Raw genomic sequence first — 57671 nt, 5'->3', positions numbered from 1 at the left:
TCGTTTGAGTCGAATGCTGGCAATAAACAGGAGAATGAGGCCGTTCACGAGAATCACTCCTTAGGAAACGATCTGAAAATTTTGATTGCCGAGGATAATGAGGTGAATCAGTTAGTACTCAAGAAAATGATTGAGAAGTTGGGATACAATTCGACCACCGTCCAGAATGGACTCGAGGCGGTTGAAGCCTTCGGGCGTTACTCGTATGACATCGTGTTCATGGACATTCAGATGCCCTTCATGGATGGAACGGAAGCGGTCCGCGTCATAAAAGAATCGGCACCATCCGAAAAAGAGCCTTATATCGTGGCCGTCACGGCCCATGCGATCAAAGGCGATCGCGAGAAATATTTAGGGATGGGCATGGACGAGTATGTAAGCAAGCCTGTCAGCATGAAAGTTATTTCGGCCATTATTGATAAGTTTCTGGCTGAACGAGATATGTCTCAAGCCTAAACAGATGAAAGCTCAAGTGATCTCACTTGAGCTTTTGTTCATTCCACTGTTGAATAATTAGGAACCAAATAGTATTATGCAGCTGTTCATCTGCGGTCGTAGGTCAAAGGGGTGGTGAGTGCAAAACGGCCTGTGGGAAAGGTTCCCAGCAGGCCGTTAATGATATATGTGTCCTAAGAGGCGTTACCGGTTACGCTGCTTCCGCTTTTTGCAAGATTGTAGGTGATGACCTCACCGCTCCAAAAATGGAACTTGAGAATCACTTCTCCGTCTCTGACCTATTAAAAAAGGTAGGCTTGAGCTTGATTTCACCGGTCGAGTAGGAAGGGGAGAACGTATACTCAAACTCTTTAAAGGAGGTCCAGTCCTGTGGTCTTGCATTTCCTCCCGTTTCATATACCGCCTCCATCGTGGCTAGCTGATCTCCGTTGAATGTCGTTGGAATGCTGAACGAATCAGTAGTTCCCTGCGTGTTGAGCAGCACAGGCTTATCATGGAAGATGACCCTGAAATTCCAGTCCGCACCGCGGTTGAATTTGGCCGCCAATACAGCATTCACGCCGAATTGGCCGGATGAAGTCAGTCTGGACAGCAGGCTGGATGTAAACATGATCGTATTTCCGTTAAGCATATAATCCTGCCCGGCGACGAGCAGTTGTCCGTTTGTGCTGACTTCGGTTAACGTGTTGTCGTTTAAGTTCAAAGGTATGCTTTTATCCTGGGCAGCAGCTCCCTTTTTTAAGAAGATCAGGTCGGTGTCAGCGGTCGATGAGCGCCCGCTCCAACCCGCCTTCATGATGTTGTACAGCTCCGGATCGGACCAGGTAAAGGCGGTTCGCTTAAAGTGCTGGCCGTTGTCCCACAACATATGGGTAATGTTCTTCTGTTTGAGATAATAGGTTAGATATTCAAAGAACTTCAGTTTCTCCCCCTGCTCAATGACTCCCGTGCTCTGATCGAAGCCAGCAGTCCGTATTCACCCAGGATGACGGGAATCCCTCTGGCGATGAGATTGGCATCATTCAGCTTGGTCATGGTGTTGTACAGCTCGTTCATTCTCTCCTGAGTTGGAGACGCCCCCAGGGTAGATAGCACAAGTGGCCGGGTTGCATTGCGTGCTCCAGAGCCGCGGACGATCTGATGGAATGACATATGAAGTTCATCCAACATCTGAAATGCTTTCGTCTCGTCAGTGGTCCCGCCATCCTAGAAGCGGGGTTCATTGACGCTCTCAAACATCAGTTTGTTGGAATGCTTCCGGAAGCGATAGGCCACTTGAGTCCACACGGCGTTGTACTTGGCAACCACCTCGTTGCGATTGTGCTCCATATGGCTAGTCCATAGCCAAGAATCGTGATGGAGGTTGATCATTACGTACAGATCAGCTTCAAGCGCCCAATCAACAACCTCTTGTACCCGGTCCATGTAAGCGGCGTCAATGATATAGTTCGGTCACGGCATCCAGCGAATTGCCAAGGTTCCAGCCGGGCTGCATATCATTGACGTAGGCTTGGGGATTTTTCTTTGGAGATCTTGGATGTTCGTTTTTTGTTGCGGATGCATAATAAGGGAACATGGAGATGACCAAAGAAACGATGAGGGCCAAGGAACAGATGGATTTCTTATTCAGGATTATCATTAGCATCTCCTTTGTCATGAAGTTGTAAATCGGTGTTTAACTAGAGTGACTAAGTGTGAGGTATCTGTCGGATGACGAGGTTCCAGCTGTCATGAGAATTTTAAAGGTAGACATTCACCTCCAAAGTTTATTGAAGGCGCTTTCTAATTTACAAATTATCATATTTTCCCATTTGGAAGTACCCGGATAATTCGTCATAAAATCATGTGGAAATTAGTTATGAGATGCAGGTGGTTACAGAAAGGGGGTTGATGGGTGGGAGGGGATAAAAAGAGCTGTCCCTCATGGTCAAATTGACCGAGGGACAGCTCTTTACGTTAGAGAATGTTGAAATTCTACCTTTGACTAAGGTTTTTTAATTAAAACAAGCGTTTTGGATGCTTCGGATAAAGGTGCTACGGATTGAGCACTCGAAGCGATTTTCTTATCTTTCCCCAGTACGGACAGGACATAAACGGCGTATTCCGTATTGTCTTTAATGTCTTTTCCGTAGGCATCTTTGGCAGGGATATCAATCAGAGTCGAGATATCTTTGCCATCGGGATTTATTGTTGCGTTCTTATCTTCTTTGGCAGCGGCTGCTGTTGCAGCTTTAAGATCGAAGTTCTTGATGTTGTCTTTCTCTACAAACAACAGGCGGTATGCCGTAATGTTGCGCTCATCGATCGCCTTCTTGAAATCGACTTGAAGCTTCCCGCTTGCATCCAGCTTGGCTGCAACGCCCGTTGTTTGGATACGGTTCAGAATTTCAAACTCCGCAGAAGAATTGGAGATGCTGTTGTTGGTAGAAATGGTTCCATCAGCAACAGCAAGGATGTAAACCCTATATTTAGTACCAGTTACGATAGCTGCACCGTTGACGTCCGCTAAACCTGCGGACAATTTGTGCTCGATTCTGTTAGGAGATGGCGATACCTTCGTATACAATTGTTCCTTGGTGACTTTGTTGGCGTCGTCCAGTCCGAAACTTTGGTTGCTCGGTACGACCATGATTCGATATTCTTTAACACTTCCTGAGGAAGGATTAAATTTGACAACAATGTCGCTGCTATTGCCGTTGGTGCTTTCAATCCCGGCATACACGTCCGAAGGAACCGTGACGGCGGTACCCGTAAGCTTGATTGGCGCAGATGGTGCCGACAGGGCGTTGTTGCTTCCATTGTTGCTTACGGACAATACGAATACTTGATAATCCACCATATTGCGAATTGTCTCATTGTTAACATCTCTTGTTCCAGGTCTCAGAACATCCTCAAAATTGGAGCCGATCGGTACTCTGTCGAAGTAAGATACATTGTTAGCTTGAGCTACATTAAAGTTACCAGCGTTAGCTTGCTTCACGACCATGATCCGGTATTCCTTAATGTTGGTTTCATTTGCAGCCTTGGTAAACGATACTTTCAAGTCGCTTGCGTTATTATTATCGCTCACATCAGCTGCCGTAACGTTCGTAGCTTTCCCAACTTCCGTCACGCCTTGAATCGTAACGGCATTAGAAACCGATGAAAGTGCTCTGCCGTAATTCGAGTAACCTACCGACAAGATATACACTCGGTAGCTTGAACCTCTTTGAATGAGTTCCCCGTCGCTATCCCGGGTCGTGTTTGCTAAATCCCGAGAGATAGTTCTGCCGGTTTTGTTAACCGTGGTATAATTCCCGTTATCATAAGCTTGGGACACAGTCAGGCTCTTGGAAGACTTCACAACGAGAATCCGGTAATGTTCGATGAAGTTTTCACCATTAGCAGGATTGAAGGCGACTCGAAGGTCGCTTCCGTTACCATTATTGCCGATAATGGACAAGGTTGGCGTGGAAACAGGGTTTACATTGCCCTGATTGTTGTTTCCAAGCGTAATCGATGAGTAATTGGATAATGCATTGTTATTGCCCGAATATCCTACGGACAGGACGTATACGCGATAGCTGATACCATTGCGAATCAGCTCTCCATCGATATCACGACTGTTGGAATTCAGGGTTTGAGTAATGTAGTTGCTGCTGTTATTCTTATTGATTTGAGTGTAATAATAGCTGTTGTTTAAGTTATTGGCTCTATTCAGATCAAAATAACTATCAGATGATTTTACAACGAATACCTGGTAATAGCTGATGTTAGAACGATCAGACGGCTGGGTGAATGACACCTGCAGATCGCGTCCGTCATTGTAGTTGTTCACGTCAGTGACGGACAGATTGGTGACTGCGCCCAGATTGGTGCTGGAACTCAAGATGATGGAGTTCGATGGAGCAGACAGCACGTTATTATTGGAGTTACTGTAGTCCACGGCCATGACGAATACGCGATAGTGCACGCCGTTACGAATCGTTGCTCCATCTACATCTTTAGCACTCGACGCCAGCGTTAAGTTGTTGATGTTATTCCCGGTTTTGTTGACTTGGGTGTAGTTGTAGCTGGACACAGCATTGGCTTTGCTCAAGTTGAAGCTGCTGTAATTGCTGTCCTTTACGACAAACACGCGATAAGAGTGAATGTTGGATTCGTTGGATACCTTGTTAAAGCTTACGCGAAGATCGCGGCCATCACCATGATCGCTGATATCCGTCACCTGCGTAATGGATGGAACCGTTGCGGTTCCCGTGTTGAGCGTGATGGAAGATGAACCTGAAGACAGGTTGCTTGCAAGCACACTCTCGTTGCTGCTGACAGATAGGACAAACACAGTGTAAGCGACACCGCTGCGGATGAGCTCGCCTGAAGTATCGCGAGCAGAGGAACTCAGCGTCGTGGACAGCGTTGTATTCGTCGTACTGGTTTTGCTCACCGTCGTATAATTCTGACTTGGGACGGATTTAGCTGCCGCCAGATTAAAGTTGGCAACATCCTTCGTTTTTACCGCAAATACGCGATAGTTAGTTACATTGCTCTCGTTCTGGGCACGCGTGAAGCTGACCTGCAGATCACGGCCATCGCCGTAGTCGCTCACATCGCTTGCCTTCACGTTGGTTGCTCCGTTCACCGAATTGGTGTTGGTCAGCGTCAACGACGGCGAAGCCGAGGAAAGGGCATATGTGCCGCCTGTGCTGCTAACTGCCAATACGTAAGCTTTATAAGACTGGTTATCGCGGATAAGATCATTATCCACATCCCTTGAACTCGACGTGAGGGTCAGAGTCTGATCCGAGCCGGACGGGTACACCGTTGTGTAAGCTGCGGAGGACACGCGCTGTGCCTCTGATTGGTTTAACGTCTTGGACTGCTTCACAATCATCACGCGGTAATGCGAAATTAATGATTCGGTCGACGATTTGGAGAAGCTGACCTGCAGATCGCGGCCGTCGCCGGCGTTGCCGATGTCCCGAAGGGTCACATAATTCACCGGTACGATACCGGTATTATTTCCGCCGCCGCCTGAATTGTTCGTTGTTTTGACGGTGACCGTTTTCGTTTTGGAATTCCAGCCGATTTTTTGGCCGAGGGCTTCACTTACGAAGCGCACTGGAACCATGGTATTTCCTTTTAAGTTTTTCGCCGGAACATCCAGCGCTACCGTCTTGTTATTGATGGTGGCCGTCTTGGAGTTAATTTTTAGAATGACGGTTGTGCCATTCTTGGTCGCTGTGACGGTTTTCGTTTTTTGATTCCACTTGACCGAGGCATCCAAGGCTTCGAAGATGGATCTCATCGGAAGCATGACGCGTCCTTGGATCATGATAGGTGCTTGAGGCGTATACAGCTTGACACCGTCAATCAAGACGCTGATGTTCACTGCCGCCTGTGCCTGCGATTGGAATGTCATGGGGATTAACAGTATAGCTGCTAGCAAGGCAGTCCATATTCTTTTCACACACTCAACCTCCTGAAATTTAGCTTTGTTATTATTTTCCTCTACAATATGACGCATTGGCTTAGAATAAAGTTTCAACTATAACATCGGCAATGCAAAAATATTTTTTAGTACTGATCATAAATAAGGGAAGAGACAGCAGACGTCTGCTGTTTCCTCCCTTACTGATATTGATTAATATTGTTTAACTGTGTCAGTCCAGCCTAGGATCGATCGGGTAACCGCATCATATATATTCGGCGGGTACTCGGCGATGCGATGTTTGTTCAAAGCTCGCGTCCGCTTTTGTGTATAGCTTTACAGAAATATAACTGAATAGTAATATAGTAAACATGTTGAACGATAACCTTTTTGAAGTATTGGCAGAACCGAACCGCAGGACCATACTGGACTATTTGCGTGTGAAAGAGTACACGGTGGGCGAGATGGTAGATCTCATTCAGCTCAGTCAACCAGGCGTATCAAAGCATTTGCGCATCTTGAGGGAGGCTGGTCTTGTCTCTCTGCGGAAAGAGGCTCAAAGGCATGTGTACAGCTTGAATGCCAAACCTCTGGAGGAAATCCACGACTGGCTGGAGCCTTACCGACACTTCTGGACAAACAAGCTGGATGATTTGGAGAGGCTGCTGGATGGGGATGAATCTCCTTAAACATCGGAATGTAGTTTGATTTAAATAACCATTTTGAATAAAACATTCCTGAGGAGGGTGAAACATGCTGGCTGTTGTACAGCAAGACGAGTTCGGAACGAGCGTGCGATTTGAACGCCGCCTGAAGCATTCAGTGGAGAAGGTGTGGTCTTATCTGACGGATAATGACAAGCTGACTCAATGGTTCTCGGAGCTTAAAGTGGAAGATTTGCGCCAAGGCGGCAAAATTACATTTGATATGCAGGACGGAACGTTCGAAGAATTTGAAATTACGGACTATCGGGAGTTATCGGTATTGGAGTATACGTGGGGAGAGGACCGAGTGCGTTTTGAGCTGCATCCCGAGGCGGCAGGCTGTCGTCTGGTGCTTATTGAGACGATAACGAAAATTACGGATCATACACCGAAGGATATTGCCGGTTGGGACGTATGCCTGGACGTCATTGAAGCATTGCTGGAGGACAGGACGCTGGAATCGCGCAAAGATGCCTGGTCTGAAAAATATGAGCAATACGTTCGAATGTTTGAAACATTGCCCCGTGCCTAAAAATCTGCTCCGTCCAAGCATGTAAACATGCCGGGACGGAGCTTTTTTATTGGAAGATGGATGAAATGCATCTATAATCGGATAAGGGATATATTCCCATATGGAATACCGCCTGGGTGGAGGGGTTAAAATGCCGAATTACATGGTAAACATCTTGCAGCTTAGAGAAGATAACTATCACAATGGGCTGAAGCTGGGTCGCAGCCTGCGAAATCAACCGATATTAAAAGCTTTTGAAGCGGCCACCAAACCGGAGATCGATACGGAACAGTTGAAGAGCATCTATAACGAGTTTGCCCCGCAGCTGCTATCGGAGCTTGAAGGACTGGCGGAAGGATTGGAAATGCCGTTTCCCAAAGCCGCCGCTCTCCTAGGGGGATACGATGTTCCAGAGATCGCGGCCATGGGCTGTTCGGCGATGATTACCCCTTCGTATTACGTAAGAAATTACGATTTTACGCCTGCGTTTTACGATGGTTATTTTACCGCTGCCCAAGCCGACCAAGGTTTGGCGACCGCAGGTTATAATTTGCAGGCGCTGGGCCGGCATGACGGGGTTAATGAAAAGGGGCTTGCCGCCGGGCTGCACTTTGTGAGCTTTGACGGATACCGGACGGGCCTGTCGCCATGGGTCGGCGTTCGAATGATATTGGAATCATGCGCTACCGTAGGAGAAGCGTCTTATATGCTGCGCCATATTCCCCATGCGGCTTGCTATAACTTTTCAATAGGAGATGCACGAGGGAACATGGCCGTTGTGGAAGCAAGTCCGGATCAAGTCATTACCCGTGCGGGCGGGGAGGCTGCAATCGCCTGCGTTAACCATTACGAAGCGTTGACGGATAAGAACAGGCCTTCCATCGAGCATTCCCTTGGGCGTAAACGTTACATCGATGGCCTGGATGCCACACAGTTGACCCAAACCGAAGCATTCGGTTTATTTAAGGAGCGAGAGTCCCCGTTGTTTTTTACGGATTACGACGATTTGTTTGGAACGTTGCATACTTTTTCGTACTCCTTCGAAGAAGGGAGGGTCATGACTTCGCTTGCTCAGGGCGGCGTGCTTGATTTTTCGTACAGGGAGTGGGCCCAAGGCAAGGATCTCCATGAAGCGACGTTGACCGGGCATATCAATTGACAATAAATCCTGCAGAGAAGCGCTTCCTCCTAGGTGAGGAGGTGCTTTTTTTGTGCTGCTCGGGCTTTTTCCAATTTGGAACATTCTGTGACATTGCCTTCGCGGGGGATGCTGCGTTTTCTTTGGCCGATTTGTTTATGCTACACTGGTTTAAAGGACGATATCATTGAATGAACGCAAGTAAACAAGGAGTCTAACTACAGAGAATGCACAAATACGAGACATAGCACAATGGCCGCGACACATGCCGCAGGACATATCCGTACGATGCTGAAGGACATACTCGTACAACAGGTGAGCAGCCCTACAGCTAGAGCATCGGACAAGCCGCCTTGGATTACATAACTTTATATAACGGCAAGCCGATATTGCAACCATGAGTTGGGAGTGGAGTAACATGGCTTTTGTGAGCATAAAGGATGAATATAAGCGCTACCGGATGGGAGAGACCACCATTGTAGCCAATGATGGAATCAACCTGGAGATCGAAAAAGGCGAGTTTGCGATTATAGTCGGTCCCAGCGGCGCAGGCAAATCCACGGTGCTGAATATATTGGGTGGCATGGATACCGCGGATGAGGGACAAGTACTGGTGGATGGAACGGATATTGCCAAGTTTAACAGCAAGGAGTTGACCGGCTATCGGCGCAATGACGTCGGATTTGTGTTTCAATTTTATAACCTGGTTCCCAACCTGACGACAAAAGAAAATGTGGAACTCGCTTCCCAAATTTCTCCCCGGGCTTTGGACGCGGAGCAAGTACTGCGGGATGTAGGCCTGGGTAATCGTCTGAACAATTTTCCGGCACAGCTGTCCGGCGGGGAACAGCAGCGGGTAGCGATTGCCAGAGCACTCGCCAAGCAGCCGAAGCTGCTTCTCTGCGATGAACCCACGGGTGCGCTTGATTACCATACGGGAAAGCAGGTGCTGAAGCTGCTCCAAGACACCTGCCGCCATACCGGAACGACGGTTATCGTCATTACGCATAATTCTGCCCTGACGCCGATGGCGGATCGGGTCATCGAGATCAACAATGCCAAGGTTCGGAACATGGTTTTGAATCCGGCCCCCGTTTCTGTAGACAACATCGAGTGGTAGGGAGATACATATCATGAAGAAAAGAGCGCTGTGGACTGATATTTTCCGGGAAATATCGCGGACAAAAGCTCGGTTTCTGTCCATTTTTGCCATTATTATGCTCGGCGTCGGTTTTTTTGCGGGGATCAAAGCCACGGGTCCTGACATGCTGGATACAGCGGATCACTACTATAGTGATTTAAAGCTGATGGATCTTAAGGTTCAGTCCACCTTGGGTCTCGAACAAAGCGATATCGAGAAGCTGAAGTTGGTTGCCGGAGTGGACGAGGTTCAACAGGGCTATAGCGCAGACGTATTCCTCGGTGACAGCGGGCGGATCGCGAAGGTGCTCTCCTATGACCCAGGAAATAATCTGAATCAATATGTGCTTACAGAAGGCCGAATGCCGGAGGCCACAGGGGAAATCGTCATCGACGCAGGAGACCGCGGAAATGAATTTAAACTGGGGGATCAGATTACCTTTGCCAATCCGAATCAAGAAGTCAACCTCAAGAAAAAGTTTGACCACCTAACTTACACGGTCGTGGGAAGGGCGAAGAGTCCGCTGTTCATCAGCAGCATGAGCCGGGGAACGAGCGGCATCGGAAAGGGGACAGCGGATGTGTTCGCCGTTATACCGGAGAAGGACTTTAAACTATCTGTATATACGGAAGCCTACCTGACCTTTCAAGACACCGCTGAATCAGCTCCCTATACGCCTGAGTATGACGAGAAGATCAAACGGCACAAAGAAGCGGTAGAACTGGCACTGGAGACCATGCCGCAGGAGCGGCTGACAGAGGTTCGCGTCAACGGTCAGAAGAAGCTGGATGAGGCCATGGACAAAATCGAGGATGCCAAGAAACAGCTGGCCGATGCGGAGCAGAAGTTAAATGATGCGAAGGTCAAGCTGAATGAAGGCGAGCAATCCTACCGCGATGGCGTCAACAAGCTTCAAACCGAGCTGGACCAGGGGCAGGCCAAGCTGGATTCCGCGGCCAAAAAACTTGCCCAAGGCAGAGCGGAGCTGAAGCGGAATCGGCAGCAGTTGGAGCAAGGACAATCCCAGCTTAAGATGGGTCAAAGTCAACTGGATCAACAGAAGTCGGAGCTGGCACCAAAGCTGGCACAAGGGCAGCAAGTAGCGAAGGCGCTGCAGCAAATCTCCGGTTTAGATCCGGAGGGCATACCGGAAGAGCAGAGGAAGGAACTGCTCTCGGCGGCTCAGGCGGCCGATCCGAAACTAGGAGCAGCTACTGCGGGTTTCATGGGAGGCACATTGGATGGCGCTGCTTTGCAAAAGGCTGCCTCTGCGTTCCAGAGCGGTTTAAACGAAGCTTCCCTGCAGCTGGATAACGCTCAGCAGAAGCTGCATGCAAGCCGAGCAGAGCTGAAAGAAGGACAAGCCAAGCTTCGGGAAGCCGAGCGTCAGCTCGTGCAGGGTGAAGCTTCGTTGAAGCAAGGAACGGAGGAGCTTGCTGCTGCTAAACAGGCAGGGGAAGCCAAGCTCGCGGATGCGAAAGCGGAGCTTAGCGAAGGGCAGGCGGAGTACCAGGAAGGTCTAAAGAAATTTAATGAAGAAAAAGTAAAGGCTGAGCGGGAAATCACCGATGGCGAGAAGGAAGTGGCGGAGGGACAGAAGGAGCTGGATCAGCTCGAGCTGCCCAAAGTCTACGTCATGGACCGCGGCGTCAATCCGGGGTATACCGAGTACAGTGATAATGCGGACCGCTTATCTTCTATTGCAACGGCATTCCCGGTGTTCTTTTTCCTGATCGCCGCCCTCGTCAGCCTGACAACGATGACCCGGATGGTTGAGGAGCAGCGGCTGCAGATCGGAACCTTGAAAGCACTCGGATACAGCAACCGGGATGTGATGAAAAAATTCCTGGTCTATTCGACGCTGGCCAGTGTTGCGGCCTCAGCAGCCGGACTGGCTATCGGCTTCACCTTGTTTCCAGCCATTATCTATGATGCTTACGGCGCTTTATACAATCTGCCGGATGTGAGAACGCGATTTTATCTCAGCTACAGCATCATCTCGATCATCGTGGCTGTGCTCTGTACGACCATGACAGCTTATGTGGCAACGCGAGTGGAACTTCGAAGCAACGCTTCGGTCCTGATGCGTCCCAGAGCGCCTAAGAACGGATCCCGCATATGGCTGGAGCGAGTACCTTGGGTGTGGAACCGACTCGGATTTATTGGAAAAGTAACCGCCCGTAATCTGTTTCGCTACAAGCAGCGGATGTTTATGACCGTCTGCGGCGTTGCCGGTTGCACGGCTCTGATTCTGACCGGTTTCGGTCTCAAGGATTCCATCGGGGATATCGCGCCGCTGCAATACGGAAAGATCATGCAGCATCAAGCGACCGTTGTATTTCAAGACGATAACGGCGATAGCAGCATGCTGGAGGATTATAACAAGCGCATTGCGGATACGCCGGAGATTACGGGGATTTTAAATGTGACCCAAGAGGCGATGACTGCGACCGCCCCCGGGGTGAACGCCCAGGATGTGAGTTTGTTCGTGCCGCAATCGCCGGAGGAGATCGATTCGTTTATCGTCCTAAAATCCCGTGGGCAGGAGCAGACACTGTCACTGACGGATGACGGTGCAATCATTACCGAGAAGCTTGCCAAGCTGTTTGATCTCAAGATCGGCAGTACTTTCACCGTCCAGAACAGCGACAACGATCCTTATGAGATACGTGTAGCCGGGATAACGGAGAACTATGCGATGCACTACGTCTATATGACGCCGCTGTATTACGAAGAGATTTTTGATGGGACGCCGGAAGTGAACAGTCAATTGCTGACGTATGACAACAACAATCACGATCCGGAGTGGGAGGACCAGCTTGGAGAAACGTTAACCGCAAGCCAGCGGGTGGCGATGGTCAGCTTCACGAGTGGAGTAAGCAATGCCTTTAGTGATACGATGGACAGCATGAACGTTGTGGTGGTTGTCCTGATTGTATCTGCAGCGGCGCTCGCGTTTGTCGTGCTGTACAATCTGACGAATATTAACGTATCTGAGCGGATACGGGAGCTGTCAACGATCAAGGTGCTTGGCTTCTATGATAAGGAAGTAACCATGTACATTTATCGCGAAAATATGATTCTGACCGTGCTGGGGATCATAGCGGGCAGTCTGGGAGGCGTGTTCCTGCACCGGTTCGTGCTCCTGACCGCGGAAGTGGACGCGATGATGTTCAGTCCCGTCATCCATGGAATCAGTTACGGCTATGCGGCACTGCTGACACTGTTGTTCTCGGCCATTGTCATGGCCTCCATGCATTACAAACTGAAGCGGATTGATATGATTGAAGCGCTGAAATCAGTGGAATAGATATATGTTTCAACAAGAGAGCCCTATTCGAGAGGAGACAATCCTGAAGAATAGGCTCTCTTTTTCATCTCCGGTGTACAGCTCCCTACACATGTCAACCATTGCGTTTTGGAATGTGAATTCCCGTGATATTTTTAATCAGCCGGTAAGTTATAGGAGAAAATATATTATAATAGACATATCCAGCTCTTGTACGAACTAATATTGCTACTACATGAAGACCAGTGGGTAATTGATGATAGAACATGATAAAGGTCTTCAGCCTCGGAGGAATGCATATGGGAATGGTCTTCTCTATCTTGAAAAAGTACCGCGTAGCAGCGATTGCGGCACTGGTCATGATGCTGATTGAGCTCACCGTTGAGCTGATTCAGCCGCTGCTCATCTCTAAAATCATTGACGACGGTATTCAGAAACAGGATTTGTCCGTCGTATGGATGTGGGGAGTCGTTTTAACTGGAAGCGCTATTATTGCCTTTATAGCCGGGATATCCAGCTCTTTTTTTGCGGCGCATACGAGTCAGGGACTCGGCTATGATCTGCGTGATCAGCTGTATGAAAAAGTGCAGTCCTTCTCCTATTCGATATTTAACCGGTTTGCTACCTCATCATTGATTACTAGACTTACGGGTGACGTCACCCAGGTTCAGGATACGGTGTTCATGGGCTTACGGTTTATGACGCGTGTTCCGCTAGTTGTGTTAGGAAGCATTATCATGGCATTGGTAGTAAATGTGAAGCTGGGCTTGCTGCTTGTCCTTACCGTGCCATTGCTGTTTATTTTTATCGCTTGGATTATGAAGCGGGCAGCGGATGCGTTCCGCAATGTGCAGCAGCGACTGGATGCGGTGAACGGTGTTATTCAGGAGAATTTGACCGGGATCCGGTTGATTCGCGTATTTGTGCGCATGGGTCACGAGATTGAACGCTTTGGCCGTACCTCGGGCAAGCTGATGAGCACCACCGTCTCGACCTTGCGGTTAACGGAGACAACGATGCCGTTTATTCTTCTCATTATGAATGCCGGGATTATGGCGGTCCTGTGGTTTGGCCGCAAAGACATCGCGTCAGGCAGTGCCAGCGTCGGCGAAGTGGTTGCCGTCGTCAATTATTCTCTACGTTGTATTGGTGCCATGTCCGCCCTGTCCTGGGTTGTCGTTGCCTTCTCCCGGGGGCGCGCTTCCGCCCAGCGGACACAGGAAGTGTTAAAGACCGAAGAGGATGCAGCAAGCGCGGGTAAGGATAAAAATAAAAAGGTTGAAATTCAAGGGGGCGTGAAGTTCGAGCAAGTGAGCTTCAGCTACCCGGGCAGCGACATCGACGTGCTGACGGATATTTCCTTTGAAGCGAGGCCCGGAGAGCGGATCGCGATTATGGGAGCAACAGGTTCCGGCAAATCTTCGTTAGTACAGCTAATTCCACGGCTTTACGAGGAAGAGAAGGGGACCGTGCTCGTAGACGGAATGGATGCCGGATCGATCGATGAGGTGAATCTGCGCAGCAGCATCGGTTATGTGCCGCAGGAAGTGCTGCTCTTCTCCGGTACGGTCCGGGATAACATTGCTTGGGGACGCGAGGATGCTTCCATGGAGGAAATTAAAGAAGCGGCGCGCAGAGCCCAAATCCATGATACCATCGAGCATTTGCCTAAGGGCTATGATACGATGCTGGGCCAGCGGGGAGTCAACTTGTCCGGCGGACAGAAGCAGCGCTTGTCCATTGCACGGGCGCTCGTGCGAAAGCCTGCCATCCTTATTCTGGACGACAGCACCAGCGCCCTTGATGTCCGAACGGAAGGCGCTCTGCTGGATGCCCTGAAGGATTTGTCCTGCACGACGTTTTTGATCACGCAGAAGATCAGCTCCACCACTTCGGCCGATTTGATCCTGCTGCTGGACGATGGTCGTTTGATTGAAAAAGGGAACCACGACGCTTTGATGGAAAGTTCCGCTCTGTATCGACGCATCTATGAATCCCAATACGGAGAGGAGGCGCAGCAGCATGCTTAAGGCATTCACTGAACCGTTTCGTCATCCAAGACCGAAGTTCGATCTTGGCAACAATAAGGATGGCGGCCAGGGCGGTAAGCCAAAAGCCAAGGCCAAAAACTGGTCGGGCACACTTTCCAGAATATGGGCTTATCTCGTCCGCCGCAAAGGGAAGCTCGCACTTGTGCTGCTGATGGTGATGATCAGCTCGGGCTTGGCGCTGCTCGGTCCCTATCTGCTCGGCATCGGGGTGGACAAATTTCTGGATGATGTACGTAATCCGGACAGCTCCACCGACTCGGCCTGGTTGTATTTTCTCGTTGGCCTAGCCGCCGTCTATGTCCTTCAGGCTTTAACCACCTGGCTGCACAACGTCTGGATGATCGGCATCGCCCAAGAAACGGTGTACCGGATGCGGATGGATCTGTTCACGCATCTGCACCGGCTCCCGATTCCGTTCTATGGCAAGCGCCAACAGGGTGAGATCATGAGCCGTCTGACGAACGATATCGAGAACGTGAGCTCAACGCTGAACAGCTCGGCCATTCAAATCTTCTCGAGCGTGTTGACCTTAATCGGTACTTTATCCGTCATGTTATGGCTTAGCCCGCTCCTTACGCTGCTGACCTTCCTGGTTGTGCCGCTGATGATGATGGGGATGCGCTGGATCACCCGACGGACCGGTCCCTTGTTCAAAGAGCGTCAACGCAACCTGGGGGATCTGAACGGGTATATTGAAGAAACGCTGTCAGGACAGCGGATCATTAAGGCTTTTTCCCAGGAAGAACGGGTTGTACGCGAATTCGATGAGCGCAATCAACGGATTCGCCTTTCGGGCTTCTGGGCGCAGAGCATCTCAGGCTTTATTCCGAAACTGATGAACGGGCTCAACAACTTGAGCTTTGCGATCGTAGCAGGAATTGGCGGCATCATGGCGATTCAGGGACATATTACGATCGGCGTCATCATTATATTTGAGAGTTACGCGCGACAGTTTACGAGACCGCTGAACGATCTGGCGAACCAATGGAATACGCTGCTATCAGCCATCGCGGGTGCGGAACGCGTATTCGAAGTGCTGGATGAAGAGGTTGAAGCGAAGGATGAAGGGGCTGCTGTCACGCTGAAAAGCGTGGAGGGTGCGGTGAAGTTCGACAACGTATCGTTTTCTTATGAGAAAGACGGGGACACTCTGGAAGGAATCAGCTTTGAAGCGAAACCCGGCGAGATGATTGCGCTGGTCGGTCCGACCGGTGCAGGGAAAACCACCTTAATTCAGCTTCTATCCCGGTTCTACGATCCGGACAGTGGAAGCATTACCCTCGACGGGCGGGATATTTCCTCGATTCGCAGGGAGAGCCTGCGCTCGCAGATGGCTTTTGTGCTGCAGGATTCCTTCCTCTTCCAGGGCACGATCCGTGAGAATATCCGCTTCGGATGGCTGGATGCCACCGATGAGGAAGTGGAAGAAGCCGCGAAGCTGGCCAATGCCCACTCGTTTATCGTGCGGATGAAGGATGGTTATGACAAGAAACTCAAGCCTGACGGCAGCGGCATCAGCCAAGGCCAGAGGCAGCTGCTTGCGATCGCGAGGGCGATTCTGGCCAACCCTTCCATGCTGGTGCTGGATGAAGCGACAAGCAGCATCGATACCGTAACGGAGATCAAGATCCAGGAAGGATTGCAGCTGTTAATGAAGGGAAGGACGAGCTTCGTGATTGCCCATCGTCTAAATACGATCCGCTCGGCGGACCGCATCCTGGTGCTGAAGGATGGGCGCCTGCTGGAGCAAGGCTCTCATGATGAACTGCTGAAGCAGGGAGGATTCTATAGCGACCTGTATTACGGCCAGCTGAAACGAGCAGCTATGTAATATTGCACCAGTGACTACGCATTAAAATAGAATCAAAACCACCGGAGAGGCTTGAAGAAGCCTATTGTTACTCCGGTGGTTTTTCTATTGACCTGGTTGAATTTAGATGCTGTATAACCTTTAGCCGGGCCTCATGTCGTGTCGTTTAAACAATGTGCAGGCAAACATAACTTTTACACTAATCGTATCTGTTGTGCTCTCCTTACTTAGAAACTGTGGTTTGAACCTGCAGCTTACGCTGCCGCTAAGCCGGCTGTCCAGAGCACTGGGCGCTTTCCGCACACGGTATCCTGAAGTGAATTTCCGCATTGTCCAAATTGCGCCCGACTCGATGATGGAGATGGTTCAGATGTTGGAGAACGGAGAGGTCGATCTATGCTTTACCGCAGCAGCATTGGATGAAGACAACATTCGGGAGATCCCGGTCCTCCATGCCGAGGTGTTCTTGGCGGTGCCTCACGGTCATCGATTGGCGGGACGGACCAGCATAACCCTTCAGGAGGTAGCGGGGGAAGCGTTCATCGAATACAAAGCAGGCCACCCGTTTCGAAAAATGAACGAGGAGTTCTGCCGTTTGGCCGGGATTAGCCGGAATGTCGTCTGTGAAGTGGATGAACCTGCAGCTTTGGCCAGCCTCGTATCCGCCGGACTTGGAGCGGCATTTGTACCCGGTTGCAAAGGGGATGAACAGCCGTCCTTCGCGATGGTGCGCATCGAGAAGCCTTCCTGCTACCGCACCTTCACCGTAGCTTGGCTGGAGCGGCGATATCTGTCCAAGGCCGCCAGGGAGTTCCAGTCCTTCCTGATAGAGTATTTCGGCGAGTTTCAAGAGCCGATGAAGCATAGGGACGTGATCTGACAACGTGTACCAGCGTATATGATGATGACGCCGAAGCAATTGCATATTCCAACAACGAAGTCTTCAAACTCCCTTGGTGGTTTTTTTCGAAACTGGCCCGGGAGGAGAAGGCTTCTTTTGTATTATCAGGTTAGCCAGAATCTTCTGGTTGGCCTTTTTGTATGCCGAATCCCTTCACAATTTACCTCCGAAAAAAGCCTTGCCTGAAATGGAACGTTCTGGTATGCTATTGTCCTTCTCTCATTTTCGCCTTGTCTGAAGTGGATGGGTCCGCCATCTAAAATGCTTATCGGAGGTGCTTCATGCTTTATTTCACATTGGCTTCCAAAGCCTATGCCCGCAATTTGCAGTATCGCGGCGCACACATGGTGCACAATATCGCCAGCGCGATGTTCGGCTTCATGTATGCCTGTATCTGGATCGGTCTCGGTGCAGACTACGCGCTCGGAGATTACGGAACGCAGGGAATGGTCGGTTATATCGCCTTTACGCAAGCTGCGCTCTGGGTTTCCAGTTTCGTCACGAATGGCCTCGGCATTCCCCAAGCCGTGCGAACCGGCCATATCTCTCTGGATTTGATGCGCCCCGTTCATTTGTTCAGTCATTTGATGGCCAAGGAATGGGGGCAAATCGCCTACCAATTCGTTTACAAATCGATCCCGATCTACCTGGTGTATTACTTTGCCTTCTCGCTCCATTTACCCGGAAAAGCTTCAACCTTCCTCTATGTTGCCATTGCGCTTGCAGGTGCCGCCTACTTATCGATCTGCATCAACTATCTCATCGGCGCATCCGCATTATGGACAACGGAATCGTCTTGGTTGTATTGGGGCAACCATGCGATGATCAATCTTCTTGCAGGCTTCTTCATTCCGATTGAATGGCTGCCGGGCTGGCTTCAGACGTTGGCCTGGTGGTCGCCGTATCCTTATCTGCTCTATGTGCCGACCCGAATTTATCTGGGTTTTGAGGATGTTTCCTATCTATGGGGGACGCTCCTATGGTGCGTGCTGCTCACACTGGCCAGCCTGCTGGCAACAGGTTTCCTAAGACGGAAAGTGGAGGTGCAAGGAGGATGACCACAAGATCCTGGCTATCTCTATACGCGCTTCTGATCCGTACCAGCATCAAAAGCCGTATGCAGTACAAATTTAATTTTATTCTGGCTTCGTTTCTCGCCGCCTTGATTCAAATTTCCGAATTCCTTATGGTCGCTATCGTGCTCTACAAGTTTGGGGCCATCCAGGGATGGTCCATGCATGAAATCGGGTATTTGTTTGCCGTGATGACCTTATCGAAGACGCTCTACCGGACGTTTGCGGATGAAGTGCATCATCTTGAACACTACCTGGTTAACGGAGAGCTTGACCAGCTGCTGACCCGTCCCATGCCGGTGCTGCTGGCGCTCATGCCGCAGAAGTTCCGGATTATGCTGGGCGAAGTGCTGCAGGGCGGTTTTCTGCTCTGGTGGTCGCTGCATGGCATGATGGCAGCAGGTCAGGTCGGATGGAGCGCGTTGCCGCAATCGCTTTATATTATCGTCACGGGAGCGGTCATTCTGTTCTCGATCGGCCTCGCAACCGCAACGTTCGGTTTTTGGACGACCCGGATCACCGAGCTTCAAAATATTACGGAGGACGCGGCCCGGACAGCAGCTCAGTATCCGCTCACGCTGTATCCCAAATGGATGTCATCGCTCCTGCTGATCGTGGTCCCGGTCGGTTTAGTCAATTACATCCCGTCATTATACATACTGCGGGGCGAGCTCGGAGCCTGGGTGCTGCCTGCGTTGGCTGGAGCGGCTCTGATATGCCTCTACTTAAGTCTGAAATTCTGGCAGTTTGGTTTGACCAAATATCAAAGTACAGGGAGCTAAAAGGAGGAACGCGTCAATGATTGAAGTCCACAACATACGCAAGGAGTTCAAAACGCCGGTTGTGAAGGAGGGGCGCTTCTCCGGGCTGCGAACCCTGTTTACGAGAGAATACCGGACGAAGGAAGCCGTGAAGGGAATCAGCTTTCAAGTGGCGCAGGGGGAATTTGTCGGTTACATCGGACCGAACGGGGCCGGGAAATCCACCACCATCAAAATGCTGACCGGCATTCTCCACCCGACCTCGGGTCACGTATCGATCGGAGGCATGAATCCGCACAAGGAACGGCGCAGTGTCGTAAATAACCTGGGCGTCGTATTCGGTCAACGGAGCCAGCTGTGGTGGGATTTGCCGGTGAAGGATTCCTACGATATTTTGGCTAAAATGTACAGCGTGGATCAGACGGACAAGGAGCGCAGGCTCGGTCAGTTTGCTGAACTGCTGGATTTACAGGCGTTCTGGGAAACGCCTGTGCGCAAGCTGTCGCTCGGGCAGCGCATGCGCGCCGACCTCGCCGCCGCGATGCTGCATGATCCGGACGTGCTGTTCCTGGATGAGCCGACGATCGGGCTGGACGTGAACGCCAAGCGGAATATCCGCCATTTTCTCAAGCTGATTAACCAACAATTCGGCAAAACCATACTGCTCACGACGCATGATATGGATGATATCGAACAGCTCTGTAATCGCGTCATGGTCATTAACAACGGCGAACTGTCTTATGATGGAACGGTAAAGTCTTTACGCGACACCATCGGGCTGCCTACCGTGATCACCGTTACTTTCCGCGGTCCTTTTGTCATTCCCGATCAATCTTTACGTGAAGACGGTCGAACCGTCCCGATCCGGGTGACAAGCACGCTGGACAATACTGTCACCATTGAGGTGAACCGCCGCGAGATGAACACGCTTGATATTTTTAAAGAGCTGGGCCGCTGGGGCGAGCTGGATGATATCGATATGGAAGATCCCGATTTCGAAGATGTGATTCATAAGGTGTACTGAACCAAGTCGCGCAGGCTCCACCGCATATTTAAACGAAACTTAAACTTCAAGTCATCTAAATGCTCTTTTCGTTAAGTATGATGAGCTTGAGGTGATTGATATGAATAATTCAAGAATGAAAAAAGCCGGGTATACGGCTTGCATTGCCGCTGTTATGTATGGCTTCCCCCATTATTGGTGGGGACTTGGTATCGGGTTTGCATTCCCGGGGGATTTCCAGGAAGCGCCTGATGAATTTTGGACGCATGTGATCGGTTACTGGGGAATGGGTACCCTGGCCTTATTGGCAGCCATATTCGCGCTTGCTTTTGCCAGACCGTGGGGGTTACGCTTACCGAAATGGTTGCTAATTATACCTGCTGCCATCGGTTCTGTTTTGTTGTCATTATGGGGATTTACTTACTTCGTCATGCAGTATTTGTTAGCGGTTGGCCGCGTTCAGTCTGCCCCAATGTATGCAGCTCAAGATGCAAGCCCCATGGCGCTGTGGGGATACTTCTGGTACGCACTCTTTCTGATCTGGGGAATTTCACTGAGTACAGCAGCATACTATGCTGGAAAAGTCCGTTAGCAGAATAAAGCAAATCATTTCACTAAATAACGTTTGTATTCCTTTTGATTGGACATTTTTGGTAACCTCGTACAATATAATAGGATACACACCTAAAGAGGAGCCTGCAGGGTTCCTCTTTAATTTGGGTGCAAATGGACATAGAGGAAGTATAATATAGAGATGAGAGGAAGGAATCCTCTGCTCTAATTATACGAGCCCAAGAATAACATCTACATATAAAGGATGAGCCACCATGAAGTTGATGAAGCGGATTTGGTTCCGTATCGGTAACCATTACAGGAAGAAGCGGGATTTTGAACAAGCCCTTAAATATATGCGAAAAGGCGAAAGTGCCATTACCAGTTTCAATGATAAGCTGCACTATGCGGAACTGCTGCACAACAGCGGCGATTCGGAAGAGGCCGTAGCTTATTTGGGGCGCGTGATCGATACGAGCGGAAGCCATCGTGCTTATGAGCGGCGCGCTCATATTTTGCGTGAGCTGAACCGGGAGCGCGAGGCCATTGAGGATCTAAATGAAGCGATTCGATTGAATGCCGACAATTATATGAATTGGTATACCCGGGGGATTGCCCACAAGGATTTGAACCAGTATGACGAGGCGATCCGGGATCTGAAGGAAAGCATCAAGAGAGAGGACGACAGCACGGTTATTTCGACTTACTATGAGCTGGGCATGACCTTTTATGAGAGCGGTAACCCGTCGGAGGCGGCGCAATATTTTCGCCTAAGTATCCAGCAGCCGGAACGCGCCATCCCGATGTATTATTACATGCTGTCCGTATCCCTGGATCTGATAGATCATGTGCAGGAAGCCGTAGGTGTGCTGCAGGAGGGGATTCAGCTGGCTGATCGGTATGAGGCAGAAGCGGATGGCGGATATGCGCTGTTCGCAGACAGCACCAATTACAGCTATGGCGCATTTCAGACGTTTCAGCGGCAAGTGCGGGAGGCGTATTCCTTTCGGAAACCCATGGCGGAACTGTACGTGCAGCTTGGGGACATGGGACAGGCCGAGCACTATCTGTCGGAGGCCATTGAGCGGTATCCGGATTCATACGAGCTTTACTTAAAGAGAGCGGAGGTCTTCAACCGGTCCGATAATAAAAATGCAGCCAAAGCGGATTTGGAGTGGGCCATTGAAGCAGAGCCGGACGATTACAGGGCGTATTTCGATTTGGCCCGGATCTATCGCGAGGATGGTCTGGAAGAACAAGCCTACGAGCTGATTTCGAAACTGTATGCAAGACAGCCGGACTCCCCGCTGGCCTGCTATTGGATGGCCGATTGTTACTACCGGCTGGGTCGTCAGGAGGAGGCGCTCGCGATCAATGACAAGCTGCTTAAGCTTGAGAATGATGATGCCCCCAACTATGTGCAGCGCGCCGATATTTATATGGAGATAAATGATCTGCCATCCGCGGAGCAGGCTTTGAAGGAAGCAGCCGCGCTTCAGGATGGGACTGAAATCCGCAACAAGCTGAGTTATGTGCTCTATCTTCAAGGACGCAACGAGGAAGCGCTGCTTGAGCTGCAGGAAGCGGTTAAGCAGGAGGAGTCCTTCTCCGAGCATCCGACGTATCTGGCGGCCAGTGGTCATATATATAAGGAGATGGGCATGTGGGACCTCGCCATCGACGCTTATTCCCAGGCAATTCAGGCGCATCCGTCGAATCCGAGATTTTACGAGTTTCGTGCCGTTTGCTTTGTGGAGACTGGACAGTTGGAACGCGGATTAGCTGACTGCGCCCAAGGGCTCAGCTTGAACCCGGGACAAGGCAGCCTGTACAGCCTGCGAAGTGGAATCTATTATACGATGGCGGATTACGCACGTGCGAAGGAAGACACGCTGCAAGTGCTGGAGCTTTCACCGGGTCATCCGGGCGCTTATTTCAGACTGGGACAGATCTATTACAAGGATCAGGACGAGGATGCGGCATTGGCTGCTTTTGACGAGGTATTGAAGCTGGTTCCCGAGCATGCCGACAGTTATCTGTACAAAGCACATATCTATTACGGCCAGTTCGAGCATGAGGATGCCGTACAGGCCATCGTGAACTGGAGCTTGCATCTTCAGAAGGAGATGTCGCCAGCAGATAAAATCCAAGCCATCGAAGGCTTGGAGGGATTTGAGGAGAGTTTGCTGAATAAGGCGGTAGAACGGTTAACGGGCATGTATGGGCATCAGCTTTATTTGTCCTGAGAACTTGCACTTTCTGGCAGCGAATAAGGGGTGTCACATTTTGTCCAAAATTGTGGTATGATTCAATAGTTGTTGCAGCATAACATGCTCGCAGGCGGTATAGCCAAGCGGGCTTTCTTCATGTGCAAGGAGGGGATTATGATGATCTCACTGCAAGAGGTCAGTAAAAGCTTTGGCAGCGGCAGTGACCGTTATCAGGCGATAGACGCTGTCTCTCTCCATATTGAGGAGGGAAGTATACACGGAATCATCGGCACGAGCGGAGCCGGGAAATCGACGCTGCTGCGCATCATGAATGTACTGGAGCGACCGGATTCTGGCCGAGTTATGGTGAATGGTCAGGAGCTGACTTCCCTTGGCGGCAGGGAGCTTCGGGAGGCAAGAAGATCGATTGGCATGATATTCCAGCTATTCCAGCTGGTCAGCAACCGGACGGTATGGGGCAATGTATCCATGCCGCTTGAGCTGGCGAAGGTACCGAAGGCCCAGCGGGTAAATCGTGTCCAGGAGGTCCTGCGTTTTGTCGGGCTTGAGGATAAAGCGAAGTCGTATCCAGCTCAGCTAAGCGGCGGGCAGAAGCAGCGGGTAGCGATTGCCAGAGCGTTAGCCAATTCGCCGACCGTCTTGTTGTGCGATGAGCCGACCTCTTCCTTGGATCCGCAGACAACTGCGGACATTCTGGAGGTGCTCCGGCATATCAACCGGACGCTGGGGGTAACCATCGTGATCGTTTCCCACGAGATGGACGTGGTGAACGGCATTTGCGACCAGGTGTCCGTGATGGAGAACGGACGTCTGAGCAGAACGTACCGTAATCAGCGAAGTGATGGAGAGGTTTCTCGGGATTCTGGATCTTCAACTGACAGTGCAGGGGAAGTGGGGGGATTTTTGGTTCCATGAATGACATCATTTTATATTTGGGTGATTATTTAGCCTATGTCCTGCAGTATCAAAATGAAATATGGCGGGCGATTGGCGAGACGTTCATCATGGTGGGCATATCGATTGCTGCCGCTATAATACTGGGTCTTCCGGTCGGAACACTGCTATTTCTGTGCCGAAAAGGCCAGCACTATGAGAATCGCCTGTTATTCTCCATTCTGAATGCCTTGGTTAATGTCATACGGTCATTCCCGTTCCTGCTTCTGGTTGTCATTATGATTCCGGTCACGAGGTGGATTGTCGGCACATCCCTCGGGACGCTCGCCGCTGCGGTGCCTTTATCCGTCGTTGCGGTGGCTTATTATTCAAGACTGGTAGAGCAATCCTTGCTGGAGGTGCCGAAGGAAGTAATGGAGGCTGCCGCTTCCATGGGGGCATCCACACTTCAGATGATATACAAATTCCTGTATGTGGAGGCCCGCTCGGGCCTTGTGCTCGGGCTGACAACATCCACGATCAGCTTTATCTCGTACTCCACGGTTATGGGAATCGTGGGCGGGGGCGGCGTCGGGGATTTCGCGATCCGCTACGGGTACCAGCGATTTGAGGGAGAGCTTATGTCATTTACGATCATCATTATGATCATTCTGGTACAGTCGATCCAGTTCGGCGGGAACCTGGCATCCAGACTGCTGGATAAGAGAAAAGTTTAATTATGTTTTTTAACGCATGTACACAGATTATATTTTACCTGGAGGTAACCTACGATGAATAAGAAATTAATGCTGCTGATGCTGACCCTCTTGCTGGTGCTGGCAGGCTGCGGACAGCAGGCTGCCAAGGACGAAACCCCGGAGAACACGGCGCCCAAAGCGAAAGAAGAAGTGACGCTAAAAGTCGCAACGCTCATTCCGCCAATGACCGAGGTGCTTGACCTGGTGAAGCCGATGCTGAAAGAAGAAGGCATCAATCTGGATATCCGGATCCTGTCCGATAACGTGCAGCCAAACAATGCGCTGGCCCATAAAGAGGTAGATGCAAATTTCTTCCAGCATGTGCCGTATATGGAAGAGTACAATGCGAACAACGGCTCGGAACTGGTTCCGGTCACGCCGATCTATAATGCCGTTTTTGGGGCTTACTCCAAAAAATATAAGACCATTGAAGAGCTTCCGGACGGTGCGACGATCGCGATTCCTAACGACCCTTCCAACATCGGCCGATCTCTGGTGATGTTCGAGAAGAACGGCCTGCTTAAGCTGAAGGAAGGCGTTGGCATTAAAGCGACGCAGGCGGATATCGTGGAGAATCCGCACCAATACAAATTCACCGAGGTGGATCTGTTGATGCTCGCCCGTACGCTCGACGACGTTGATATGGTTGCCATGACACCGGCGTATGCGAAACCGCTGGGGCTTACCCCTAAGAAAGATGCTCTCGTAACCGAAGGCAACGACTCCGAATTCACCATTACCCTGGTGGCCCGTAAAGATAATGTGGATTCCGAGCCGATCCAGAAGCTTGCTAAGGCAATGACCAGCCCGGAAGTGAAGAAGTTCTTCGAGGATAACTATTCCGAGATTGCACTGCCGGCTTTTGAATAAAGGGCTAATTTTATGGTTCGCATCAACCGTTCTCCGAGGTTTTGGGGAACGGTTATTTTTTTGAGCGCGGCCAAATATGGTATACTCTTGATGAATTTGAGAGGTACATCTTACATACCCATACGTATTGGAGTTGAGAATTTATGAAAAAAGAAGTAATCGACAGACTCATTACCTATGCACAAGTGGATACGCAGTCAGACGAGAACAGTAATACCTGCCCTTCTACACCGGGACAGCTGACGCTGGGTCAGCTGCTGGTGGACGAGCTGAAGGAAATCGGTATGCAGGACGTAACGATGGATGAGAATGGTTATGTGATGGCTACACTTCCGGCAAACTCGGATAAACCAATCCCGACCATCGGCTTTTTGGCACATATCGATACGGCTACCGATTTTACGGGTGCCGGTGTCAAACCGCAGATTGTCGAACAATATGATGGACAAGACATCATTCTGAACAGGGCGCAGAATGTGGTGCTCTCTCCGCGGGATTTTCCGGAGCTGGACGGCTACAAGGGACATACACTCGTAACAACGGATGGCACCACCTTGCTTGGAGCTGACGATAAAGCTGGAATTGCTGAGATTATGACGGCGATGGCGTATTTGATTCAACACCCGGAGCTGAAGCATGGTAAAATCCGGGTTGCTTTTACGCCGGACGAGGAGATCGGGAGAGGACCTCACAAGTTCGATGTGGAGGCCTTTGGGGCTAAATACGCGTATACGATGGATGGCGGACCGCTGGGGGAGCTTCAATACGAAAGCTTTAATGCGGCAGCGGCGCTTGTAACTTGCAAAGGCAAGAATGTCCATCCCGGAACGGCCAAAGGTAAAATGGTCAACGCGGCGAAAATCGCCATGGAGCTGAACGGCATGCTCCCTGCGGAAGAAGCGCCTGAACATACGGAAGGGTATGAAGGCTTCTATCATCTTACTTCCATCGAGGGCGATGTGGAGCTGACCGAGCTCCGTTATATTATCCGCGATCATGACCCGGAGCTGTTCGAAGGAAGAAAGGCCAAGCTGGCCTCCATCGTAGAAGAGCTTCAAAACAAGTATGGAGCCGAGCGGATCATGCTTCAGATGAAAGATCAATATTATAATATGCGCGAAAAAATCGAGCCAGTCAAAGAAGTGGTCGATATCGCCCAGACAGCCATGGAGAAGCTGGGAATCAACCCGATTATCGAACCGATCCGCGGTGGCACCGACGGCTCTCAACTGTCGTACATGGGCCTGCCGACACCCAATATTTTCACGGGCGGGGAGAACTACCACGGGCGGTATGAGTATGTATCGGCCGACAATATGGTTTTGGCCGTTCAAACGATTGTTGAGATCGTGCAGCTGTATGAGGCGCAGGCATAAGTTAAATCGTTTCAATAAGAGCTGCCGGCAGGAGTGCCGGCGGCTTTTTCGTCTGCTCTTGTTCGACCCGCATTACGTACCTTGTCCGTATATAGATCATGCTTTATTAGAGCTTTTCTCCAGGCTGTATTTATATTCGCTTGGGGTCATGCATGTCCATTTGCGGAACTGCTTGGAGAAATAGAGTGCATCATTGAAACCGACAGAGGAGGCTATTTCATGAATGGAGAAGGACGATTTCATGAGCGATTTGGCTTTTTCGATACGTACCTTCATGAGATATTGCATGGGGGACAGGCCAGTATGCAGCTTGAACATTTTGGATAAGTGCGCCCGGTGATAGCCAAGCGCCTTCGCCATCTGATCGATGGAGAGCTGTTGGTGATACTGGGTCGAGATCCATCTCTCGGTCTGCCTTACGCCCCGCTCGATATCAGGCACGTCATTGGAGTTCGACGGAAGATGGTCGCGGTTTAACATCGCCAGCTTATGGAGCAGCAATCGGAGCCACCCGGATGCCTGAAGATCCTCAAGCCAGGGGTGATCCGATTGGTTAAAGCCGATGCGCAGATGACGATACATCTCGGCCAGGGAACGTAGCTCGGCTTCATCCGTGCAGCGGATAATCGGTCTAGCGGGTGTGACGCCCATATCAGCAAGCAGCAAGTTGGTCCCCTTCTCCTGTAGAGCTACCCAGTTGTAATGCCAGGGATTCCGGTCGTCCGCTTCATAGCTGAAAAGAACGCCGGGAAGGATCACGAAGGTATCGCCTGCCTGGCAATGATGTACGATGCCGGCACACTCAAATATGCCTTGACCTGTCAAGACGGTGTGAATGAGGCAGTAATCATGGATGATGGGCCCGATTTTGTGGCGCGGTACGGGAGTTCCCTCCCCGCTGAACAGGATGTTCAGGTCGTGACCGCCCGGCGAAGGATTCATACCAATCGTGTAGAGTGTATGGTCCGGCAAAATGGACATGGTTTAACCCCCCTTAAACGAGTGCGATATCAATCGATGAAGTGGATGCTGTGTTAGGGTTAGCTTACCTAATGAAACAACAAATGTCCATATCACACTTGTTTTGCTCCATATTCAAAAAAGACCGATTATCATATAGTTAGTCTTGTGAAAGCGTATTAATTCATGAAGTTTAGGGAGGGGATTTATTGATGTCTAAGATTACATTTATCGGAGCAGGAAGTACCGTGTTTGCCAAGAACGTTCTGGGGGATTGCATGCAGACACCGGCTTTGCAGGGGTTTGAACTTGCTTTGTATGATATTGACCCGATCCGTTTGAAAGACTCGGAGAACATGCTGAATAATATAAAGAAAACCAGCGGCAGCACCTGTGTCGTCAAATCATACAGTGACCGCAAGGAGGCTCTTCGCGGAGCACAATATGTCATTAACGCGATTCAGGTTGGGGGCTACGATCCGTGTACGATCACGGACTTCGAGATTCCGAAGAAGTATGGACTCAGACAGACGATTGCCGACACCGTGGGAATCGGCGGGATATTCCGCAACCTCCGTACCATCCCGGTCATGCTGGATTTCGCAGCTGATATGCGGGAAGTTTGTCCGAACGCATTGTTCCTGAACTATACGAATCCAATGGCCGTGCTGACCAATGCCATGAACACGCTGGGCGGCGTGCAAACCGTAGGTTTGTGCCACAGCGTCCAGGCATGCATTCCGCATCTGTTCGATAATTTGGGAATGGAAAAGGAAGGCGTGCAGGCCAAAATCGCCGGCATCAACCATATGGCATGGCTGCTTGAGGTAACGAAGGATGGAGTGGACCTGTATCCGGAAATTAAGAAGCGCGCGGCCGAGAAGCAGAAGGAGAAGCATCATGACATGGTCCGTCTTGAGATGATGCTGAACTTCGGTTACTACATCACGGAGTCATCCGAGCATAACGCCGAATACCATCCATATTTCATCAAGCGCAACTATCCGGAGCTGATCGAGCGCTTTAACATCCCGCTGGATGAATACCCGCGTCGCTGCGTGAACCAAATCGAGGGATGGAAGGCGATGCGTGAGGACCTCGTAAACAACCAGGATCTGAAGCACAACCGCTCGCATGAATACGCCTCCTACATTTTGGAAGCGATCGAGACCAATGTTCCGTTCAAAATCGGCGGTAACGTGATGAATACGGGACTGATCACGAACCTTCCGAAGGAAGCCTGCGTTGAGGTTCCGTGTCTGGTCGATGCCAGCGGCGTAACCCCGACCTATGTCGGCGATCTGCCTCCGCAATGTGCCGCGCTGAACCGCACCAATATTAATACCCAGCTGCTGACGCTGGAAGCGGCGGCAACCGGTAAGAAGGAGCATATCTATCATGCAGCGATGCTCGACCCGCATACGGCTGCCGAGTTGTCCATTGATGACATTAAGAGCCTGTGCGACGATCTGATCGAAGCACATGGTGACTGGCTCCCTAAATACCAATAAGGCTTATACACCTTAAGCAAAAATAACAGAAGTTTTGCAGCAAAAGAAATTGTATTACTGCATCAATAAAAGAGAGACGCTCTGGTAACTACAGAAGCGTCTCTCTTTTTCGTTAATGGATTGCGTGCACAAATCACCTATGGATTTATATTGGCATGCGGGAGCGTAATGAGAAACACCGTCCCTGATCGTGGCGAGCTCCGTACCGAGACACTTCCATTCATGGCGCGGATGGCTTGATAGGAGAAGGTGAGCCCAAGTCCGGTGCCACTCATTTTGGTGGAATAGTAGATCGACCCGAGACGGCTCAATTGCTCAGGGGTCATGCCGACCCCGTTATCCTTGATTTCGATGGACACCTGCTCAGCTTCTTCATAGATGGTGATGTGGACCGTGCCCCTATCGACGTCTTTACTGGCCTCAAACGCATTTTTAATAAAGTTGACCAACAACTGCTTGAGCTCCGCCGGACTGCCTAAAATGTAGATGGGGAGCGAAGGATAGTCAGCGCTGAGGGTCACGTTGCTCATATTGGCATATGAAGTCATGAGCTCGACGACAGACTTGATCTGGGCGGAGAGCTCGATTCTTTGCTGAAACGGCAAGTAAGGCTTGCTAATAGAGAGGTATTCGGACAAGATTTGCTCGGTTCGGCGAATTTCCTCCATGCTGATTTCCAGAAAACGTTCAGTTTTTTCCTGAGGAAACGTCCCACTCTTAATCAATTGCAGGAATCCAAGTACGGTGGTCAGCGGATTGCGGACCTCATGGGCTAGAGAGGCAGCGACATGATTCACGGCTTCGGCTTTCTCATTTTGGATATATCGCAGGTAAAGCTCCTTGTCGGATACGGATTTGTTAAACAGGGTAACAAGCAGCCATATGCCAAGCGAGTTAGTAACAGGAATAGCTAATATATTAAAAAGAAAGTAATTCATGATGTAGTCTGGTTTTGTTATATAGAGCACCGTGAGCGGGATGAACGAGAAGCTGATGCCGGCTACGAAAATGATCCAAAACTTGTGTTTGCTCCGATGGTACAGAAATGACAGCAAAGCGGACAACGGGTACGTGAAGATCAAAATAATGATAGCGTCGATCATGCCGGCTCCGCCAATGTACAGCCGATAAATTAGAAATTCCACAAGCAGGATTACCCCTGTCGTGAACCCTCCGAACAGCATGCCGAAGAACATAATGACATACCGCACGTCAAAGATCAGCCCGCTTTGAACGGACGAAGCAAAGGTCATGGACAGCAGCATGCACAACGAACAAATGACAATGATGAAATTACGGGAATAGTTGACTGTCAGTTTTCTGTAATAGATGTTGTATGCGACAAAAGGCATCAACGCAAACAATAGCTGCAGCAAAACATCTTTAATCACAGGCAGTAGGCCCACCCCTTTGAAGGATATCGAATCGTCCGCTAGATTAACCATGTCCATTCAAGTTCGACGTCCATTTGGAAAAATCCTTGAACGTTGAATAAAAATAACAAAAATTATTCGTACTCAGATTGAAACGAGAAACATATAAATCCATCAGGAAAGCGCTTGCAGGAAATCGAAGCACACATGACCCAGACACTCAGCATTTAAGAAACGAACACATTTCCATGAATGGAGGGTTCACAAGTGAAGCTGAAAACAGTTTTGAGACCCATGTTCATTCTATTGTTGGCCGCGTCTTTTTTTGTCGCCGGATGCCAAAGCGTAACGCCGCCGCCGACAGCATCAGACCCGCCGCCTAAAGAAGATGTAAAGACACCCGGAGGCAGTGATGAGCCAGCACCGCAGGGCGATGCGAAAGCGACGCCGAGAAATGAAACGCTTTACGTGAACGGCTTGCAATGGGGGGCACCTACGAATTTCAATCTGCTTAGCGGAAACCCGGCATTTCCGATTAACTACGGAAACTCCAGGGAACTCGTCTATGAAACCTTGTTTATGGTCAATCAGCTGACAGGCGAGTTAGAGCCGCTCCTGGGTACCAAGTATGAGTGGACCGACGATCTGACTTTGAAGATCGAATTGAACAAGGATGCCAAATGGAGCGACGGCAAGCCGTTTACTTCCGATGATGTTGTCTATACCTACCAGCTCGGCAAAAAATACGACATCAACTGGAGCAGCTTCTGGACGTACATCGAGGACGTAACGGCAGACGGCCCACAAACGGTGAACATCAAGCTGAATAAAGACAATCCGAACAAATTGACGGTGCTCGACAGCATCGAGGTTATGCCGATGCTGCCAAAACATGTATGGGAAGAGGTCGAGAAGAAAGCCAATAACGACCTTGCCACGATTCGTAAAGAAGTCAATGAGGACCCGATCGGAACAGGGCCTTACAAAATGTATTTTTACAATGATCAGAAGATCACAATTGTACGGGACGATAACTACTGGGGTCAAGCGCTCTTTGGCAAGCTGCCGGCTCCCAAATATATCACCCATGTTATTTATAAAGACAATGCAGCGGGTGATCTGGCATTTAAGAGCGGTCAGGTAGACGTATCGCAGCAGTTTATTCCGCAGGTATGGAAAATGTGGGAGGGCGGGGCTCCGGTTAAAACCTACATCAAAGACGCTCCGTATTATGTGCCAGGCTCCATGCCATCGATCTTCTTCAATTTGTCGAAGGAAGGACTCAATAATGCGGATGTCCGAAGAGCAATCGCCATGGCGATTGATTACGGCAAAATTTCGGAGCTGGCCATCAGCGGCTACTCGGCTCCAATGGAGCCGTCGCTGACGCTTAATACGGAGGCCGAAGCGAAATATGTAGACCAGGCGGCTATCAAACCGCTCCAGTGGACAACGGATGTGGATGCGGCCAATGCGCTACTCGATTCCATCGGCGCTGCAAAGGGGAAAGACGGCATCCGCGTCTTGAACGGAACCCGCCTCGGCCCGTTTGAAATCCAATGTCCATACGGCTGGTCAGATTGGAATGCAGCGCTTGAGATTGTTGCCCAGAACGCGAAGGCAATCGGTATCGAGATTCGAACCAAATTTCCGGAAGCGCCGGTATGGACCAATGATCTCCAGACCGGCAAGTTCGATATCATCATGAACACGCCTGCCGGTGGGGTCAGCCCAAGCCAGCCGTGGAACCGCGCCATGACTATCATGTACTCCAAGGGCGTTGCGCCAATGGGCGAAATGGCATTCTACAATTGGGGCCGGTATAAGAACGATCAAGCAGATGCCATCATCGAGAAGATTCCAACCATCACAGACGAGGCTGAATTGAAAGCACTCTACACCGAATTGACCCAAATCTGGTTGAAGGAGATCCCGTCGATTCCGCTTATGTATCGTCCATGGGTATTCGACACCGTCAATGAATCCGTATGGAAGGGGTTCCCGACCGAGGGGGACGGCAGCAACATCCCGCCTCAAATTTCGATGGATGGAGCTGGCATCAAGTCGCTGTATCAGATTCATAACTGATGGATATAACTCAATGAACCAAGACCTATATTGGCGGATTTACACCCCTGATATAGGTCTCTTTTCCACCAAATTCAGGGTGTGATCCATGGGGGTGAGCTGCTTGAGCGTTTACGGAAAATATATCGTCAAGAAGTTCTTCTGGTACTTTCTGACGCTGGTGATTGCGGTCACGTTGAATTTCCTGTTGCCCAGGATGATTGAGGGAAATCCGGTGAGCATGATTGTGTCCGAGATGACGCAGGGGATGACCGACAGCGATACGATCAAACGGGTCTATGAGACGTTTCTTGTTGAGTTCGGAATCGACAAGCCTTTATGGGAACAGTTCATCATCTATCTGAAGAATTTGGCGACCGGTAACCTGGGCACTTCATTCGGGCTCTATCCGAAACCGGTAACGGAGATTCTGGCCTCAGCAGTTCCCTGGACGATCGGGCTCCAGCTTCCGGCCATCCTGGTTGGTTGGATCATCGGCAACGTGCTGGGAGCCGTGGCGGCCTACCGCAAAGGCGTGTTCGATAAAGTGATATTCCCGGTGGCCTTGTTCGTGAATTCCATTCCGTTCTTTACCCTAGCCATTATCATGCTGTATGTGTTCGCCCTGTCGCTGAACTGGTTTCCGCTGCATGGGGGCTACGATTATCAGATGGTGCCGTCACTCAGCTTTGAATTCTTCGCTTCCGTACTTCGGCATCACACGCTTCCGTTTCTATCGATCGTGCTGGTTACGATTGGCGGCCAAGCCATTGGCATGCGGGAGATGTCCATCTATGAGCTGAATTCGGATTATGTGCTGTACAGCAAGCTTCTCGGGATTCGGGATTCCAAAATCGCGAGGTATGTATTCCGGAATGCGATGCTGCCCCAGATCACGGGATTGGCGTTATCCATCGGTACGATGGTGGGCGGTTCGCTGATTTGTGAGATCGTATTCAGTTATCCGGGAATCGGAACCTGGATGTTCACGGCGATTCGTCAGCTGGATTATCCGTTAATTTCGGGCTGTACCCTCTTGATCGCCCTGGCTGTGCTGCTGGCCAACTTTACGATTGACCTAATCTACGGCTGGATTGATCCAAGAATCAAGGCCGCTCAGATGGAGGAGCAATAATATGAATAGTTCCTTCCGCATATTGATCAAATCGCCAAAGTTTATGTTCGGAGCCTGCATGCTGCTAGCTATGATCGGCATGGTGCTGATCTACCCGCTCTTTAACCGCAATGACCCGCTGGAGATGATCGCCCTGGCGTACCAGCCGCCGGATTCGAAGCTGCTGCTGGGGTCGGATAACTTCGGCAGGGATTTATTTCTTGAACTGATCTACGGCATTCGGACCTCTTTGCAGGTGGGCCTCATTGCCGGAGTCTTTGCTACCGTGATCGGTCTTGTGATCGGTTTAGCCTCTGGCTACATCGGAGGCATGATCGATAATCTGCTGACCGCGATCACCAATATCTTCATCGTGATTCCTTCCTTTGTCATCCTCATTCTGATCTCGGTGAGCATCGATTCGCGCAGCTCATTTGTCACGGCTGTCATCATCGGCATTACCAGCTGGCCCTGGACGGCCAGGGCTGTGCGTGCGCAGACATCCTCGCTCCGCAACCGGGATCACGTGAATATCGCGAAAATATCCGGGTACAGCACGCCGCGCATTATCATCTCGGAGATTTTGCCATACATCGCTTCCTATGTTGTCATGGCCTTCGTGCTGCAGACGGCATCGGGCATTCTGTCCGAGGCTTCCATCTCGATGCTGGGGCTAGGACCGTATAACACGATCTCCCTTGGCATCATCATGAACTGGGCGCTCGTATTTGAAGCACCGGTTGCCGGCGCTTGGTGGGCCTTCATCCCGGCGGCGGTCTCCATCGCCATCATCACCTTCTCCTTGTACATGATGAACACCGGCATGGATGAAATATTCAATCCGAAGATTAGGAGCTGATGGGTGTTGTGAGCACAAATATACTGGAAGTTAACGAATTGAAAACCTATTACCGTACCCGGTTGAAGGAGCATGTGTATGCCGTGGACGGTGTGAGCTTCTCACTCGAGAAGGGGAAGACGCTTGGCATTGCCGGTGAATCCGGCTGCGGCAAATCGACTCTTGCGCTCAGTTTGATGGGATTCTATTTTCCACCGCTGCATTTTGGCAGCGGCTCGATTGTCGTAAGCGGTACGGACATCATGAAGCTTGGCAAGGAACAGCTCCGTTCCCAGGTGTCCGGAAGAGAGATATCATATATCCCGCAAGCTGCTATGAATGCCCTGAATCCTACGCTCAAAATCATTCATTTCGTCGAGGATATTATGAAGGAGCATCGCCCTGAGCTGAACAAGAAGCAGGTGTGGGAGATGGCGGCGGAACGGTTCGAAACCTTGAATTTGTCAACCAAGGTGCTGAACTCTTATCCAAACGAGCTGTCAGGCGGCATGAAGCAGCGGACGGTTATCGCGATCTCCACCATTCTGAATCCCAAAGTGCTGATTGCGGACGAACCGACCTCGGCGCTGGACGTAACCTCGCAGAAAGCGGTGATCAAACTGCTGAAGAGTCTGCTGGATCGGGGCTATATTCAGTCTCTGGTATTCATCACGCACGAGCTGCCGCTGCTTTATCACGTAACGGATGACATCATCGTCATGTATGCAGGGGAGATCGTGGAACGCGGGACCGCAGAGCAAATGATTTTTGACCCGATACACCCGTATACAAAAAAGCTGATGGGTTCCATCATTGTGCCGGAGGAAGGCATGAAAGGCCATAAGCTGGCCGCCATCCCGGGGACCCCGCCTAATTTGAAGAACGTGCCGGAGGGCTGCCGGTTCGCGGATCGCTGTTCCTATGTGCAAGACGCCTGCCGGAAGGGAAAGATTGCGAGCCAGACCGTGGAGGATCGAATGTATCGCTGCATCGTAGAACCGGGTGTGCTTAAGGAGTGGTATGCGAATGAAGAAGAATGATGTCCTGATTCGGGGAGAGCATCTCACGAAGGTATTCGGTTACGGGAAGCAGAAGACAACTGCCGTGGAGGATGTCAGCTTTACCTTCCATGAAGGCGAAATCATATCGATTGTCGGCGAGAGCGGAAGCGGCAAAACGACACTGGCCAAAATGATCATGGGCCTGCTGAAGGAGAGCAGCGGTACGATTGAGTATATGGGCAAGCCAAGGCAACTGAAGCGGCACAGAGACCGCAAGCGTTATTGGAAAAACATTCAGGCGATCTTCCAGGACCCGTTCTCTTCGTTCAATCTGTTCTACAAAGTCGAGAAGCTGCTGCTCGATTGCATCAAGCTGCAGGGTGATAAACTGACGAAGGAGGAGCAGTTCCGCAAAATGAAGGAAGCGTGCTCCTTCGTCAACCTGAAATTTGAAGAGCTGCACAATAAATACCCGTTCGAACTGTCCGGCGGGCAAATGCAGCGCCTGATGATTGCCCGGATCTTCATGCTTCATCCGAAGCTGCTGATTGCGGATGAACCGACCTCTATGGTTGACGCATGCTCACGATCCACGATACTGGATATGCTCTTGAAGCTGCGGGATGAGAACAACATGACAATTATTTTCATTACCCATGACGTAGGGCTTGCTTATTATGTAAGCGATACGCTGTATATTATGGAACAGGGGAAAGTCGTGGAGCGGGGACCGGCGGAAGAGGTGATCTTGAATCCGCAGCATCCTTATACCCAGCAGTTAATTTCAGATGTGCCCAAGATCCATTCCGAGTGGGATTTGGCATGAGCGACGTGTACAATGGAAATCTCATGATGGAAATGCCCGAAGCGAAATGCCGCTTCGGGCTTTACTTTCTTTAGAACCCCTTTTGCTTCGTTTATTTTCGTGGATATGACACTCCGAATCGTTACGCAAAATTTCTCTGTTCTTGATCTTCGCATTTGTGAAGGATCTGCCGATAAATGATATGGCTGCCATTTGCTTCATCCCGCAGCTCGCATTCGGTATACCGCATAGCATCTGACGTGACTGCGTGTATGCTTCATAAGGAGATCATCAAACATCATGTGTATTTACTTCTTGGGGGCAACCATCTTGGTATTAGTCGCCCTCACCATCACATTCTGGATTTTTTTGTTCAAAAGTGCATATCAGCGGAAGTTAAGCCATCAGGCCTTGGACATGGCCGAAGGCAGATTCCGACTGCTTGATGATATGCTGCTTACGCTTGATGTTGGCATTTGGTCATACGATTTCGGCACAAGGAGTATCCAAAATACCTCTTTGGCTTTTCATAAAATTACAGGTTATTCACATCGTGATTTCGCGGACGGTCTTTCCTGGGAAGAGCTGATCCATCCAGAGGATATGACGTTGTTTCGATCATTGGTCGACAAACTTCGACAAGGCGAAACCGTTCATACCGAATACCGCATTATTCATGCGGAGGGCGATGTTCGCTGGGTCCAAGTGAAGATGATTCCGATGATGAATGAATCCGGGCAAATGATCCGTACAGATGGTATTGCCGTTGATATTAGCACACGTTTCCGCATGGAGGAGGCGCTGTATGATATTACGGAATGCAAGAAGATGGAGCAAGCGCTCAAGGAAAGCATGAACCGGTATCGCAGGCTGGTAGAATTATCTCCTATTGCCATTGCAGTCTGCAAGGATCGCAAGCTGATGTACGTGAATCCCGCCGGACTTCGGATCCTTGGGGCGGCTGGGCCCGAGAATATCCTGGGCACCAATCCTTGGGATTGGGTGCTGGATCCCTATGAGGAGTGGGCACGCAAACGGCTCGCGCAGCTTATTCGAACAGGGGAGGTCGTTCCCGAGGAATTATCCATAAAACGAGTTGACGGAGAGCGAGTCGATGTCGTGGCAACGGCCCTGTATGATGCGGAATCGGACGCGATTGAGATTTTTTTCGAGAATATTACCGCCCGCAAATCAGCGGAACGGGCCCTTATGGAAAGCGACCGAATCAACCGTCATATTCTGGATATCGCTCCTGTTGCGATGCTCCTGCACTCCGATTTTTCTTATATTTATGCGAACCCCGCGGGCTTTTCCTTATTGGGAATAACGGATATCGCACAATTAGCGGGAACTTCGCTCCAGGACATAATTCCCTCGGATCAGGTCGAGTTCGTGATTTCGGAGGTTGAGCATGTGTACGAAAGCGGGAATACCTCGGAGCTCACCGGGAACAAACTGGTCCGGCTGGATGGAACGATCATCGATATAGAGGCAATTACGACACCTATTCATTATATAGGTCATAACACGGCGCTTACCATTATTCGCGATGTTACGCGGCAGAAGCAGGCTGAGCGGGAGCGGATTGCGGCAGAAAGGTTAGTTCGGGAGAGTGAGGACTGTTATTTTAGGCTGCAAATGAGCCTGGATCAATTCTCTTCCGACCTTTTTGGGATGGTGAAGATCAGTGAATTGAACGCCCGTATCGTGCGGGAAATCAAGAAGGTGCTGGTGACGGATCGGGTGAGCCTCATCCAGATCAACCACCACAGCCTGCATATCAAAATCCAAGGGGGCCATAAAGATCTGCCGCAAGGTGTGCTTCATGCGATCCATACGTGCGGGCCCGAGCATATTCCGTTCTGTAAACTGTTTGAGATGTCTGACGGATATTTTGTCAAGATTGGAGAAATGAACGGGGATAGCAGCATTGTCTGCATTGGCGGTGAGGTTCCCTTGCTCAAGATTCAGGCCAAAAAAATATGGCTGGAGACCATTACGCGCTATGCAAGTGTCCTGTACGATAACTTCCGCGTCATTGAGGATTTGACGAGGGAGCTGGAGAAGCTGGATTCATCCCAGCAGATCATGCCGCTGTGGCTGCTGCGACTGATGCTGCATTTATCTGAAAATGAGCGGAAGCGATTGTCCCAAGATCTTCACGATGCTGCGCTCCAGGAACAAATTATATGGTACAGGAAATTAAATCAGATTACATCGGATCATGAGCTGCCGGAGCAACTGCGCCCACAGCTGGAGGAAATCGAACAGGGGCTTCTGGATGTGATTTATCAGATTCGAATTACGTGCAACGAGCTTCGCCCCCCGTTGCTCAAGGAGGAGGGTTTGGAACGTTCGCTGGAGGCATTGTTTGAATTTACCCAGCTCCGCACCAATTATTCCATACAGTTCGACTGCTCGAACTTCGATGATGATATCAGTGACGATCACTTGATTGGATTGTACAGAATTGTCCAGGAGCTGCTGGCCAATGCCACGAAGCATTCCAACGCGACCGAGGTAAGACTCCGTTTGTCCACTCAGTGTGATGAGGTCAATCTTAGCTATGAAGATAACGGGATTGGGATCGATTTGAACCAGAAACCGGATCAATTCAACCATATGGGGATCGGCGGCATGAAGGAAAGGGTGAGAAGCATGAACGGTAAAATCCAGTTCGACTCATCGGAGAGCGGGGGGGCGGCTGTCTATATATCCATAACAGCAAAGTAAGCATTCCACCGGCAGTGAAGCAGTCAAGATACCAGATTGAAGGAGCCATGAGTGACAATGATCGAAATTTTATTAGTGGATGACCATCCCTCGGTGATGGAGGGAACCAAGGTGCTGCTTGAGCAGGAAAAGGATATGTTCGTGAAGCTTGCGAATACGCCGGAGCAGGCGCTGGAGCTGGTGAGAACGTTGCATTTTGACGTAATGCTGATTGATATGCACATGCCGGGCATGAACGGAATTGATTTGGCCAAGCAGATCCTCCAAATCGTTCCGAATGCGGTGATGCTGGTTTATACGGGTTTTGAAGTCAGCAATCATTTTAATTTGATTATGGAGGCCGGACTGGCTGGTTTTGTCTCGAAAACGTCGGGCAAAGAGCAGTTGGTAACGGCTGTTCGGTGTGCACTGCGAGGGGAAGTTGTTCTGCCGCTGACACTTGTGAAGCAGCTCCGCCGTGTTACCGCAAATGGTCTGGAACGGACAGCAGGGGCGCCGGGAGCCCAGTCTATAACTGATAAAGAATATAGTATTCTTAAGGAAATCGCTCGTGGAAAGAGTAACAAAGAGATTGCGGGGATGGTGATCATGAGCCAGCGTTCACTGGAGTACTGCTTAACCAATCTGTTTCAAAAGTTGAATGTGAAGTCACGCATAGAAGCTGCACTGAAGGCAAAGCAGATGGGAATCCTCTCGGATTCGGATTTTGTCCAGCTGGGCTGACCGGCTAGCTCTCTTTAACGTTTCACATCATAAAGTATGTTTACCTCGACATGACACGAGATAGATTCGCTATTATTCGACAATATCCGAAAGGTAATCCGCAAAATTTTTGCGTGAGCACGCAAGAGAATTTCGGTTACGAACGGTAAGTAAGTGTATATGCTTATGTTACAGGATGGATGTAGTCTGTAAGTAGGAAGGGTGGTAACCTGCGGCATGACAAAGGACCTATTTGAATATGGTGTCGATGACCTCTTGTCACCGGAAGAGATTGAGGAAGTTTTGGCGCAGCTTGAAGAAGAGTGGAATGAATTTAACAGCCGGAAGAAGCGAGGGTGACTTATAATGAAACGATTGAAGTCTTTGAAATCTCTGTTTGCAATGAAACTCCAGAGTCGTATGCTATTTATTATTTTGGGGTCGATTACGATTTTTCTAGCTGGCATGATGACGTATATCAGTATGACTACAACGGAGGAAGCTCTGGATTCGGCCAAGACGCTTGCGGTGACAACGAGTGAGAAGATTGGCACGCTGGTACAAGCAGAGCTCGACGATGTCATGAGCTCCGCACGAACATTAGCTGTAAGCTTTGTTGGAATGAAAGGGACCGATACCACAAATCGCGCAGCCGTTAATGAAATACTTAAAAGAAATCTGGAAGACAATCCGTCCTGGAAAGGGATCTGGACCTTATGGGAGCCGGATGCCTTTGATGGCCGGGACAACGAATACAGAAACAAACAGGGCAGTGACCAAACGGGGCGATTGATGTCCTACTGGGCAAGAACGGAATCCGGCCTGGAACGCTCCGTAATCGAGGATTACGAGCACGAAGGGGAAGGTGACTTCTATCTCCTGGCGAAGAACAGCGGGAAAGAAATCATTATGGATCCGTACGTCTTCAAAGTAGGCAATGAAGATGTCATGATGACATCGCTCGTTGTTCCGATTATCGATAACGGAAAAACTGTCGGCGTGGTTGGCGTTGATATATCCCTGGCACATTTGCAAAGCGTAATGGAGCAATTCCGATTGTTCGACACGGGGTATGCGCATATTTTTTCGAATACCGGTGTGATCGTAACGTCGCCGGAGGACGGGTTAATGGGGCAGACGTTGGAGGAGACCTATCCTGGCAAGACGGTTCCCCTTATCCTGGATGCGATTCGGGAAGGGGATGTCTATACTGAGGAAGATTCCGAGCTGTACAAGCTGTATACCCCGATTAAGACCGGATTGACCGAAACGCCATGGTCTGCTGCTATCATTATCCCGATGGATGAGATTACGGCAAATTCGGATGCGTTGATTATCTCTATTATCGTTGCCGGACTGATCACGCTGGCGGCCATGGCGGCTGTCGTGGTCCTGTTAACGAGATCCATCGTGAAACCATTGGGCATTTCCGTTTCCATCGGAGAGTTCATGTCGAAGGGAGACTTCACGCAGGAGGTGCCTGCAGCTTATCTTCGCAGAGCGGACGAGATCGGCACGTTATCCAGAGTATTCGCGCAGCTGCTGGAGAGCATGCGAGAGATGATCGGCAGAGTGAACCTGAACGCTTCATCGGTAGCAGCCGCTTCACAGCAGCTGTCGGCTGGTGCCGAGGAACTGGCAGTTGGAAGCAGCAGTCAGGCTGAATCCGTGCAAACGGTCAGTGAATTGTTTCATGAATGGTCCAACGCTATTAATTCCGTTGCGAGCGATGCATCAGCAGCATCCGAGCTTGTAAACCAGACCTCTGGCATTGCTTCAGAAGGAAGTGGAATCGTTCAGCAGTCGGTAGAAGGCATGAATCGGGTACGGGAGCAGGTTGCCAAGCTCGAAGCTGATTCCCAGCGAATTGGCGAGATCATTGAGGTGATCGACGATATCGCCAAGCAGACCAATCTGCTTGCCCTTAATGCCACGATCGAGGCTGCCCGTGCCGGCGATCAAGGAAGAGGCTTCGCTGTGGTGGCGGATGAAGTGCGTAAGCTAGCCGAACGTAGCGGAGGAGCCACGAAGCAGATCGCCGATATCATCAAGGGCATGCAGAAGAATACGGCCAATAGCGTAGAGGCGGTGAATCTAGGCGTCATCCACACGGAAAAAGCCGGTGAAGCCTTTGCCTACATTACAAGCATGGTGAATGAGTCTGCCGGTAAAGTAATGGATATTGCAGCTGCCAGCGAGGAGCAGGCAGCCCAGGCTGCCGAGGTGGCGACCGCAATTGAAACCATATCTTCGTCGACGGAAGAAACGGCGGCTACAAGCGAAGAATCGGCTGCAACAGCACAATCGCTTGCCGAGCTTGCCGAAGAGTTAAACCATACCGTATCGGCCTTCAAAATCTCGTAGCACCACTGGCATATTGATGATAAGCTTGGCCTAAGGGCCAGGCTTTTTTTCATGCATGGCATTGGCGGTTTCTATGATTCGGTGTGATTACATTCGCCTCTGAGAAAGTACGGCGATAGATGTTTTTGCTTTAAATTGGAATGCTGCACGGCTCGGACGAAGGGAGGAACATGTGTTGTGAATGGCAGCTTGTTTCAGCAGATGTTAGAAGAGGGGGATTATGTCCCGCGCTTTTACGCCTATTACTATAAGCAGTGGATGGATTATGAAATGCCATACCATCAGCATGATTCAACCGAGATTATGTATATGATCCAAGGGGTGTGCCGGATTGACGTGAAGGTAGGCGATACGGAAAAGAGCGTCACGCTGAAAAAAGGGGAGTTTATGGTACTGGATGCCGATGTCCCGCATCGGTTAATCGTTGAGCAGGTGGTCTCCTGCCGAATGCTGAATGTGGAATTCGGGTTTACGGAAAGTGAAGGGAGGACGCTTTCTCTCAGGCAGATTGCAGGTGAGGAGCAAGAGGTGTCTTTTCTCCTGAATCGGCCGTTTCCCTACTTGGTGCTAGCGGATCAGGGGGAGGTGTATCCGGTGCTGAGGAGCCTCGTGCTTGAACTCGATCAGAGAGGGACGGAGGGTAGAATGATGACGCATATGCTGTTTATTCAGCTGCTTGTCTGTATCGCCCGTCTGTATGAAGAAAGGGAACGCAGTGAAATGCAGCAGAGCGAGTTCTATATTAAAAGAAGCGTCAATTTCTTGCATCAGAACTATGATCGCCATATTCAGGTAAAGGACGTTGCCGCCGAGGTGAATCTGCATCCCGGCTACTTGCATCGGGTATTCCGCAGAGGGACGGGCAGGACAATAACGGAGTATCTGACCATGATTCGAATGGAAAAGGCCAAAATGCTGCTGGAGCAGACGGATATCCCCATAGATGAAATATCGGACTATGTGGGTGTTGGCAGCAGGCAATATTTTCATATGTTGTTCAAGAAGAATACGGGAACCACGCCGGTGGAATATCGGCTGCGGAAGGATCGGAATTACTGGAAATACGGTGATCAGGATGCCAGATCAGATAAGAAGTGAGGATTTTTGACTCAGAAGAGTCCAAGAGGTCATGATTTTGATAACGCTTTCTACCACTCGATTGCTACAATAACTACAATCTAATTTGCAGCTAGGGAGTGGATAGAATGTCGTTCAAGGTTGCTTTTATTGGCGCGGGCAGCATCGGCTTTACCCGGGGAATTCTGCGTGACTTGTTGACTGTACCGGAATTTAGGGATATCGAGGTCGCTTTCACCGACATCAGCCAGCATAATCTGGATATGGTCACGGAATTGTGTCAGCGGGATATTACCGAGAACGGGCTATCAATTGTGATCCAGTCCACCACGGATCGAAGACAAGCCCTGCAGGATGCCAAATATGTCATCTGCACCATTCGCGTGGGCGGACTGGAGGCATTCCGTACGGATGTGGACATTCCGCTGAAATACGGCATCGATCAGTGCGTGGGCGACACGCTCTGTGCAGGCGGCATTATGTATGGCCAGCGGGGAATCCCTGAGATGCTGAACATTTGCCAGGATATTCGCGAGGTGTGCGCACCAGATGTACTGTTGCTGAACTACTCGAATCCCATGGCTATGCTGACATGGGCATGCAATCAGTATGGCGGCGTGCGGACGATTGGATTATGCCATGGCGTACAGCATGGGCACCACCAAATCGCCGAGGTTTATGGCTTAAAGAAACAGGAAGTCGATATTGTCTGTGCCGGCATTAATCATCAGACCTGGTATATTCAAGCCTCGCATCAAGGCAAGGACTTGACTGCTAGACTGCTGGAAGCGTTTGAACGACATCCAGAGTACAGCAGGACAGAGAAGGTTCGCATCGATATGCTGCGACGTTTCGGATATTACAGCACCGAATCCAACGGCCATCTAAGCGAATATGTTCCTTGGTACCGTAAACGGGCGGAGGAAATTACGGAGTGGATTGACCTCAGCAGTTGGATAAACGGAGAGACAGGCGGATATTTGCGAGTCTGTACCGAGGGACGCAACTGGTTCGAGACTGATTTCCCGAACTGGATGCAAGATCCGGCTATGGAGTACACGCCGGAGCACCGGGGAGAGGAGCATGGCTCCTACATTATTGAAGGCTTGGAAACCGGCCGGGTATACCGGGGACATTTTAATGTGGTGAATGAGGGCATTATCGCTAATCTGCCGAATGATGCAATCATTGAGACGCCGGGTTACGTAGACCGCAACGGTATTTCCATGCCGCATGTAGGGAATTTGCCGTTAGGGCCGGCTGCGGTGTGTGGCGTAAGCATATCCGTTCAACGGCTGGCAGTCGAAGCGGCGGTTCATGGAGATGACAAGCTGCTTCGTCAGGCATTTATGATGGATCCGCTGGTTGGAGCGGTATGTAATCCGAAGGAAATCTGGCAGCTGGTCGATGAAATGCTGGTAGCCGGTGAAGCATGGCTTCCTCAGTACGCGGTTTCGATCACTGAAGCGAAGGCGCGTCTAATATCCGGCAATCTGATCCCCACCCGTCCGTATGAAGGAGCAGCCAGACTCAAGGTGAAGACGGTGGAGGAGATGCAGCTCGATCGGGAGAAGGCGAACAAAAACGCAGGTGAATCCGACAAAGGGAAGGATCGCGAAAAAGGTTAAGCTGGTTTCACATTAACGAAGGGATCAAACAACAGAAGTACTTAGAGTTTTCATGAATGCGCATGATACAAACACTTTGGTGAGGATGGTATAACGGACAAAAATCCGTTATAATCCCTCTGTCAGAAGTGTTTTTTTCTGTATGCAGTTCATCTTTTATCTGCATATACTACGGATACATAGAGATAAATTCGGATGGACAATCCCTGACCTTAGACAGGTACACAGTTTGGGTAAAAATGGTTACAATTCAATTAGATAGGCAAAGTTCACCATTAAGGAGGCATGGGGATGATAATTGGGGTTCCCAAAGAGATCAAAAATAACGAAAGTCGTGTAGGCATGACGCCGGGTACAATCGTCAGTTTTAGAAATGCCGGGCACGAAGTGCTTGTACAATCCGGGGCTGGTCTTGGGATCGGTTTTACGGATGAAGCTTACAGAGCGGCTGGAGCCAAGGTGGTTGCATCGGCTGCAGAAGCGTGGAAAGCCGAGATGGTTGTGAAGGTGAAGGAACCCCTGCAGGAGGAATATGAATACTTTCAAGAGGATATGATCCTATACACTTATCTGCACCTAGCCCCCGAGCCGGAACTGACCAAGGCGCTGGTTGACCGTAAGGTGAGTGCCGTTGCTTATGAAACGATTCAATTGACGGATGGCAGCCTGCCGCTGCTGACACCGATGAGTGAAGTGGCAGGAAGAATGTCCATTCAAATCGGGGCGCATTTCCTGGAAAAAGCGCATGGTGGCAAGGGTGTCCTTCTAAGCGGTGTACCTGGAGTTGCCCCAGGCAAGGTTGCTGTTATCGGAGGCGGCATCGTAGGCACCAACGCGGCAAGAATTGCGCTGGGTCTCGGTGCGGACGTCAGCATCCTCGATATTAATCCCGGCCGACTTCGTCAACTGGATGATCTGTTCCAAGGGCGGGTTAAAACGATTATGTCCGATCCGTATCACATTGCAGAAACGGTAAAGGTCGCCGACCTTGTCGTGGGCGCAGTATTGATCCCCGGTGCACGGGCCCCGCGCCTCGTAACGGAAAAGATGGTAAAAGAGATGAGTCCGGGATCCGTCATCGTGGATGTGGCGATTGATCAAGGGGGCTCCATCGAGACGATTGACCGGATCACCACGCATGACAACCCGACCTACGAAAAGCATGGTGTTATTCATTATGCTGTAGCCAACATGCCGGGCGCCGTAGCCAGAACCTCCACCATGGCACTGACCAATGTAACGGCACCCTATGGGCTGAGAATAGCAAGTAAAGGACTCCGGTCTGCCGCACGTCATGATAAAGCGCTTGCCAAGGGCATTAATGTCATCGACGGCAAGGTAACCTATGAAGCGGTTGCGGCGGCTCATGGGTATGCGTATACCAGCATTAACGATTATTTGCTGGCATAGAAATAATATGTTTTAAGCATGTAGAGCCATTTTTCAAATTTGACACGATACCGGGGTTTATGAAGTAAACCTTAGGAATGGCTTTCGTTGGCCGGCGTGGACAAAGTTGAAAAATGGCTTTTGTATGTTGGCTTGTTGTTCCTACCACGAGTTCACCTTCGCCTAGTTCAACATGAACAGGAGTTTATGTAGTTCGGCTTCCTGCAAATGCCTCCACTCCCCCCGTTCCAGTTGATCCAGTGTAATATTCATAATCCGAATACGCTCCAGCTTCAGCACTCTGTACCCCAAGGCTTTACACATTCTGCGGATTTGCAGATTAAGACCCTGTGTCAAAATAATACGAAATACATCTTCGCTTTGCCTATAGACCTTGCATGGTTTGGTTATGACGTCCAGGATTTCAACACCTTGAGACATCGCTTGCATAAATTCGTCCGTAACGGGTTTGTCCACAGTCACCACATATTCTTTCTCATGATGATGTTCTGAACGCATCATTTTGTTCACAATATCTCCGTCGTTCGTAAGTAAAATCAAACCTTCAGAGGCTTTATCCAGCCTTCCAATGGCAAAAATGCGCGATGGATAGTTAACAAACTGAATAATGTTTCCCGCGACATGTTCTGCTGCCGTACAGACAATACCGATAGGTTTATTGAGAGCCAGGTAAACCGCTTCCCTATCCTGATGAGGAATTTCCTTCCCATCTATTAACACAATATCGTGCAGTTCAACGTCCGCCCCTTTTTCACATACCTTGCCATTGATCGTGATGCGTCCGGCTGCAATCAATCGGTTGGTTTCTCTGCGCGAGAAAACTCCCGTTTCGCTTATATATTTGTTAATTCGCATGCTCCACCGCTTCTCATGTGTAATATTGCCACAGGTTCATTTGTTAGTTGATATTCTCTTTTCCTTGATTTTTGTGGAATGTTGCATAAAATGATTAATTTCGATAATCCATCAGAGAGGCAGCGGATCGAAGTGGTAACCGGGGAGCAGCAAGCCTAGTAAAAATCCTCCGACATGTTCTCTTCGTCTGCAACAGCCTGTATCTCCTCCGAACCGATGCTGATGAAGCGGTAACCGTCCGCTGCCTGCTTCTTCAGCGCACGTTCTTTGATGAACTTGGGGCTGGCTTCGCCGCCATCTTCGTCATACACGAGCAGAATGCCATCGGTCTTGCGGAGTAACAGATCGTCTCTGGCCGTAAATTGCCACGGCCCCTGATAGGGGCTCTTGCTGACAGGCGCATAGAAGTCTACCCCCTTCATCAATTCCTGAAAATAAGCTTTTTTATCGTCGTTCCATTGCGCCTCGGGATTCTGATAGGCGGTCAGAATAGAGCATCTCAGGTGAGGGTATCGGGACTTTAGTTCTATAGCTGCTTCAACGGCCCACAAGTCCACGCCATACTGACCGGGCGTGATAACCCACTGAAGACCTTCCTCGAGCAGCGGAATCAAGCGGTTGGCAATCGCTTGACGTATATAAGGAATGCCTTGGTGTTTGTTGTTGTAAATACCGAGTTCATGAGCTCGATATCCGGTAACAAGAATGTTTTCCAATTGTGCACACTCCCTGACAAAGAATAGGTCTAGTGTACCGTTTTCTGAAAAATTGATCAATATTTGTCGCAAATCGTATAGAATGGGATGAGTAATCTTGGAATACATATTTTAGGAGGAAATTCGATTGAAGAAGTGGACAGCAGTATTACTAGGGGCAATTTTGGTAATGAGCATGACAGCATGCGGAAAGGACAACAAAGCAGCAGACGACGCCGCAACACCGCCAGCAGCGGAACAAGGGACGAGCGAGACGCCGCCTGCTAAAGAAGAACCGAAGAAGGATGCTCTTCCAACTGCTGACGAGCTTCTTCAGAAGTCGGCTGAAGCTTCTAAGAATTTGAAGAGTTTTGCGATGAAAGCCGATGTTAAACAGCATATCGTAGTTGAAGGCGAAGAGAAGCAGGAGCAAGATGTTAATATGGCGCTTGATTCGGAACTTACGCTCGAGCCGGTGGAGATGATGCAGAACATCGTGATGGATTCTCCGGAAGGCAAGATCGAGATGAAGCAGTATATAACGGAAGACGGTATCTACATGCTTATGGATGGTCAATGGATGCAGGTTCCGAAGGAATCGGAGCAGGAGATTCGCGACAGCCTGGATCCGAGCAGTGCAAGTCCGGAGCAGCAGGTAGAGCAGTTCAAGACTCTCGCTAAGGACTTCAAAGTAACGGAGGACGGAGACTCATACGTTCTGACGGCGGATGTCTCCGGCGACAATCTGAAGGAGCTTGCCAAGTCCATGATGAGCCAAGCGGGCAACGATCCGCAGATGGAAGCCATGATGGATCAAATGGATATCAAGAGCATCCATATTGTTTATGGCGTACAGAAGGAATCTTACCTGCCTGTAACAACCGATTTGGACATGGTGATGGCAATGGAAGCCGAAGGTCAGAAAGTATCCTTGGATATGAAAATGAAGAGTACTTACTCCAAGCATAACGAAATCAGCAAGATCGAAGTGCCGAAGGAAGCATTGAACGCGGAATAATGCTATTTGACTGATGAAATAAGCGGAATATGAAATTTATGATATTCCACAATGAACAGGCTGCCCCGGTTCTGTAGATGCCTACGACCGGGGCAGCCTTATTTGATGAACTTCAGACTCGGATAGAAGTTCTGATAGGTTAGGGTAGTGAAAGCTTAGTCCTGATGTTTATCGACTTCCACAATGACGCTGCCAAACAGCTGACCGTTAATGGAGACCATAATACGCCATAGTCCTGGCGAAGGCAGCGACATGGAGGTTGGTATCGCTGCATCAGCACCGTTATGAGGATAAGGACTGATACGAGTTTTAAATACATCAACGATCTCGGTCGTACCTTTTTTCACGGCGGTGATCAGCAGATCCCCCTTCAATTCCTCGGCACGCCCCCAGAAATGCCACATGTATTTATTTGGTTGATTAGCGATAAATCCCGGATCAATAAAGCCGAGACGACCTTCCATGCCAGTTATGGCTGTAGGAGGAAACTGTGAGGACGTGCTGCCTGCCTTTTCGGAGTCTTTAGAAGCAGCCAATAAGAAACTCGGACTCGGCTCCCAGCTGCTGTCCGGCACATCGACCACGATATCGCCGTATTTCTCTTGATTCACCATCACGTCGAAACGCCATAACCCCGAGAGCGGTAGGGCGAAGCGGGAAGAGACCCGGGTGAAGTTATCGTATGCCATATCGGAGGTAATCTTCGTCTCGACAAGCTCTTCAAGGGTAGTTCCCGTATCCCGGTGTACGGCGGTTATGCGGATCGTTTTCCCTTCAAGCGCTTGAATTGGGGTTAACAGATTCCACCAGGCACCGGCCGGAGAGCCGGCGGTAAAATCACCACCCTGGACCGCCTGAAGTTTATCTACTCCATTCTCCGTGTATACGTTGCGGGGAGTCCACTTGGCAGCATACCCCAAGCCCTTGATCGGGATCATCCGTTGAAGCGCAGGGGACTCGCGCCATCCCCATACCGTCGCTATTAGAAGAATCATGAATGCACTTGCGGTTATAACACGCAGACGTGTTGGAGACCGCCGTTTTTTTCGATTCTTTACAGAGCCGTTAGCAGCGCTGTTCATTACACTGGATTTCATCTTCTCGGTGAACATCGGCTCGTTGAATGGAGAAGAAGCGAGTTCCTGTATCCAATCGGGCGGCAGCTCTTGTTCGGTCTTCACTGGACATCCTCTCCTTTCAACATCTTCTCCATTCGAGCACGAGCTCGGTGCAGTCTGGATTTGATCGTTCCTTCGGATATGCCAAGCAGCTCCGCCATTTCTTTTCGCGGCAGCTGGTAATGGGATTCAAGGATGAGCACCTCGCGGTATTTGGGCGGCAGCTCCATCACGTATTTCCAAATCTGCAATACGGCAGCAGCATCCATAAACTCTTTTTCCGCGGAGGGTTCAGTCTGCATGGAGGTTACCCAGCCGGTTAAAGACACCCTCGTCATAAAGGAAGATTTGAGATAGTTCAGGGAAAGGTTACGGGTGATGGTTAACAGCCATGTTTTGACAGAGCTTCGGCCCTGAAACTCATTCCAATGCTTAAATGCACTCAAGAATACGTCCTGACTGATATCATCAGCCGCATCTTTGCGTTTTGTTAGGAAGAACGCATAGTTCCACACGTCCTGGCCGAAGGACTCCATCAAATCGCTCAGCACCGTGCTTGCTTCATTTACGGCCACCATTTGTTTCAGGTACTCCAATCACATCACCTCAAATATTAGACAATTGAACATAGGATTGGTTCCCAGATTCCCCCCAAAAAATTTGAAACAATTTAACGTGCAAATCGTTGTAATGAGTAACAGGTATGCAGGGAATCGAGGAAGGGGAGAAGGCGTGTGCATTTGTATTTTAAGGATAACTTTTTTAGCTCGGGTATAACAGATATTATGGATAGGGAAGGCAGTGTAATAGGAAGTCTGGATTTGAAGAGCGCTTTCGGCTCCTCGCTGGACGTGTATAACGCTTCGGGAGATCCGGTATGCAGCGGCTCGTTTCGTTTCTTCTCCAACAAGTGGCATATCGTGAGCGGCAGCGGGGAAGAGCTGGGCGTGCTGCGTATGCGTATGAGCTTTTTTACGAAAAAATTCGAATACAACGCGGGATCGCGGGGCGTATACGAGATCACTTCGCCTGCTTTTTCCAATGAATATGAAATAATGGATGATGCCGGAAGGGGAATCGCCCATTTTTCCCGTATTAGCGGCTGGCTTCAGGCCGGAGCCTATATGCTGGAGAATGAGAGCGACGTCCTTGGAGACTGGGAGCTCGTGACCGTGGTGATGGGCATTCACCAAATACGCAAACGCAACAACAGCGCTGCCGCATCGAGCTCTCATTAAGTTGTAGGTTAACCCAGAATAAGACGATGATAGGAGGAGTCAGAATGAACGAAGTCAGCGATCATCTCGATTATGGATTGACTGTTGTTTTTATCGGATTTAATCCTAGTTTGCGATCGGGGGAGGTCGGACATCATTATGCCAACCCGCGCAACAATTTTTGGAGGATTCTGCATAAATCCGGGTTGACCCCTCGCTTATATGAAGCCTCGGACGATAGGGAATTGCTTAAACTGGGATATGGATTTACCAATATTGTAGCAAGGCCCACACGGGGGGCCGAAGATATTACCCGCGAAGAGTACAAACTCGGAAGAGAGACGCTGCGGGAGAAGCTGGCGGAGTACAGACCGGAGGTTGCCTGTTTTGTCGGCAAGGGCGTGTATACCGAATTCAGCGGTAAAGCAAAAGCGGATTGGGGAATTCAGCCGGACTCCGTCGTGGACGGCGTTCAGGAGTTTGTTGCTCCTTCTTCCAGTGGACTGGTACGAATGCCCATGGATGAGATTATCGAAATTTATCGGCGATTGCATGATTTTATATCGAGGCATGAGTTCTGAACAGAGGAGTTGGACAAGAACCATTCATGAGGATCATGAAAAAGAGGAGCGTCCAGGAGACCCGATTTGTCGGACTCCTGGTGCTCCTCTTTGAACATAGTATACATAAGCTTTCAGCGGAAGCTAAATCTTCCGATTACCGTAAGAAAACTCTATCTGTGGTTTGTCTTCTATTGAAAATACATCCATAGAGAATATATTTAGTGGTTAGGTTGCCACATCATGGACGCTTCAGCAGCGCGGGATCGATCCGCGGCACAAGCCCTTCATCGGCTGCACGGTTCAGCAGGGCTGAAATCGCGGCATAGCCGTCTTCGCCCAGCTCTGCGGTAAATGGATTGACGTACAGGTCGATGTGGGCATCGGCGACATCCGGGTCCATTTCCTGAGCGTGCTGGAGGATATAGGCCCGAGAGTCCTCGGGATGTTCCCAGGCATATTCGACAGAGGAGCGGATCCAGTTCGAGATGCTTGCCAGATCCAGTGACCTGCGGGCAACAATCGCTCCCAGAGGAATAGGCAGATTTGTATCGGATTCCCACCAGCTGCCCAGATCCGTCATCAGCTTCAATCCATAGGACGAATACGTAAATCGTGCTTCGTGAATGACAAGCCCGGCATCGATCGCTCCATCCCGGACAGCCGGCATAATCTGATCAAACGGCATCACCACGATTTCGCCGAGCCCTCCAGGTATATTCTGTGCGGCCCACAGACGGAACAACAGATAAGCCGTGGAGCGCTCGCTTGGAACGGCTACCCTCCGGCCAGACAAATCCGCAGGGCTGGCTGGTGTTTTTCCGTCCGTGAGCTTGTCCGCTGTCAGAACGAGCGGTCCGCATCCGCGGCCAAGTGCTCCCCCGCAGGGCAGGAGGGCATATTGATCCAGCACCCAAGGCAGCGCGGCATAGGATATTTTTAAGATATCATGATCTTGATCTTCGGCCGCCCAATGATTGGTGATATCGATATCCGCGTAGGATACATCAAGCTTGGGGGCGCCTGGAATCCGTCCGTGAACCCAGGCATGAAATACAAATGTGTCGTTGGGGCAAGGGGAAAAAGCGATTTTCATCGTAACACCTCCGGTAGTAATGAACTTGCGGTCTCAAGCGCCTGCAGCGCCTCCTTGATCTTCCATGCACTGCGGTCCCGTGGGCCGACCTGATTGGATATGGAACGGATTTCGAGCACGGGCACACCAGCTGCAGCGGCAGCGGTTGCCACGCCGAATCCCTCCATCGCCTCGGCTGCGGCGTCTGGCACCCGATGGAGGAGGCGTGCGGCCGTAGCTGCTGTTCCCGTCGTGGTGGAGACCGTCAGGACAGGCCCGAGGGTTACGGCTGCGCCGGCAATCTTTAAGGCCTCCGCAAGTTTGCGGGCAGAGGCTGGATCTGCCTGCACCCGATCCATTCCGAAGCCAAGCTCCTGGACGCTGCTGAAGCCGTCCTCGGTTTCAGAACCGAGATCAGCGGCAATGATGGTGTCCGCAATGACGATGGAGCTAACCTCAGCCTGGCCGGCAAATCCTCCGGCGATACCTGCACTGACAACGAAATCATAGGTGCCTTGAATCAGCTGGCGAGCAGTCGCAGCAGCGGTAGCCGCGGGACCGACTCCACCCGCGATGACATCAAATCCATGTGCGCGCTTAAGCCCGCGTTGCACGGCTTCTTTTTCGGCATCGACTGCCGTAACAATAAGCACGCGCTTGGAAGACGGGTCTGGCAAGTTATGTGACTCGGTCATATCCACCGAGTTGGATTGGGTATGTTTCTGCATGTTATTAATCTCCTTATTGGCTGTAACGATAAACATCGTTATCCTTTTACGTTATAACGTTCTTGATGCGATGTAAAGTGTCGTGCATGTAAGGCTGGACTTTATGTGTAGCAGTAACTTTCCGATATAGAGTATAATGGACGGTAATTTACATACATCATGATTAGATTCGGAGGTTGGATAGCTTTGCGTAAGAAGGGTGCGAACGGACAGGAAAGCCGGGCTAGACTACTGATTGTCGCTGCCAATGAATTTGCAAAGTCAGGATACCATCAGACCAAGATCAGCACCATCGTTTCCCGGGCTGGATTGACGCAGCCGTCATTCTATTTGTATTTTGAGAGCAAAGAAGCCGTTTTCAAGGAGTTGGTGGAGAAATTTCGCTCTGAGCTCAAAATCCTGCTCGAGGGAAGCAGATTGGAAAGCGGAATTGATGAGGAGCATGTGACCGGTCGTTTGCAGAGCGTGCTGACGGGTTTGTTCTCGTTTCTTGGCAAAAATCCGGACCTGACACAAATTGGTTTTTTCATTGGGAATGACGCTGTCATCGTAAAGTCTGAAATGGTAGCCATGATTGAGCAAAATCTGAAAGCTGAGCAGCGGGACGGGTACTTTGACGGAGATTCCGATATGCACATCGTTGCGGAGTGCTTGGTCGGCGTCATTGAAAGACTAACCTCACAGCAGCTTCTGACAAACAAGCGAACTCCTGAGGATCTTGCGCGTCACGTAGTGAGTTTATTTATGCATGGTATTAGCATCTATCCGGCTAAGCGGGCTACATAAGGCAGTGAAATTTAATGTACAAAAATAAGAAAATTAAAATATCAGAAACAGGCTGTGATATGGTTAGGGTTAACCGTGGACGGCCTGTTTTTTTGCTGCTGTTCGGAGCCGAATTTCAGCAAGGGTTTGATCTTTTTCAAAGAATTGCAGTATATTCATTATACGTTATGTAACCGATTGCAACTGGAAATGGCGAACGAAGGATCAAGGATCGGGGGATTTAATCATGAAGAAAATGATGCTGGTGTACGGTGCGCTTCTATTGGCTTTTCTTACCTATGTGTTCATGTACAGACTGGAGGACAAGCGTTCTTCTGCTTGGGAGGAAGGCGGCCTGCACGGCAGCATTGGGGAGAATTATGTCATGGTGACTTTTCAATCCGGCATGGAATATTGGAAAAATATATTAAAGGGTTTCGAGGATGGAGGGGATGCTCTGGGCGTAACTGTCGATTACCGAGGATCTACACAATATGACGTGGAGGAACAGATCACCGTTCTGGAACAAGTGATTGCCAAAAAACCTGCCGGTATCGCCTTGTCGGCCATCGATTCCAAAGCGCTGACGTCGACGATTAATAAAGCCGTGGAAGCTGGAATACCCGTCGTGCTGTTCGATGCGGATGCACCTGACAGTAAGGCCTATTCTTTCCTGGCGACCAATAATTACAACGCTGGCGTTGCAGCCGCGGACAAAATGGCGCAGCTTCTCGGCCGGGAAGGGGAGATCGGGATTGTTACCCAGCCCGGGCAGCAGAATCATGATGACCGTTCCGAAGGCTTCAGGGACACTTTAGCACATCGATATCCGGGCATGTCCGCGGTGGAGATCAGGGAAGGTAAAGGGGATACCCTCGTTGCCAAAGAGGCTGCTGCAGACCTGCTGGACAAGCACCCGGATCTCAAAGGGATCTTCGTAACGGAGGCCAGTGGCGGAATGGGCGTGGCGGATGCTGTTATCGGCGCGAATAAAGCGAACCGGATTACCATCATCGGATTCGATACAAATAAAGGGACGCTGGACCGGATTTCCGATGGAACCATCGCGGCAACGATCGCTCAGGGGACGTGGAACATGGGCTATTGGTCACTGCAGTATTTATTTCATCTGCATCATGGTCTTACCGTACCGGCCCCGACGCTCGGCAATGACGTGTCTCCACTTCCGACAAGGGTGGACACCGGGATCTCGATTGTGACCCGAGAGAATGTGAATGATTATTATGCAAAATAGAATCAGAGCGGAATCCTGGCGCGAAGGCATCTCGCGATGGCTGCGGTTCGGGGATTTACCGCTGAGATACAAGCTGGTCATCTTGTTCCTTATGGTTGGCATCCTGCCCTCAATCGCGCTGGGCGTCCTCGTCAATTGGACGGTTAACCGCATTGTGGATCAGCAGGTAACCTCGAACACCATTCAATTGATCGGAAAGGTCAATCAGACCTTGGACAATGATATGGAGAATCTCCAGAACATTACGTATTTGATCGGATTTGACCCGCGCACGGAGCGATTTCTGCAAGGGGAAATCCAAGGGGATAAGCCGGCCGCAGGAACCGAAGATACGGGTAATTCCGGCCTGCAGTCGTTCTCGGTGAAGCAGGACAATGAGGAAAATTATGAGATTAAGCGGTATCTTCAAGGCTTCACGACGCTGTACCCGGAAATCGCCTCCATTCTTCTGGTCAATCGCGACGGGGAATACATCAGTAACGAAATGTATGCGCGCGGTCCCGCCAGCTTGACGGAGGAAGCTTGGTACCTTGAGGCTGCTTCAAATGAAGGAATCTTTACAGTGCTCGGGCATCCGGCAGATCGTAACGTCACCACCCATGTTCATTATGGCAACGAGGAGCTGGTGTCGGTCGTTCGCTCGTTTGTGAATCCGGATACGAGGGAAGTAACCGGAGCGGTATTGATCGATTTGAAGCTGCGGGCGGTTGCGAGAGCGGTCCGGGATGTTACGCTTGGAAAAAGCGGATATTTGATGGTGGCCGAACCTGGCGGCTCTAGCATCTATAAGCCGGAGGATTCCATCATTCCGTCCATACCGCCTTCGTGGTTTCCGGAAGAGGACAGCGGTGCTTTCATCCGTGAGTCGAACGGAGAGCGGCTGCAATTGATATACGGCACGTCCTCCTTTACCGGCTGGCGGACGATCGGCGTATTTCCAACCAGCGAATCGGTGTATGAGGTCCGAGAGATTCGATTTTATATGATTTGTTTCTTGTTTGTGGTGTGCTTGTTTGGCATAGCTGCATCCTACACGCTTTCACAGTCGATATCCAGACCGATCTGGCAACTCATGTCCTTCATGCAAAAAGCAGAATCCGGGGATTTGACGACCCGTTACTGGGGAAACCGTCAGGATGAGGTGGGCATGCTTGGACGCAGCTTTAACCGCATGCTTCTGCAGATCCGCAAGTTGATGAAGCTGAGCGAGCTCCGGGAGAAGCAGAAGCGCGAAGCGGAGCTGCGCAGCCTACAGGCCCACATTAAGCCGCATTTTCTGTACAACACACTGGATACGATCCATTGGATGGCCCGCAAGAAAGGGGCGGACGATGTATCGGATATGGTGGAATCCTTGTCGAGGCTGTTTCGGATCGGACTCAGCAAAGGGGATGATATCATCTCCATGTCCGACGAATGGATGCATATCAGCAGCTACCTGCAGATACAGAAGACGCGTTACCGCGACAGGCTGCAGGTTGAGATGGAGCTTTCGCCTGAGGCTGAGAAATTATACGTGCTGAAGCTCCTTCTGCAGCCGGTGGTGGAAAACGCGATATACCACGGCATTAAGGCCCGGAGAGGACCGGGGCGAATCTGGCTCAAAGCTGATGTCGAGGGGAATGTGCTGGTGCTTGCCGTACAAGACGACGGGGCAGGTATGTCCAAGGAGCAGCTGGAGACGCTTCGCAATCAGCTTGACGATCCGGTAACGGCCATGGAGACGACTCAGGGAGAAAGGGTAGGCGAAAGTCGCAGCTATGGCATGCTGAATGTGCAGGCACGCATCAAGCTAACGTTCGGCGATGAGTACGGAATCGCAATTGACAGTATAGAGAACGAGGGAACCACGGTAATGATTACGCATCCGCTGCTGCATACCGCCCCTTCGTCCTCC

Annotated in this window: 46 protein-coding genes and 1 pseudogene (2 of these 47 cut by a window edge); 37 read left to right on the top strand and 10 right to left on the bottom strand. The window is 50.3% G+C overall.

Features of this window, described 5'->3' with window-relative positions; translation table 11 throughout:
• Positions 1-456, top strand: the 3' end of a protein-coding gene (locus J7E85_RS17190; protein ID WP_215159780.1) for a PAS domain S-box protein. Its footprint begins 1473 nt before the window's first position; only the last 456 of its 1929 coding nucleotides appear in the window; its start codon lies beyond the left edge, outside the window; it ends in the stop codon at positions 454-456.
• A 173-nt stretch (positions 457-629) separates the two neighbouring features.
• Here J7E85_RS17190 and J7E85_RS17185 read toward each other — a convergent pair.
• Positions 630-2095 (bottom strand): annotated as a pseudogene (locus J7E85_RS17185) (cellulase family glycosylhydrolase).
• Between the two features lie 345 nt (positions 2096-2440).
• Positions 2441-5902 (bottom strand): stalk domain-containing protein, encoded by a 3462-nt coding sequence (locus J7E85_RS17180; RefSeq protein ID WP_215159778.1) that lies wholly within the window; start codon positions 5900-5902, stop codon positions 2441-2443.
• 332 nt (positions 5903-6234) lie between these two features.
• Here J7E85_RS17180 and J7E85_RS17175 point away from each other — a divergent pair, with 332 nt between their 5' ends.
• The 17 genes from J7E85_RS17175 (at position 6235) to pepT (ending at position 26905) form a co-directional block, all read left to right on the top strand.
• The gene (locus tag J7E85_RS17175; RefSeq protein WP_215159776.1) at positions 6235-6552 is read left to right on the top strand and encodes an ArsR/SmtB family transcription factor; all 318 of its coding nucleotides are present in this window, start codon (positions 6235-6237) and stop codon (positions 6550-6552) included.
• Positions 6553-6616: 64 nt separating this feature from the next.
• A complete protein-coding gene (locus J7E85_RS17170; RefSeq protein ID WP_215159774.1) occupies positions 6617-7099 on the top strand; it encodes an SRPBCC family protein in 483 nt (160 codons plus the stop codon).
• 130 nt (positions 7100-7229) lie between these two features.
• Positions 7230-8237, top strand: a complete 1008-nt coding sequence (locus J7E85_RS17165) for a C45 family autoproteolytic acyltransferase/hydrolase (RefSeq protein ID WP_215159772.1) — start codon at positions 7230-7232, stop codon at positions 8235-8237.
• A 397-nt stretch (positions 8238-8634) separates the two neighbouring features.
• On the top strand, positions 8635-9336 hold the full coding sequence (locus J7E85_RS17160; protein ID WP_215159770.1) for an ABC transporter ATP-binding protein: 702 nt from the start codon (positions 8635-8637) through the stop codon (positions 9334-9336).
• 13 nt (positions 9337-9349) lie between these two features.
• Positions 9350-12667, top strand: a complete 3318-nt coding sequence (locus tag J7E85_RS17155; RefSeq protein WP_251035780.1) for an FtsX-like permease family protein — start codon at positions 9350-9352, stop codon at positions 12665-12667.
• A 278-nt stretch (positions 12668-12945) separates the two neighbouring features.
• Complete coding sequence (locus J7E85_RS17150) at positions 12946-14676, top strand: ABC transporter ATP-binding protein (protein WP_215159768.1); 1731 nt, start codon at positions 12946-12948, stop codon at positions 14674-14676.
• Positions 14669-16528, top strand: a complete 1860-nt coding sequence (locus tag J7E85_RS17145; RefSeq protein WP_215159766.1) for an ABC transporter ATP-binding protein — start codon at positions 14669-14671, stop codon at positions 16526-16528. The genes J7E85_RS17150 and J7E85_RS17145 overlap by 8 nt, the downstream gene beginning before the upstream one ends.
• Positions 16529-16748: 220 nt before the next feature.
• Positions 16749-17387, top strand: coding sequence for a LysR family transcriptional regulator substrate-binding protein (locus tag J7E85_RS17140; RefSeq protein WP_251035779.1), 639 nt, complete (start codon positions 16749-16751; stop codon positions 17385-17387).
• A 302-nt stretch (positions 17388-17689) separates the two neighbouring features.
• The gene (locus J7E85_RS17135) at positions 17690-18466 is read left to right on the top strand and encodes an ABC transporter permease (RefSeq protein WP_215159765.1); all 777 of its coding nucleotides are present in this window, start codon (positions 17690-17692) and stop codon (positions 18464-18466) included.
• Positions 18463-19263, top strand: a complete 801-nt coding sequence (locus tag J7E85_RS17130) for an ABC transporter permease (RefSeq protein WP_215159763.1) — start codon at positions 18463-18465, stop codon at positions 19261-19263. The genes J7E85_RS17135 and J7E85_RS17130 overlap by 4 nt, the downstream gene beginning before the upstream one ends.
• 16 nt (positions 19264-19279) lie before the next feature.
• Positions 19280-20266 carry an ABC transporter ATP-binding protein gene (locus J7E85_RS17125; protein ID WP_215159761.1) on the top strand — a complete coding sequence of 329 codons (987 nt, stop codon included), beginning with the start codon at positions 19280-19282 and terminating at the stop codon, positions 20264-20266.
• Positions 20267-20366: 100 nt separating this feature from the next.
• Positions 20367-20837: a DUF3995 domain-containing protein gene (locus J7E85_RS17120; protein WP_215159759.1), complete on the top strand. Its 471-nt coding sequence runs from the start codon at positions 20367-20369 to the stop codon at positions 20835-20837.
• A 235-nt stretch (positions 20838-21072) separates the two neighbouring features.
• Positions 21073-23043, top strand: a complete 1971-nt coding sequence (locus J7E85_RS17115) for a tetratricopeptide repeat protein (RefSeq protein WP_215159757.1) — start codon at positions 21073-21075, stop codon at positions 23041-23043.
• Between the two features lie 141 nt (positions 23044-23184).
• On the top strand, positions 23185-23943 hold the full coding sequence (locus tag J7E85_RS17110; protein WP_215159755.1) for a methionine ABC transporter ATP-binding protein: 759 nt from the start codon (positions 23185-23187) through the stop codon (positions 23941-23943).
• On the top strand, positions 23940-24638 hold the full coding sequence (locus J7E85_RS17105) for a methionine ABC transporter permease (protein ID WP_215159754.1): 699 nt from the start codon (positions 23940-23942) through the stop codon (positions 24636-24638). Before J7E85_RS17110 ends, J7E85_RS17105 begins: the two co-directional genes overlap by 4 nt.
• Positions 24639-24692: 54 nt before the next feature.
• Positions 24693-25529 (top strand): MetQ/NlpA family ABC transporter substrate-binding protein, encoded by an 837-nt coding sequence (locus J7E85_RS17100; RefSeq protein ID WP_215159752.1) that lies wholly within the window; start codon positions 24693-24695, stop codon positions 25527-25529.
• Between the two features lie 143 nt (positions 25530-25672).
• A complete protein-coding gene (pepT, locus tag J7E85_RS17095) occupies positions 25673-26905 on the top strand; it encodes a peptidase T (RefSeq protein WP_215159751.1) in 1233 nt (410 codons plus the stop codon).
• A 96-nt stretch (positions 26906-27001) separates the two neighbouring features.
• Here the strand turns inward: pepT and J7E85_RS17090 are convergent, their stop codons facing one another.
• Positions 27002-27886: a helix-turn-helix transcriptional regulator gene (locus J7E85_RS17090; RefSeq protein WP_215159749.1), complete on the bottom strand. Its 885-nt coding sequence runs from the start codon at positions 27884-27886 to the stop codon at positions 27002-27004.
• A gap of 191 nt (positions 27887-28077) precedes the next feature.
• Here J7E85_RS17090 and melA (J7E85_RS17085) point away from each other — a divergent pair, with 191 nt between their 5' ends.
• Entirely contained in the window at positions 28078-29376 is a 1299-nt protein-coding gene (melA, locus tag J7E85_RS17085; RefSeq protein ID WP_215159747.1) for an alpha-glucosidase/alpha-galactosidase, read from the top strand.
• A 137-nt stretch (positions 29377-29513) separates the two neighbouring features.
• Here the strand turns inward: melA (J7E85_RS17085) and J7E85_RS17080 are convergent, their stop codons facing one another.
• On the bottom strand, positions 29514-30821 hold the full coding sequence (locus tag J7E85_RS17080; RefSeq protein WP_215159829.1) for an ATP-binding protein: 1308 nt from the start codon (positions 30819-30821) through the stop codon (positions 29514-29516).
• Between the two features lie 195 nt (positions 30822-31016).
• Between J7E85_RS17080 and J7E85_RS17075 the strand changes: the two genes are divergently transcribed.
• From J7E85_RS17075 to ald, 12 genes are all read left to right on the top strand, one after another.
• A complete protein-coding gene (locus J7E85_RS17075) occupies positions 31017-32837 on the top strand; it encodes an ABC transporter substrate-binding protein (RefSeq protein WP_215159745.1) in 1821 nt (606 codons plus the stop codon).
• 103 nt (positions 32838-32940) lie between these two features.
• Positions 32941-33951 (top strand): ABC transporter permease, encoded by a 1011-nt coding sequence (locus J7E85_RS17070; RefSeq protein WP_251035778.1) that lies wholly within the window; start codon positions 32941-32943, stop codon positions 33949-33951.
• Position 33952: 1 nt separating this feature from the next.
• Positions 33953-34789 (top strand): ABC transporter permease, encoded by an 837-nt coding sequence (locus J7E85_RS17065; RefSeq protein WP_215159741.1) that lies wholly within the window; start codon positions 33953-33955, stop codon positions 34787-34789.
• Between the two features lie 8 nt (positions 34790-34797).
• On the top strand, positions 34798-35808 hold the full coding sequence (locus J7E85_RS17060; protein WP_215159739.1) for an ABC transporter ATP-binding protein: 1011 nt from the start codon (positions 34798-34800) through the stop codon (positions 35806-35808).
• Entirely contained in the window at positions 35795-36595 is an 801-nt protein-coding gene (locus tag J7E85_RS17055) for an ABC transporter ATP-binding protein (protein ID WP_215159737.1), read from the top strand. Before J7E85_RS17060 ends, J7E85_RS17055 begins: the two co-directional genes overlap by 14 nt.
• Positions 36596-36904: 309 nt before the next feature.
• Entirely contained in the window at positions 36905-39307 is a 2403-nt protein-coding gene (locus J7E85_RS17050) for a sensor histidine kinase (RefSeq protein ID WP_251035777.1), read from the top strand.
• A gap of 57 nt (positions 39308-39364) precedes the next feature.
• Positions 39365-40030 (top strand): response regulator transcription factor, encoded by a 666-nt coding sequence (locus J7E85_RS17045; RefSeq protein ID WP_215159733.1) that lies wholly within the window; start codon positions 39365-39367, stop codon positions 40028-40030.
• 216 nt (positions 40031-40246) lie between these two features.
• Positions 40247-40369 carry a hypothetical protein gene (locus tag J7E85_RS34590; protein WP_256720554.1) on the top strand — a complete coding sequence of 41 codons (123 nt, stop codon included), beginning with the start codon at positions 40247-40249 and terminating at the stop codon, positions 40367-40369.
• Positions 40370-40375: 6 nt separating this feature from the next.
• Complete coding sequence (locus J7E85_RS17040) at positions 40376-42373, top strand: methyl-accepting chemotaxis protein (protein ID WP_215159731.1); 1998 nt, start codon at positions 40376-40378, stop codon at positions 42371-42373.
• 177 nt (positions 42374-42550) lie between these two features.
• On the top strand, positions 42551-43471 hold the full coding sequence (locus J7E85_RS17035; protein WP_215159729.1) for an AraC family transcriptional regulator: 921 nt from the start codon (positions 42551-42553) through the stop codon (positions 43469-43471).
• A 107-nt stretch (positions 43472-43578) separates the two neighbouring features.
• Positions 43579-45078, top strand: a complete 1500-nt coding sequence (gene melA / locus J7E85_RS17030; RefSeq protein WP_215159727.1) for an alpha-glucosidase/alpha-galactosidase — start codon at positions 43579-43581, stop codon at positions 45076-45078.
• Positions 45079-45369: 291 nt separating this feature from the next.
• Positions 45370-46488 carry an alanine dehydrogenase gene (gene ald / locus J7E85_RS17025; RefSeq protein WP_215159725.1) on the top strand — a complete coding sequence of 373 codons (1119 nt, stop codon included), beginning with the start codon at positions 45370-45372 and terminating at the stop codon, positions 46486-46488.
• Between the two features lie 162 nt (positions 46489-46650).
• On the opposite strand, the gene J7E85_RS17020 is transcribed toward ald, so the two are convergent.
• Both J7E85_RS17020 and J7E85_RS17015 read right to left on the bottom strand, forming a co-directional pair.
• Positions 46651-47343, bottom strand: coding sequence for a pseudouridine synthase (locus J7E85_RS17020; RefSeq protein WP_215159723.1), 693 nt, complete (start codon positions 47341-47343; stop codon positions 46651-46653).
• A 155-nt stretch (positions 47344-47498) separates the two neighbouring features.
• Positions 47499-48059: an SLOG family protein gene (locus J7E85_RS17015; RefSeq protein ID WP_215159721.1), complete on the bottom strand. Its 561-nt coding sequence runs from the start codon at positions 48057-48059 to the stop codon at positions 47499-47501.
• Between the two features lie 127 nt (positions 48060-48186).
• Here J7E85_RS17015 and J7E85_RS17010 point away from each other — a divergent pair, with 127 nt between their 5' ends.
• Complete coding sequence (locus J7E85_RS17010; RefSeq protein WP_215159719.1) at positions 48187-49056, top strand: DUF6612 family protein; 870 nt, start codon at positions 48187-48189, stop codon at positions 49054-49056.
• Between the two features lie 155 nt (positions 49057-49211).
• Here J7E85_RS17010 and J7E85_RS17005 read toward each other — a convergent pair whose 3' ends face one another.
• Positions 49212-50237, bottom strand: coding sequence for a DUF4871 domain-containing protein (locus J7E85_RS17005; RefSeq protein WP_215159717.1), 1026 nt, complete (start codon positions 50235-50237; stop codon positions 49212-49214).
• Entirely contained in the window at positions 50234-50752 is a 519-nt protein-coding gene (locus J7E85_RS17000) for an RNA polymerase sigma factor (protein WP_215159827.1), read from the bottom strand. The genes J7E85_RS17005 and J7E85_RS17000 overlap by 4 nt, the downstream gene beginning before the upstream one ends.
• Positions 50753-50908: 156 nt before the next feature.
• Between J7E85_RS17000 and J7E85_RS16995 the strand changes: the two genes are divergently transcribed.
• Both J7E85_RS16995 and J7E85_RS16990 read left to right on the top strand, forming a co-directional pair.
• Positions 50909-51412, top strand: a complete 504-nt coding sequence (locus J7E85_RS16995; RefSeq protein ID WP_215159715.1) for an LURP-one-related family protein — start codon at positions 50909-50911, stop codon at positions 51410-51412.
• 44 nt (positions 51413-51456) lie between these two features.
• Positions 51457-51972 carry a mismatch-specific DNA-glycosylase gene (locus J7E85_RS16990; RefSeq protein ID WP_215159713.1) on the top strand — a complete coding sequence of 172 codons (516 nt, stop codon included), beginning with the start codon at positions 51457-51459 and terminating at the stop codon, positions 51970-51972.
• Positions 51973-52192: 220 nt separating this feature from the next.
• On the opposite strand, the gene J7E85_RS16985 is transcribed toward J7E85_RS16990, so the two are convergent.
• Together J7E85_RS16985 and J7E85_RS16980 are read right to left on the bottom strand one after the other, a co-directional pair.
• Positions 52193-53047, bottom strand: coding sequence for a 1,4-dihydroxy-6-naphtoate synthase (locus J7E85_RS16985; RefSeq protein ID WP_215159711.1), 855 nt, complete (start codon positions 53045-53047; stop codon positions 52193-52195).
• Positions 53044-53754, bottom strand: a complete 711-nt coding sequence (locus tag J7E85_RS16980; RefSeq protein ID WP_215159709.1) for a futalosine hydrolase — start codon at positions 53752-53754, stop codon at positions 53044-53046. Before J7E85_RS16980 ends, J7E85_RS16985 begins: the two co-directional genes overlap by 4 nt.
• 186 nt (positions 53755-53940) lie before the next feature.
• Between J7E85_RS16980 and J7E85_RS16975 the strand changes: the two genes are divergently transcribed.
• From J7E85_RS16975 to J7E85_RS16965, 3 genes are all read left to right on the top strand, one after another.
• Entirely contained in the window at positions 53941-54540 is a 600-nt protein-coding gene (locus tag J7E85_RS16975) for a TetR/AcrR family transcriptional regulator (RefSeq protein WP_215159707.1), read from the top strand.
• 226 nt (positions 54541-54766) lie between these two features.
• Positions 54767-55774 (top strand): substrate-binding domain-containing protein, encoded by a 1008-nt coding sequence (locus J7E85_RS16970; RefSeq protein ID WP_215159705.1) that lies wholly within the window; start codon positions 54767-54769, stop codon positions 55772-55774.
• On the top strand, positions 55755-57671 hold the 5' portion of the coding sequence (locus tag J7E85_RS16965; protein ID WP_483311323.1) for a cache domain-containing sensor histidine kinase. Its footprint extends 27 nt past the window's final position; only the first 1917 of its 1944 coding nucleotides appear in the window; it begins with the start codon at positions 55755-55757; the stop codon falls past the right edge of the window. The genes J7E85_RS16970 and J7E85_RS16965 overlap by 20 nt, the downstream gene beginning before the upstream one ends.

The organism is Paenibacillus sp. ISL-20, from assembly GCF_018613005.1.
Classification (GTDB): Bacteria; Bacillota; Bacilli; order Paenibacillales; family Paenibacillaceae; genus Paenibacillus_AQ.
Note: the sequence above shows the minus strand (reverse complement) of the source record. Positions and strands in the feature narration are given on the sequence as shown.

Excerpts from the sequence above, each read along its gene's own strand:
- J7E85_RS16985 (WP_215159711.1), bottom strand. The coding sequence starts at position 53,047 with ATGAAAATCGCTTTTTCCCCTTGCCCCAACGACACATTTGTATTTCAT.
- pepT (WP_215159751.1), top strand. The coding sequence starts at position 25,673 with ATGAAAAAAGAAGTAATCGACAGACTCATTACCTATGCACAAGTGGAT.
- J7E85_RS17175 (WP_215159776.1), top strand. The coding sequence starts at position 6,235 with ATGTTGAACGATAACCTTTTTGAAGTATTGGCAGAACCGAACCGCAGG.
- J7E85_RS17040 (WP_215159731.1), top strand. The coding sequence starts at position 40,376 with ATGAAACGATTGAAGTCTTTGAAATCTCTGTTTGCAATGAAACTCCAG.
- J7E85_RS17110 (WP_215159755.1), top strand. The coding sequence starts at position 23,185 with ATGATCTCACTGCAAGAGGTCAGTAAAAGCTTTGGCAGCGGCAGTGAC.
- J7E85_RS16980 (WP_215159709.1), bottom strand. The coding sequence starts at position 53,754 with ATGCAGAAACATACCCAATCCAACTCGGTGGATATGACCGAGTCACAT.
- melA (WP_215159747.1), top strand. The coding sequence starts at position 28,078 with ATGTCTAAGATTACATTTATCGGAGCAGGAAGTACCGTGTTTGCCAAG.
- J7E85_RS17080 (WP_215159829.1), bottom strand. The coding sequence starts at position 30,821 with ATGGTTAATCTAGCGGACGATTCGATATCCTTCAAAGGGGTGGGCCTA.
- J7E85_RS17045 (WP_215159733.1), top strand. The coding sequence starts at position 39,365 with ATGATCGAAATTTTATTAGTGGATGACCATCCCTCGGTGATGGAGGGA.
- J7E85_RS17125 (WP_215159761.1), top strand. The coding sequence starts at position 19,280 with ATGATTGAAGTCCACAACATACGCAAGGAGTTCAAAACGCCGGTTGTG.
- J7E85_RS17145 (WP_215159766.1), top strand. The coding sequence starts at position 14,669 with ATGCTTAAGGCATTCACTGAACCGTTTCGTCATCCAAGACCGAAGTTC.
- J7E85_RS17130 (WP_215159763.1), top strand. The coding sequence starts at position 18,463 with ATGACCACAAGATCCTGGCTATCTCTATACGCGCTTCTGATCCGTACC.
- ald (WP_215159725.1), top strand. The coding sequence starts at position 45,370 with ATGATAATTGGGGTTCCCAAAGAGATCAAAAATAACGAAAGTCGTGTA.
- J7E85_RS17170 (WP_215159774.1), top strand. The coding sequence starts at position 6,617 with ATGCTGGCTGTTGTACAGCAAGACGAGTTCGGAACGAGCGTGCGATTT.
- J7E85_RS17115 (WP_215159757.1), top strand. The coding sequence starts at position 21,073 with ATGAAGTTGATGAAGCGGATTTGGTTCCGTATCGGTAACCATTACAGG.
- J7E85_RS17165 (WP_215159772.1), top strand. The coding sequence starts at position 7,230 with ATGCCGAATTACATGGTAAACATCTTGCAGCTTAGAGAAGATAACTAT.
- J7E85_RS17150 (WP_215159768.1), top strand. The coding sequence starts at position 12,946 with ATGGGAATGGTCTTCTCTATCTTGAAAAAGTACCGCGTAGCAGCGATT.
- J7E85_RS17020 (WP_215159723.1), bottom strand. The coding sequence starts at position 47,343 with ATGCGAATTAACAAATATATAAGCGAAACGGGAGTTTTCTCGCGCAGA.
- J7E85_RS16970 (WP_215159705.1), top strand. The coding sequence starts at position 54,767 with ATGAAGAAAATGATGCTGGTGTACGGTGCGCTTCTATTGGCTTTTCTT.
- J7E85_RS17100 (WP_215159752.1), top strand. The coding sequence starts at position 24,693 with ATGAATAAGAAATTAATGCTGCTGATGCTGACCCTCTTGCTGGTGCTG.
- J7E85_RS17090 (WP_215159749.1), bottom strand. The coding sequence starts at position 27,886 with ATGTCCATTTTGCCGGACCATACACTCTACACGATTGGTATGAATCCT.
- J7E85_RS17160 (WP_215159770.1), top strand. The coding sequence starts at position 8,635 with ATGGCTTTTGTGAGCATAAAGGATGAATATAAGCGCTACCGGATGGGA.
- J7E85_RS17155 (WP_251035780.1), top strand. The coding sequence starts at position 9,350 with ATGAAGAAAAGAGCGCTGTGGACTGATATTTTCCGGGAAATATCGCGG.
- J7E85_RS17055 (WP_215159737.1), top strand. The coding sequence starts at position 35,795 with ATGAAGAAGAATGATGTCCTGATTCGGGGAGAGCATCTCACGAAGGTA.
- J7E85_RS17135 (WP_215159765.1), top strand. The coding sequence starts at position 17,690 with ATGCTTTATTTCACATTGGCTTCCAAAGCCTATGCCCGCAATTTGCAG.
- J7E85_RS17120 (WP_215159759.1), top strand. The coding sequence starts at position 20,367 with ATGAATAATTCAAGAATGAAAAAAGCCGGGTATACGGCTTGCATTGCC.
- J7E85_RS17065 (WP_215159741.1), top strand. The coding sequence starts at position 33,953 with ATGAATAGTTCCTTCCGCATATTGATCAAATCGCCAAAGTTTATGTTC.
- J7E85_RS34590 (WP_256720554.1), top strand. The coding sequence starts at position 40,247 with ATGACAAAGGACCTATTTGAATATGGTGTCGATGACCTCTTGTCACCG.
- melA (WP_215159727.1), top strand. The coding sequence starts at position 43,579 with ATGTCGTTCAAGGTTGCTTTTATTGGCGCGGGCAGCATCGGCTTTACC.
- J7E85_RS16990 (WP_215159713.1), top strand. The coding sequence starts at position 51,457 with ATGAACGAAGTCAGCGATCATCTCGATTATGGATTGACTGTTGTTTTT.
- J7E85_RS17000 (WP_215159827.1), bottom strand. The coding sequence starts at position 50,752 with ATGGTGGCCGTAAATGAAGCAAGCACGGTGCTGAGCGATTTGATGGAG.
- J7E85_RS17105 (WP_215159754.1), top strand. The coding sequence starts at position 23,940 with ATGAATGACATCATTTTATATTTGGGTGATTATTTAGCCTATGTCCTG.